The organism is Amycolatopsis sp. NPDC049159 (assembly GCF_040648295.1).
In the GTDB taxonomy this organism is placed as follows: Bacteria; Actinomycetota; Actinomycetes; order Mycobacteriales; family Pseudonocardiaceae; genus Amycolatopsis; species Amycolatopsis pretoriensis_A.
This window is the reverse complement of record NZ_JBEZDL010000037.1, coordinates 1-55630: the sequence shown is the minus strand read 5'-3', so window position 1 is coordinate 55630 and position 55630 is coordinate 1. Positions and strand designations below refer to the sequence as shown.

General features: G+C 71.6%; 56 protein-coding genes, 1 tRNA gene and 1 pseudogene (1 of these 58 cut by a window edge). 28 read left to right on the top strand and 30 right to left on the bottom strand.

Annotated features, from left to right (window positions below):
* Positions 1-8, bottom strand: the beginning of a protein-coding gene (locus AB0B33_RS43555) for an ABC transporter substrate-binding protein (RefSeq protein ID WP_360783174.1). The gene continues 943 nt to the left of window position 1, outside the view; only the first 8 of its 951 coding nucleotides appear in the window; the start codon lies at positions 6-8; the stop codon falls past the left edge of the window.
* A gap of 96 nt (positions 9-104) precedes the next feature.
* Between AB0B33_RS43555 and AB0B33_RS43550 the strand changes: the two genes are divergently transcribed.
* Positions 105-1091, top strand: a complete 987-nt coding sequence (locus tag AB0B33_RS43550; protein WP_360783172.1) for a Gfo/Idh/MocA family oxidoreductase — start codon at positions 105-107, stop codon at positions 1089-1091.
* Here the strand turns inward: AB0B33_RS43550 and AB0B33_RS43545 are convergent.
* Together AB0B33_RS43545 and AB0B33_RS43540 are read right to left on the bottom strand one after the other, a co-directional pair.
* Positions 1052-1633 carry an NADAR family protein gene (locus tag AB0B33_RS43545; RefSeq protein WP_360783169.1) on the bottom strand — a complete coding sequence of 194 codons (582 nt, stop codon included), beginning with the start codon at positions 1631-1633 and terminating at the stop codon, positions 1052-1054. The two genes, AB0B33_RS43550 and AB0B33_RS43545, sit on opposite strands and share 40 nt — an antisense overlap.
* Before the next feature lie 70 nt (positions 1634-1703).
* Positions 1704-2909 carry a glycosyl hydrolase family 8 gene (locus AB0B33_RS43540; RefSeq protein ID WP_360783167.1) on the bottom strand — a complete coding sequence of 402 codons (1206 nt, stop codon included), beginning with the start codon at positions 2907-2909 and terminating at the stop codon, positions 1704-1706.
* A 156-nt stretch (positions 2910-3065) separates the two neighbouring features.
* On the opposite strand from AB0B33_RS43540, the gene AB0B33_RS43535 reads away from it, so the two are divergent.
* Entirely contained in the window at positions 3066-3464 is a 399-nt protein-coding gene (locus AB0B33_RS43535) for a TIGR03618 family F420-dependent PPOX class oxidoreductase (RefSeq protein ID WP_247013875.1), read from the top strand.
* A gap of 34 nt (positions 3465-3498) precedes the next feature.
* Here AB0B33_RS43535 and AB0B33_RS43530 read toward each other — a convergent pair whose 3' ends face one another.
* From AB0B33_RS43530 to AB0B33_RS43520, 3 genes are all read right to left on the bottom strand, one after another.
* Entirely contained in the window at positions 3499-4041 is a 543-nt protein-coding gene (locus AB0B33_RS43530) for a TetR/AcrR family transcriptional regulator (RefSeq protein ID WP_247013877.1), read from the bottom strand.
* The gene (locus AB0B33_RS43525; protein ID WP_360783163.1) at positions 4041-5585 is read right to left on the bottom strand and encodes a long-chain fatty acid--CoA ligase; all 1545 of its coding nucleotides are present in this window, start codon (positions 5583-5585) and stop codon (positions 4041-4043) included. Before AB0B33_RS43525 ends, AB0B33_RS43530 begins: the two co-directional genes overlap by 1 nt.
* Positions 5586-5678: 93 nt before the next feature.
* Positions 5679-6074, bottom strand: coding sequence for a RidA family protein (locus tag AB0B33_RS43520; RefSeq protein WP_247025287.1), 396 nt, complete (start codon positions 6072-6074; stop codon positions 5679-5681).
* A gap of 92 nt (positions 6075-6166) precedes the next feature.
* On the opposite strand from AB0B33_RS43520, the gene AB0B33_RS43515 reads away from it, so the two are divergent.
* A complete protein-coding gene (locus AB0B33_RS43515) occupies positions 6167-7132 on the top strand; it encodes a WYL domain-containing protein (RefSeq protein ID WP_360783161.1) in 966 nt (321 codons plus the stop codon).
* On the opposite strand, the gene AB0B33_RS43510 is transcribed toward AB0B33_RS43515, so the two are convergent.
* Positions 7129-7491, bottom strand: a complete 363-nt coding sequence (locus tag AB0B33_RS43510) for a helix-turn-helix domain-containing protein (protein ID WP_360783158.1) — start codon at positions 7489-7491, stop codon at positions 7129-7131. The genes AB0B33_RS43515 and AB0B33_RS43510 overlap by 4 nt on opposite strands.
* 92 nt (positions 7492-7583) lie before the next feature.
* Between AB0B33_RS43510 and AB0B33_RS43505 the strand changes: the two genes are divergently transcribed.
* The gene (locus AB0B33_RS43505) at positions 7584-7970 is read left to right on the top strand and encodes a Rid family hydrolase (protein ID WP_360783155.1); all 387 of its coding nucleotides are present in this window, start codon (positions 7584-7586) and stop codon (positions 7968-7970) included.
* Here the strand turns inward: AB0B33_RS43505 and AB0B33_RS43500 are convergent.
* From AB0B33_RS43500 to AB0B33_RS43490, 3 genes are all read right to left on the bottom strand, one after another.
* The gene (locus AB0B33_RS43500) at positions 7967-9169 is read right to left on the bottom strand and encodes a GTPase (protein WP_360783152.1); all 1203 of its coding nucleotides are present in this window, start codon (positions 9167-9169) and stop codon (positions 7967-7969) included. The genes AB0B33_RS43505 and AB0B33_RS43500 overlap by 4 nt on opposite strands.
* Positions 9166-10944, bottom strand: a complete 1779-nt coding sequence (locus tag AB0B33_RS43495; RefSeq protein ID WP_247013896.1) for a dynamin family protein — start codon at positions 10942-10944, stop codon at positions 9166-9168. Before AB0B33_RS43495 ends, AB0B33_RS43500 begins: the two co-directional genes overlap by 4 nt.
* Before the next feature lie 101 nt (positions 10945-11045).
* The gene (locus AB0B33_RS43490; RefSeq protein WP_247013898.1) at positions 11046-12053 is read right to left on the bottom strand and encodes an IniB N-terminal domain-containing protein; all 1008 of its coding nucleotides are present in this window, start codon (positions 12051-12053) and stop codon (positions 11046-11048) included.
* 304 nt (positions 12054-12357) lie between these two features.
* Between AB0B33_RS43490 and AB0B33_RS43485 the strand changes: the two genes are divergently transcribed.
* The gene (locus AB0B33_RS43485) at positions 12358-13500 is read left to right on the top strand and encodes a molecular chaperone DnaK (protein WP_247013900.1); all 1143 of its coding nucleotides are present in this window, start codon (positions 12358-12360) and stop codon (positions 13498-13500) included.
* Entirely contained in the window at positions 13497-15905 is a 2409-nt protein-coding gene (locus AB0B33_RS43480; RefSeq protein WP_360783147.1) for a helix-turn-helix transcriptional regulator, read from the top strand. The genes AB0B33_RS43485 and AB0B33_RS43480 overlap by 4 nt, the downstream gene beginning before the upstream one ends.
* 396 nt (positions 15906-16301) lie before the next feature.
* Here the strand turns inward: AB0B33_RS43480 and AB0B33_RS43475 are convergent, their stop codons facing one another.
* Genes AB0B33_RS43475 through AB0B33_RS43465 form a run of 3 tightly spaced genes read right to left on the bottom strand, consistent with a single transcriptional unit; the run spans position 16302 to position 18252 of the window.
* Positions 16302-17045, bottom strand: a complete 744-nt coding sequence (locus tag AB0B33_RS43475) for a ferredoxin reductase (protein ID WP_360783144.1) — start codon at positions 17043-17045, stop codon at positions 16302-16304.
* Positions 17015-17614 (bottom strand): sulfite oxidase-like oxidoreductase, encoded by a 600-nt coding sequence (locus AB0B33_RS43470; protein ID WP_247013906.1) that lies wholly within the window; start codon positions 17612-17614, stop codon positions 17015-17017. Before AB0B33_RS43470 ends, AB0B33_RS43475 begins: the two co-directional genes overlap by 31 nt.
* A gap of 29 nt (positions 17615-17643) precedes the next feature.
* On the bottom strand, positions 17644-18252 hold the full coding sequence (locus AB0B33_RS43465) for a pentapeptide repeat-containing protein (protein WP_360783141.1): 609 nt from the start codon (positions 18250-18252) through the stop codon (positions 17644-17646).
* 42 nt (positions 18253-18294) lie between these two features.
* Here AB0B33_RS43465 and AB0B33_RS43460 point away from each other — a divergent pair, with 42 nt between their 5' ends.
* The 3 genes from AB0B33_RS43460 (at position 18295) to AB0B33_RS43450 (ending at position 20504) form a co-directional block, all read left to right on the top strand.
* Positions 18295-19194 carry an ornithine cyclodeaminase family protein gene (locus tag AB0B33_RS43460; protein ID WP_360783138.1) on the top strand — a complete coding sequence of 300 codons (900 nt, stop codon included), beginning with the start codon at positions 18295-18297 and terminating at the stop codon, positions 19192-19194.
* A gap of 161 nt (positions 19195-19355) precedes the next feature.
* Complete coding sequence (locus AB0B33_RS43455; protein WP_086865576.1) at positions 19356-19610, top strand: hypothetical protein; 255 nt, start codon at positions 19356-19358, stop codon at positions 19608-19610.
* 81 nt (positions 19611-19691) lie between these two features.
* Positions 19692-20504, top strand: a complete 813-nt coding sequence (locus AB0B33_RS43450; protein ID WP_360783134.1) for an LmeA family phospholipid-binding protein — start codon at positions 19692-19694, stop codon at positions 20502-20504.
* Between the two features lie 552 nt (positions 20505-21056).
* On the opposite strand, the gene AB0B33_RS43445 is transcribed toward AB0B33_RS43450, so the two are convergent.
* From AB0B33_RS43445 to AB0B33_RS43400, 10 genes are all read right to left on the bottom strand, one after another.
* A complete protein-coding gene (locus AB0B33_RS43445) occupies positions 21057-21623 on the bottom strand; it encodes a hypothetical protein (protein ID WP_360783132.1) in 567 nt (188 codons plus the stop codon).
* Complete coding sequence (locus AB0B33_RS43440; protein ID WP_360783213.1) at positions 21620-23230, bottom strand: extracellular solute-binding protein; 1611 nt, start codon at positions 23228-23230, stop codon at positions 21620-21622. Before AB0B33_RS43440 ends, AB0B33_RS43445 begins: the two co-directional genes overlap by 4 nt.
* The gene (locus AB0B33_RS43435) at positions 23230-24357 is read right to left on the bottom strand and encodes a toxic anion resistance protein (RefSeq protein WP_360783129.1); all 1128 of its coding nucleotides are present in this window, start codon (positions 24355-24357) and stop codon (positions 23230-23232) included. Before AB0B33_RS43435 ends, AB0B33_RS43440 begins: the two co-directional genes overlap by 1 nt.
* Position 24358: 1 nt before the next feature.
* The gene (locus tag AB0B33_RS43430; RefSeq protein ID WP_360783126.1) at positions 24359-25438 is read right to left on the bottom strand and encodes a hypothetical protein; all 1080 of its coding nucleotides are present in this window, start codon (positions 25436-25438) and stop codon (positions 24359-24361) included.
* Between the two features lie 82 nt (positions 25439-25520).
* Positions 25521-27014, bottom strand: a complete 1494-nt coding sequence (locus tag AB0B33_RS43425; RefSeq protein ID WP_360783123.1) for a carboxylesterase family protein — start codon at positions 27012-27014, stop codon at positions 25521-25523.
* On the bottom strand, positions 27014-28432 hold the full coding sequence (locus AB0B33_RS43420; RefSeq protein ID WP_360783120.1) for an ATP-binding protein: 1419 nt from the start codon (positions 28430-28432) through the stop codon (positions 27014-27016). The genes AB0B33_RS43425 and AB0B33_RS43420 overlap by 1 nt, the downstream gene beginning before the upstream one ends.
* On the bottom strand, positions 28429-30081 hold the full coding sequence (locus tag AB0B33_RS43415; protein WP_247013925.1) for a response regulator: 1653 nt from the start codon (positions 30079-30081) through the stop codon (positions 28429-28431). The genes AB0B33_RS43420 and AB0B33_RS43415 overlap by 4 nt, the downstream gene beginning before the upstream one ends.
* A 10-nt stretch (positions 30082-30091) precedes the next feature.
* Positions 30092-31018, bottom strand: a complete 927-nt coding sequence (locus tag AB0B33_RS43410) for a ribonuclease Z (RefSeq protein WP_360783116.1) — start codon at positions 31016-31018, stop codon at positions 30092-30094.
* Positions 31019-31031: 13 nt separating this feature from the next.
* On the bottom strand, positions 31032-31586 hold the full coding sequence (locus tag AB0B33_RS43405) for an HdeD family acid-resistance protein (protein WP_360783113.1): 555 nt from the start codon (positions 31584-31586) through the stop codon (positions 31032-31034).
* A 144-nt stretch (positions 31587-31730) separates the two neighbouring features.
* Entirely contained in the window at positions 31731-33911 is a 2181-nt protein-coding gene (locus AB0B33_RS43400; protein WP_360783110.1) for an RICIN domain-containing protein, read from the bottom strand.
* A 274-nt stretch (positions 33912-34185) separates the two neighbouring features.
* Between AB0B33_RS43400 and AB0B33_RS43395 the strand changes: the two genes are divergently transcribed.
* A tRNA-Ala gene (locus tag AB0B33_RS43395) sits at positions 34186-34258 on the top strand.
* Between the two features lie 71 nt (positions 34259-34329).
* On the opposite strand, the gene AB0B33_RS43390 is transcribed toward AB0B33_RS43395, so the two are convergent.
* Complete coding sequence (locus AB0B33_RS43390; RefSeq protein ID WP_247013952.1) at positions 34330-34749, bottom strand: MarR family transcriptional regulator; 420 nt, start codon at positions 34747-34749, stop codon at positions 34330-34332.
* A gap of 56 nt (positions 34750-34805) precedes the next feature.
* Here AB0B33_RS43390 and AB0B33_RS43385 point away from each other — a divergent pair, with 56 nt between their 5' ends.
* Together AB0B33_RS43385 and AB0B33_RS43380 are read left to right on the top strand one after the other, a co-directional pair.
* On the top strand, positions 34806-35309 hold the full coding sequence (locus AB0B33_RS43385) for a DUF6790 family protein (RefSeq protein WP_360783107.1): 504 nt from the start codon (positions 34806-34808) through the stop codon (positions 35307-35309).
* Positions 35310-35315: 6 nt separating this feature from the next.
* Positions 35316-35951, top strand: a complete 636-nt coding sequence (locus AB0B33_RS43380; RefSeq protein WP_360783104.1) for a TMEM175 family protein — start codon at positions 35316-35318, stop codon at positions 35949-35951.
* 446 nt (positions 35952-36397) lie between these two features.
* On the opposite strand, the gene AB0B33_RS43375 is transcribed toward AB0B33_RS43380, so the two are convergent.
* Positions 36398-37366, bottom strand: coding sequence for an Lrp/AsnC family transcriptional regulator (locus tag AB0B33_RS43375; RefSeq protein ID WP_360783101.1), 969 nt, complete (start codon positions 37364-37366; stop codon positions 36398-36400).
* Between the two features lie 107 nt (positions 37367-37473).
* Here AB0B33_RS43375 and AB0B33_RS43370 point away from each other — a divergent pair, with 107 nt between their 5' ends.
* A complete protein-coding gene (locus AB0B33_RS43370) occupies positions 37474-38913 on the top strand; it encodes an FAD-dependent monooxygenase (RefSeq protein ID WP_360783098.1) in 1440 nt (479 codons plus the stop codon).
* Between the two features lie 17 nt (positions 38914-38930).
* Here the strand turns inward: AB0B33_RS43370 and AB0B33_RS43365 are convergent, their stop codons facing one another.
* Together AB0B33_RS43365 and AB0B33_RS43360 are read right to left on the bottom strand one after the other, a co-directional pair.
* Positions 38931-39668, bottom strand: a complete 738-nt coding sequence (locus AB0B33_RS43365) for a hypothetical protein (RefSeq protein ID WP_360783095.1) — start codon at positions 39666-39668, stop codon at positions 38931-38933.
* Positions 39669-39727: 59 nt separating this feature from the next.
* Positions 39728-40936, bottom strand: coding sequence for an Ig-like domain-containing protein (locus tag AB0B33_RS43360; RefSeq protein WP_247013964.1), 1209 nt, complete (start codon positions 40934-40936; stop codon positions 39728-39730).
* 104 nt (positions 40937-41040) lie between these two features.
* On the opposite strand from AB0B33_RS43360, the gene AB0B33_RS43355 reads away from it, so the two are divergent.
* The 3 genes and pseudogenes from AB0B33_RS43355 to AB0B33_RS43345 all read left to right on the top strand — a co-directional run bounded on the left by AB0B33_RS43355 (position 41041) and on the right by AB0B33_RS43345 (position 43379).
* Positions 41041-41466, top strand: coding sequence for a MarR family transcriptional regulator (locus tag AB0B33_RS43355; protein WP_360783091.1), 426 nt, complete (start codon positions 41041-41043; stop codon positions 41464-41466).
* A gap of 52 nt (positions 41467-41518) precedes the next feature.
* Positions 41519-41832 (top strand): annotated as a pseudogene (locus AB0B33_RS43350) (nitroreductase); the annotation flags it as partial.
* A gap of 131 nt (positions 41833-41963) precedes the next feature.
* Positions 41964-43379 (top strand): M1 family metallopeptidase, encoded by a 1416-nt coding sequence (locus AB0B33_RS43345; RefSeq protein ID WP_360783088.1) that lies wholly within the window; start codon positions 41964-41966, stop codon positions 43377-43379.
* 153 nt (positions 43380-43532) lie between these two features.
* Here the strand turns inward: AB0B33_RS43345 and AB0B33_RS43340 are convergent, their stop codons facing one another.
* Positions 43533-46115, bottom strand: a complete 2583-nt coding sequence (locus tag AB0B33_RS43340; RefSeq protein WP_360783085.1) for a tetratricopeptide repeat protein — start codon at positions 46113-46115, stop codon at positions 43533-43535.
* 132 nt (positions 46116-46247) lie between these two features.
* On the opposite strand from AB0B33_RS43340, the gene AB0B33_RS43335 reads away from it, so the two are divergent.
* The 7 genes from AB0B33_RS43335 (at position 46248) to AB0B33_RS43305 (ending at position 51288) form a co-directional block, all read left to right on the top strand.
* The gene (locus AB0B33_RS43335) at positions 46248-46526 is read left to right on the top strand and encodes a hypothetical protein (protein ID WP_360783082.1); all 279 of its coding nucleotides are present in this window, start codon (positions 46248-46250) and stop codon (positions 46524-46526) included.
* Positions 46527-46907: 381 nt separating this feature from the next.
* The gene (locus tag AB0B33_RS43330) at positions 46908-47114 is read left to right on the top strand and encodes a hypothetical protein (protein WP_360783080.1); all 207 of its coding nucleotides are present in this window, start codon (positions 46908-46910) and stop codon (positions 47112-47114) included.
* On the top strand, positions 47104-47910 hold the full coding sequence (locus AB0B33_RS43325) for an ATP-binding protein (protein ID WP_360783077.1): 807 nt from the start codon (positions 47104-47106) through the stop codon (positions 47908-47910). Before AB0B33_RS43330 ends, AB0B33_RS43325 begins: the two co-directional genes overlap by 11 nt.
* Positions 47903-48718: an ATP-binding protein gene (locus AB0B33_RS43320; protein ID WP_360783074.1), complete on the top strand. Its 816-nt coding sequence runs from the start codon at positions 47903-47905 to the stop codon at positions 48716-48718. The genes AB0B33_RS43325 and AB0B33_RS43320 overlap by 8 nt, the downstream gene beginning before the upstream one ends.
* 147 nt (positions 48719-48865) lie before the next feature.
* Positions 48866-49603 carry a GAF and ANTAR domain-containing protein gene (locus AB0B33_RS43315; protein ID WP_360783071.1) on the top strand — a complete coding sequence of 246 codons (738 nt, stop codon included), beginning with the start codon at positions 48866-48868 and terminating at the stop codon, positions 49601-49603.
* Positions 49604-49724: 121 nt separating this feature from the next.
* Positions 49725-50432, top strand: coding sequence for a GAF and ANTAR domain-containing protein (locus AB0B33_RS43310; protein ID WP_360783068.1), 708 nt, complete (start codon positions 49725-49727; stop codon positions 50430-50432).
* A gap of 55 nt (positions 50433-50487) precedes the next feature.
* Positions 50488-51288 (top strand): LLM class flavin-dependent oxidoreductase, encoded by an 801-nt coding sequence (locus AB0B33_RS43305; protein ID WP_360783065.1) that lies wholly within the window; start codon positions 50488-50490, stop codon positions 51286-51288.
* Between the two features lie 7 nt (positions 51289-51295).
* Here the strand turns inward: AB0B33_RS43305 and AB0B33_RS43300 are convergent, their stop codons facing one another.
* Positions 51296-52552, bottom strand: coding sequence for a vanadium-dependent haloperoxidase (locus AB0B33_RS43300; protein WP_360783062.1), 1257 nt, complete (start codon positions 52550-52552; stop codon positions 51296-51298).
* A gap of 112 nt (positions 52553-52664) precedes the next feature.
* Between AB0B33_RS43300 and AB0B33_RS43295 the strand changes: the two genes are divergently transcribed.
* From AB0B33_RS43295 to AB0B33_RS43285, 3 genes are read left to right on the top strand one after another with little or no spacing between them, the layout of a single operon-like run.
* Positions 52665-53246 carry a sigma-70 family RNA polymerase sigma factor gene (locus AB0B33_RS43295; RefSeq protein WP_360783059.1) on the top strand — a complete coding sequence of 194 codons (582 nt, stop codon included), beginning with the start codon at positions 52665-52667 and terminating at the stop codon, positions 53244-53246.
* Complete coding sequence (locus tag AB0B33_RS43290) at positions 53243-53917, top strand: Rieske (2Fe-2S) protein (RefSeq protein WP_360783056.1); 675 nt, start codon at positions 53243-53245, stop codon at positions 53915-53917. The genes AB0B33_RS43295 and AB0B33_RS43290 overlap by 4 nt, the downstream gene beginning before the upstream one ends.
* Positions 53918-53953: 36 nt before the next feature.
* Positions 53954-54229, top strand: coding sequence for a hypothetical protein (locus AB0B33_RS43285; protein WP_360783053.1), 276 nt, complete (start codon positions 53954-53956; stop codon positions 54227-54229).
* Positions 54230-54233: 4 nt separating this feature from the next.
* Here the strand turns inward: AB0B33_RS43285 and AB0B33_RS43280 are convergent, their stop codons facing one another.
* Positions 54234-54767: a TetR family transcriptional regulator gene (locus AB0B33_RS43280; RefSeq protein ID WP_360783050.1), complete on the bottom strand. Its 534-nt coding sequence runs from the start codon at positions 54765-54767 to the stop codon at positions 54234-54236.
* Between the two features lie 30 nt (positions 54768-54797).
* Between AB0B33_RS43280 and AB0B33_RS43275 the strand changes: the two genes are divergently transcribed.
* Positions 54798-55139: a transposase gene (locus tag AB0B33_RS43275; protein WP_360783048.1), complete on the top strand. Its 342-nt coding sequence runs from the start codon at positions 54798-54800 to the stop codon at positions 55137-55139.
* A gap of 114 nt (positions 55140-55253) precedes the next feature.
* Entirely contained in the window at positions 55254-55586 is a 333-nt protein-coding gene (locus AB0B33_RS43270; RefSeq protein ID WP_360783045.1) for a hypothetical protein, read from the top strand.
* The last annotated feature ends 44 nt before the right edge of the window (positions 55587-55630 follow it).

The following is a 55630-nucleotide window of genomic DNA, read 5'->3' as shown; positions in this document are numbered from 1 at the left end:
CGGGACATAGCGGACCTCCACTGTTCGGCTGGCCGGAACGGTACAACTCGTTGTTGAAGAGGTCAACTGGCTGTTGAAATCTGGCCCGGTGCTAATTTGCGCGGATGAGCCTGCGGATCGGCATCCTTGGTGCGGCCCGAATCGCCCCCACCGCCCTGGTCAAGCCCGCTTCTTCGCACTCCTCGGTCACGGTCGGCGCCGTCGCGGCGCGTTCGCTCGAGCGCGCGCAAGCGTTTGCGGCCCGCCACGGGATCCCGCGGGCGCACGGGTCGTACGAGGACCTGCTGGCCGATCCGGACATCGACGCCGTCTACAACCCGCTCCCCAACGGCCTGCACGGCCGGTGGACGCGGGCGGCGCTGGAGGCGGGCAAGCACGTGCTGTGCGAGAAGCCGTTCACGGCGAACGCAGCGGAGGCCCGGGAGATCGCTTCGCTGGCTTCTTCGTCGGACCGCGTCGTGATGGAGGCGTTCCACTACCGCTACCACCCGCTGGCGCTGCGGGTCGAGGAGATCGTGGCGTCCGGCGAGCTGGGCGAGCTGGCGCGCGTCGAGACGGCGGTGTGCTTCCCGCTGCCGAAGTTCTCGGACATCCGCTACGACTACGCGCTGGCGGGCGGCGCGACGATGGACGCGGGCTGCTACGCGGTCCACATGGCCCGGATCTTCGGCGGCGGCGAGACCCCGTCGGTGGTCTCGGCTTCGGCTCGCCTGCGGTCCCCGCGGGTCGACCGGGCGATGACGGCGGAGCTGCGCTTCCCGTCGGGTCACACGGGCCGGGTGACGTGCTCGATGTGGTCGTCGTCGGTGCTTCGGATCAGCGCGAAGGTGATCGGCTCGAAGGGGTCGATCGCGGTGTTCAACCCGGTGGCGCCCCAGGCGTACCACCGGTTCCGGGTCGACGTCGCCGGTACGCGGCGCACGGAGAAGTTCCCGCGCCGCGCGTCGTACGCCTACCAGCTGGACGCGTTCGCGGCCGCGGTGCTGGAGGGCGCGCCGGTGAAGACGTCGGCGGCGGACGCGGTGGAGACGATGACGGTGCTCGACGAGATCTACCGCGCGGCCGGGCTGCCGCTGCGCGAACCGAGCTGAGCCCGGACGTCGGCGAAGGCGAAGCCGAGCAGGTTGAGCCCCCGCCAGGCCCGCGGCTTTTCGGCCCGCGGGTCGTCCGCCGCCAGGCCGATCCCCCAGACCCGGTCGACCGGGCTCGCCTCGACGAGCACCCGCTCGCCGGTCCCGGCCAGGTAGTCCCCGAGTTCCGGGTGCTGCGCGAACTTGGCGGCGTTGCCCGCCACCACGATTTCCCGGCGGTGGGCGACCCAAGCCGCTTCGTCGAACCGGCGCACCTGGCGGCCGAAGTCCTTGGCCTGCTTCGGGTGCACCGCGGTCAGCACCCGCGCGGCCACCTCCTCGTCGCCGAAGAGCAGCGCCTTGCGCCACATCATGTAGTGCTCGGCGGTGGCGAACCGGACGTCGTCGAGCACGAACGGCGCCGGCCACCACTGGCTGAAGCACCCGGAGCCGACTCCGCCGCCGCGAGGCGGGCGATGGCCCCAGAAGCAGAGGTACTTGAACCGCTTCCCCGCGTCGAGGGCGCGGGTCAGCTCCTCGACGCTGCGCGGCTGGCTGCTCATGGCGCCAGTTTCACGCACGAACCGGCCGCTCCGCACCCGAAATTCGGGGCGGAGCGGCCGGCGCGCCGGGTCAAGCTGCCACGTAGTTGCCGCTCAGGATGAGCAGGACCTGGATCGTGATGCCCGTGCCGTAGTAGTCCGTCGCGTCCGGGGACCACGACGAGACCGCCGTCCACAGCTTGTCCAGCCACGCCTGGCTGCCCGGGTCCGCCATCGCCGCCACCGCGAACGGCGCCGTGAAGCACGGGTGCTGGCCGCTTTCGGTCTTCGAGCCCGACAGCGAGTAGCCGCTCTGGATCTTCGCCGGGTCGCTGCCCGTGGCGGACTTGATCCACGTCGTCATCTTGCGGACCTGCGCGGCCGCGGCGCTGTTCGGGGCCGTGATCGCGTCGACGCCGAGGCGCCACGGGTCACGGCAGGCGTTCCAGCTGTACTTGCCGTCGTACGGGCCTTCCAGGAACTCCGCCGGCGCCGGCTTCGGGGTCGAGTTCGTGTTGACCACGAAGTCCGGCAGCAGGCCCGTGTTCGGCGCGTACTGCGACTGCAACTGGCTCACCGCGGTCTCCGACCGGGTCCGGACCGACGTCCAGAAGCTGTCGCCGGTGGCCGTGGCGAACGCCCGCAGGTGCCCGGGCATCCAGTCCGACGAGCGCGAGCTGTTCTTGTACTCCGCGTCGTTGCCCCAGTCGCCGAGCAGCGTGAACTTCGTGGACCCGTTGACCTCGCTCTTCTTGATCGCGTTGATGATCCGGACGGCCTCGGCCTTGTAATTGACCGAGCCCGTGCTGCCCCACTTCTTGTCCGCGATCAGCAGGCCGTAGGCGATTTCGAGGTCGCCGTCGGTCGCGGAGTCGCTGCCGTTGACGCTTTTGCAGTTCGAGTCCTGCTCGGCCGCGTGCAGGTCCTTGTTGTTGACCGACGGGTGCGCCTTCACGAACTTCAGGATCCCGTCGACGATCGAGCGCGCCTGCGTGTCCTTGTCCGCCATCATCGCCGAGATCGTCAGGCCGTAGCCCTCGCCCTCGGCGACGAACGAGTGGTCGGCGTCCTTCGACAGCACGGCGTAGGTGCCGCTGCCGCACTTGGTCGTGAGGAAGTTCTTCTTCCAGAAGTCGTAGTACTTCTGCAGCGCGGCATCCTGGGTGGCCTGCGAGACGGACGGCCGCAGCGTGCCCGGCACGTACGGGGTGCCCGCCGCGGACGCGGTCGTCGGCACGCTCAGCAGCCCGGCGGCCAGCGCGGCCGAAGCCACCACCGCCCGGACGATCTTCTTCATCGCTCCTCCGTAAAGACATCGTTGGCTGCGGCGAGGGCGATGTGAGCGTGACAGAAGGTTCAAGACCCGGTCAAGACTGTTAGGAAACTTTCCTTACTATGACCGTGAGTGGTCTCACCAGGACCCCGGCCACTCGGACGGACTAGCGTGGGTCCCATGAAGCTCGACGACCGCGGCCCCGACTTCCGCACGTTCTGGACCGAACGCCGGCTGGCCACCCTCACCACGGTCCGGCCCGACGGCACGCCGCACGTCGTCGCGGTCGGCGTCACCGTGGACTTCGACGCCGGTCTCGCCCGCGTGATCACGTTCGCCTCCTCGGTCAAGGCGCGGCTGATCCGGGCCGCGGGCGCCGACGGCGTCCCCGTCGCGGCCTGCCAGCTGGACGGCCCGAAGTGGTCCACTTTGGAGGGTCGAGCGGTGCTGCGCGACGACCCGGAGTCGGTGCGCGACGCGGAAAACCGCTACGCCGCCCGCTACCGCCAGCCCAAGCCCAACCCCCAGCGGGTGGTCCTGGAGATAGCCGTCACCCGGGTACTCGGTAACGTCTCGTGACGTGTTCAGGGCGGTGAGAACCGCCCTGAACACGTCACGAGGCGCGGGCGTGCACCAGCCGCGTGTACTCCGCCAGCAGGGTGGCCAGCTCGCTGTGCTCCCCCGCCGACGCCAGCTGCTGGTGACCCACCAGCATCGCCATGCCCAGCGACGTCAGCGTCCGCGCGAGGTCGCCGTCGCCGACGATGCCCTTGACCGCCTTGCCGACCGTGCGCACCCGCGCGGAGTCGACGCGTTTCTGCGCCGCCCGCACGGTTTCGTCGTTCGCCGCCCACGCCCGGATGGCGGCTTCGGCCTCGTGCGGCAGCCCGAGCGTCAGGTCCATCAGCGCGGCGAAGTCGGCCGACGGGCCGCCGCTGCCGAAGTTCCCTTCGCGCAGGATGCGCACCTGCCGGTTCTCCCAGTGGTCCAGCAGCTGCTCGACGAACCCCGGCCAGCCGCCGAAGTGGTGGTAGAACGACCCGCTCGTGACGCCGAGGCCGCGGCACAGCCGGCCGACGTTCAGCTCGGTGAACCCGTGCTCCGCCAGCACGTCCAATGCGGCCGCGAAGTACGCGTCCCGCGTCACCGGGGGCATCAGACGTTCCGGTCCCGGTTTCGCCAGTACGGTTCGCGCAGCGAGCGCTTGAGGATCTTGCCGGTCGCGTTGCGCGGCAACGCTTCCACGACGTCGACGCTGCGCGGGCACTTGTAGTGGGCCAGGCGCTCGCGGCAGAACTCCATGAGCTTGTCGGCGTCGAGCTGATCGCCGGCGACGACGGCCTTGACCTGCTCGCCCCACCGCTCGTCCGGGACACCGATCACGGCCACCTCGGCGACGCCGGGGAACTCCGCCACCACGCGCTCGACCTCGGGCGAGTAGACGTTCTCGCCGCCGGTGATGATCATGTCCTTGACGCGGTCCTCGAGGAACAGGAACCCGCCGTCGTCCAGGCGCCCGACGTCGCCGGTGCGCACCCAGCCGGCCACGATGGTCTCGGCGGTCGCCTCGGGCTTGCCGAGGTAGCCCGCCATCCGCTGCTCGGTGCGAATCCAGACTTCGCCGGTGGCGGCGTCCTCGAGGGTCACCGGGTCGACGATCCGGATGTCCACTCCGGACAGTGCGGTGCCCGCGGAAGCCAGCCGTTCGGGGCGCGACGCGTCCCGGTGCGCCTCCGGGTCCAGGGCGGTGACCGCGCCGGACAGCTCGGTCATGCCGTACACCTGCGCGAACTTCACGTCCGGCCAGGCGGCGAGCACGGTGCGCAGCAACGGGAGCGGCATCGGCGAAGCGCCGTAGCAGAGGTACTTCAACCGGGAGAACGCCTTGAGCGCGTCTTCGCCGGCCTGCGCGATCCCGGCCACGACGGCGGGCACGAGGAACGCGTGCGTGATCCCGGCCCGCAGTGCGGCGAACAGCGAAGCCGCGTCCGGTTCGCGGGTCAGGTAGGACGGTTCGCCGTAAAGGAACCCGGAAACCGCGTAACAGCTGCCGCCGACGTGGAACAGCGGCATCGCGACGAGGTTGACCTCGCCGGGGCCGATCGGGAACGCGGTGCCGGCGGCGAGGCCGTGGGCGATGACGCCGCGGTGGGTCAGCACCGCGCCCTTGGGGAAGCCGGTGGTGCCGCTGGTGTACATGACGAGCACGCCGTCGCCGGGGTCCACTTCGGACCCCGCGTGCGGCTCCGCGGAAGCCAGGAAGGGCTCGTACTCGTCTTCGTCCCCGCCGACGACGACCACGCGGTCGAGCGCGGGCAGCCGGTCGCGGACCGCGTCGAGCGCGGGCCGCAGTTCGGCGCCGACGAAGACCACCTTCGCGCCGGAATCCCCGAGCACGTAGGCGAGTTCGTCCCCGGAGAGCCGCCAGTTGACCACGGCGTTCGCGGCGCCGATCCCGGCCGCGGCGAAGGTCGTCTCCAGGCAGGCGGGGTGGTTCTTGTCGACGAACGCGACGCGGTCGCCCCGGCCCACCCCGGCGGCCGCGAGGGCACCCGAGAGCCGCCGGGCGCGCTCGTCGAACTCCGCCCAGGTCCACGCCTGGTCGCCGAAGCGCAGCGCGGTGTCCGCCGGGCGTTCGCGCGCCCAGTGCGCGAGGAGCTCGCCGAACAGCCGGACCCGGGGGCGGACGTCGTGGGGCATGGCGGGTTCCCTCCGGCCGGCGCTGGACCATAGACCGGTCTATGGTGCGCCGCGACCCGCCGGGCGTCAATACCCGGCGGGCCGGCGGCTTTTTCACGCGACAGCAGTACCTTCCAGCTCCACCAGCAGCGTGGGAATCGCCAACCGCGTCACGCCGAGCATCGTGGTGGCGGGCGCGGCCCCGGCCGCACCGAGCCGGCCCGCGAGCACGCCGTAGTGCTGGAAGAGCAGGTCGACGTCGGTCGTGTAGACGGTCAGCCGGACGAGGTCGCCCAACGTCATCCCGCCCTCGCCGAGCACCGCCTCGAGGTTGTCGAGGCTCAACGCCAGCTGCGCCGCGAGGTCGCCGTCGTGCTGGGGTTCGCCGTCGCCGTTCATCGCGGTCTGCCCGGCGCAGTACAGCGTCCGGGCGGGCCCGGTGACGAGCTCGCCCTGGTGGTAGCCCAGCGCCACCGACCACGGCCACGGGTTGACCGCCGTTCGTTCCACAGCCACTTCACTCCATCCGTTCGTAGACAGTGCGAAGAGCCTCGCAACCAATACACGACATCCTGTGTCGTGTATTCGGCTACGGTTTCCGCGTGCGCGCCGACCGGCTGGTGTCCCTGGTGCTGCTGCTGCGCCGGCACGGCCGGCTGTCCGCGGCCACGCTGGCGCGCGAGCTGGAGGTGTCGACCCGCACGGTGCTGCGCGACATCGAGGCGCTGTCCACGGCGGGCGTCCCGGTCTACGCCGAGCGCGGGCGGCACGGCGGTTTCGCGCTGCTGCCGGGGTTCCGGACCGAGCTCACCGGCCTGACCCACGACGAGGCCCTCGCCCTGCTGATCGCCGGCTCCCGCCGCGGCGCCCCGGCGTTCGGCCTCGGCTCGGCGCTGGCGTCCGCGATGCTCAAGGTGGTCGACGCACTCCCCGAGAGCCAGCGCGACACCGCGGCGAGCGTGGCCGAGCGGCTGCTCGTCGACCCGGCGACCGACCTCCTCGCCCGCCGGCCGGCCGCGGAGGAGGTACCCGACGAGATCGTGGCCGAGGTCCGGCGCGCGGTGTTCGCCGGCCACCGGCTGCGCATCCGCTACGCGGCCGTCGACGAGCCGCCGAAGTGGCGGACGGTGGACCCGATCGGGCTGGTCACCGTGCGCGAACAGGGTTACCTGCTGGCCACGCGGTCCGGCGAGGACCGCACCTACCGGCTGTCCCGGATCCACGCGGCCGAGGAGCTGGACGAGCCCGCGCAGCGACCGGAGCGCGTCGACCTGGACCGGGCGTGGCAGGAGCGCAGCACGCGGTTCCGCACCGGCGGCGAGCAGGTCACCGTGCAGGCCCGGGTGGCCGCGGCCCGGCGGGAGGAGCTGACGGCGACCGCGCTGACCGCCACCGAGCCGGCCGGCGCCGGCGGCTGGGTACGGCTTTCGCTGGCCTTCCAGGACCGGCGGCACGCCGAGTGGGCGCTGTGGCAACTCGGCGTGGACGCGGAAGTCCTTGCGCCGCAGTGGTTGCGGACCGCGTTGCACGACCGGGCCACGGCGATCGCCGGTCTCCACGAGACCTAGCCGTCGAAGCGGAGCCGGGCGGTTTCAATCTCGCCGAGGTAGCGCTGGGTCCAGCCGCACATGCTGTCGACCGTCGCCCGCAGCCCCTGCCCCGGCGCGGTGAGCGTGTACTCGACCCGGGGCGGGACGGTCGGGAACACCTCGCGCTCGACCAGCCCGTTGCGCTCCAGCATGCGCAGGTTCTGGGTCAGCATCTTGTGGCTGATGCCCTCGACCTCGTTCCGCAGTTCGCTGAATCGCAGGGTGCGCTCGCCGAGCGTCTCGATGATCAGGAACGCCCACTTGTTGGCGACGTCGGAGAAGATCTCCCGCGCCAGCGAATCCGCGCGGGAAAGGTCCGCGTCCTGCTTGGTCACCACCTGGTTCCCCCGTCACCGAAAAGTGCCTTCTTCCGCATGGACCAACACTCTCCTACGGTTCCTGAGTAACCACAAGTGACCACGGAGGAAAGATGGCCGTCACCCTCGTCAACCCGCCCGAGCTGCCCGCAGTCGACCCCTACCACCAGGTGGCGATCGCCGAGGGGACGAAGCTCGTCTTCGTCGCCGGGCAGGTCGCCTGGGAAACGGAACGCGACCTGGCCACGCAGGTCGAGCAGTGCTACGTCAACGTCGCCGCCGCACTGGCCGCGGCCGGTGCCACCTTCGACGACGTGGCGAAGCTGAACTTCTCCGTCGTCGACTGGACACCCGCGAAGATGCCCGCCCTCCTCGACGGCATCGCCCGGGGTGCCGCGAAGGTCGGCACCACCGCGAAACCGCCGGCCACGCTCATCGGCGTCGCGGCACTGGACGTCCCCGAGCACCTCGTGGAGATCGAGGCGACCGCGGTGCGTTAGGCGAACAGCGCCAGCATTCCCTCGGCCGACCGCACCACCACGTGGGCCGCCGTCCGTTCCGCGTGGGGGCGGTCCGGGCGCTCCGCCTCGTGGCGCCAGCGCCGCAACGCGTCCAGGCCCGCGTCGTAGATCTCGCCCGGGTCCGCGTCCGGTTCCAGGCCCAGCCGGTCGGCCGGGGCCGTGCCCTGAGCGCCCAGCAGGCGGACCGCCTCCTCCGCGGGGTCGCCGGACAACGCCGTCCGGCCGCCGCGGATGTCCGCGATCAGGCGCAGCTCGCGGAAGTCGTGGGCGGCCGCCGCGAAGCGCTCCACCCGGGACACCAGGCGGTCGCCGCCCGGACGGGGCTGGGCCGCCAGCAACGCTTCGAGACGAATCACCGCCGTGCGGGCCTTCAACGCCTCCGCCCGCGCGACGAAACAGCCCGCGAGCGTGTCGCGCAGCTCGCCGAGCCCGCTGCGGCGCACCAGTTCCGCCGACAGCTTGACCCGGTCGTCGCAGCCGGTGCGGATCAGCGTCAGCGCCAGGCGGACGCCGAACATCCCGAAGCGCACCACCAGCGACCGCCGCGTCTCCACCGGGATCGGGCCCGGGAACGCCGGGTCGGTGAACGAATCCACCGACAGCACGTGGCGTTCCAGCTCCTCCCGCGGCACGGCCGCGAACGCGGCCAGGAGGTCGAACTCGTCGTCGCGCAACGACCGGCCGCCGTACGCCAGCTGGCCGGCCACCGCGATCACGCCCAGGAACCCCGTGCACAGCGGGTCTTCGCGCCAAGCGCGGCGCGCGAGCTGCTTCGCGGTCAGCAACGCGTCGATGCGGCCCGCGCCCACCTCGTCGGCCCGGGACAGCACCAGCACCGAGTTGACCGCGCTCTGCCGCGCGAACGGCGAGCCGGCCGGCGGGTGCGCCGCGGCGAGTTCGTCCGGCTCCAGGTGGCGGACCAGCCGGACGGTCGCGTCCGGGACGTCGTCGGCCGGGCCGGGGTCGTCGAGGAGCACGAGGTCGCGCAGCGCGCGCGTCGGCCATTCGCCGAGCGCCGCGGCGAGCGTCGACTTGCCCGACGAAGGCGCGCCGGTGAACGCGACGCGCAGCGGCTGCTCCAGCCGGTTCAGGCAGTCGTGCAGGAGCGCCGAAGCCCGCGGGTCGTCCCGGTAGAGCCCGGCCGCGGCGGCCAGCAGGTCGCGGACGTCCCGCGTCACGCCGAAAGCTCCCGCCGCTGCCGTCCGGCGATCGTGCCGAGCTCGCCCGCGCGCTGGTGCAGGCCGGCCAGCCGGTCGATCTCGCGTCTGATGTGGACGGTCCGGCGCTCGCGTTCGGCGGTGCCGGCCATGATCGTCTCGCGCTCGTGGGTCAGCTCGTCGGCGAGTTCCTCGGCCAGCCCGGTGAAGTGGTCGCGCAGCCGGCGCTGCACGAGGCGGATCGAGTCGCGGCATTCCTTGCTGAAGCGGATGAACACGTCGTCGACGTGCCGCTGCGCCGCCTGCTTGGCCACGGCTTGACGGCGCTGCAGCCGCATGCCGCCTTCGTCCTTGATCGTCTTCGCGGCGAACGCCGCACCGGCGCCGATCGAGACGGGGTTGATCAGCGGCAGCCCGGCGAGGCTGGTGACCAGGCCGAACATCAGCACGCCGCCGTAGGACCCGCGCAGGCCGGTGAAGGCCTGCTGCCCCACCTTGAACTTCTCGATCTTCGGCCGCCGGACGTCGTCGAGGCCCTCCACGCCGGATCCGTCGAGCCGGAGGTCGGGCAGCGCGCGGTCGTACTGCGCGCCGAAGCACGCGGCGACGGCCTGCGCGATCCACTCCGCCCGGTCGGCGAGCCACGTGTAGTTGACGTCGACGGCTTCGGCCAGCGCGTTGTCCAGCCACGGCGCGAATTCGTCCCACACTTTCGCCGGGTCGCCCTCGTCGAAGGTGCGGTCGATGGTGTTGACGATCTTGCGGGTCCGCTCGCGCAGGTCGTATTCGGCGTCCGACAGCAGATCGGTGATCTCGTCGGAAAGCAGGTTCTGCCACTTGGTGTTCTGCCGCCGCAGGTCGTCGGCACGGCGTTGCGCGCGCTGCAGCAGCGCGGCCTGCCCGAGCCCGGCGTCTTGGGCGACCGTGTCGACGCGGTCGCGCAGCGACTCCACCAGTTCCGTGGCGGCGGCCCGCACGCCCACGGCGGCCAGCAGCGCGCGGGACTGCTCCGCCGGGCGCGCGGCCTGTTCGGCGATCCAGTTCAGCAGTTCGGGAAAACCGGAGCGGGCGTTGAGATCCGCGTCACCGGCCTTCGCGGCGGCCTGGCGGACGACGGCCGAAACCGGCTGGACGGGGGCGTCGATCCCGGCCTCGGCGAGCATCGCGCGGTTGCGCTCGGCCACCGCGCGCCAGCCCGGGGAGGCGTCGATCTTGGTCAGCGCCACCAGGACGTGCGGGCACCAGGTGCGCACGTGCCGGGCGAGCGCGAGTTCGGCGGGGCTCAGCGGCGCGGTCGCGTCGGAGACGAGGATCACCGCGTCCGCTTCGGCGAGCAGGTCGAGGGCGGCGGCGGTCCGCGGTGACCGCGGGTCACCGACCGGCGGCGTGTCGACGAGGACGAGCCCGGCCGACAGGAGTTCGCGCGGCACACCGACTTCGACGCGGCTGAGCGTGCCGGCGGGGCGGGCGCCGAGTTCACCGGTGAGCCGTTCGACCGCGACGGGGATCCGTTCGAGGGAGCGGCCGACCAGCGTCGCGGCGGGTTCGGCGGAGTAGGCGATTTCGGTGGGCACGGCGGGAGTCGGGGCGTCGCCGACCGCGCACACCGGCGCGTTCAGCACCGCGTTGAGCAAGTAACCCTTGCCCTGTTTGGGAAAGCCGAGCACGCCGAGCCGGATCTGCCCCGGCGGGGCGTCGCGGCGTCTGCGCAGGCGCTCGGCGAGATCGGCGCGGCCGTGCGTGCGGCACGCGTCCATCGTCTCGTTGAGCACTTCGAGCCAAGCGGGGGCGGTCACAGCGAAGGAGTGTCCCCGGTTTACTCCCCGTGCGCACACCGGGTGCCCGTCCCGCGGTCGCACCCAGACCGCGGGACGGGCACCGGTGACCGGTTCGGGGCTCAGTGCCCGATGTGGAGGTCGTTGCCCGTGGCGACGTCGCCGAGGTGCAGGTTGCCCAGCACGTTGTGGCTGGTGTCCGCGACGTCGGAGACGACGTCGTGCACCGCGGAGCTGTTGCCGCTGGCCAGCTCGCCGACCTGGCCGAGGGCGTTGTGGTCGACGTTGATGCCGGTGGCGTTCGTCACGGCACCGGTGACGTCGCCGACACCGTGGACGGCCGAGGCGACCTCGCCGGTGACGTGCTTGACGTCGATGTCCGAGGTGCCCTTGAGGACGCCGGTGAAGTCACCGATGTGGCCGGTGACCGCGCCGACGGTGCTGTTCAGGTCACCGCTGACGTCGCCGATGTGCGTGGTGGTCTCGTAAACCGGCGCGGTCGCGTTGTTCGACAGGTTGCCGACGACGTCGCTGCCGAGGTGCGCGACCTCGCCGGTGGCGCCGACGACCGCGCTGTGGTCGACGTCGGTGACCGAGTACACGAGGTTGCCCGCGACCTGGACCGCGTCGAGGCTGGAGCCGAGGTCGCCCGCGGTGCCGAAGGCGCCGGTCGGGTCACCGGCCAGGGCGGTGACGCCGGCGGCCGTGGTGGTGAGGTCGTTCACGCCGGGCAGCGCGCCGACGCCCGGGACGGCGGCGGGCAGGCCCAGGTCGCCGATGGCCGGCAGCTCGGTGCCGAGGTCGCCGACACCCGGCAGCGCCGAGGTGGCCGGCAGGCCGAGGCCCGCGGTGAGGGCGGTGAGCTGGTCGATCGCGCCCTGGATGCCCGGGGCGTCGGTGCCGACGCCGGACAGGCCGCCGATGGCCGGGAGGCTGTCCACGGCGGGGAGGCTGTCGACCGGCACGAAGTCGAGCACCAGCGGGATGACCTCGTGCACGTCGGCGGCGCTGACGTCGCCGAGACCGGCGGCGGCGAGCACGCCCTGCGGGTCCGTCCCGAAGGCCGCCAGCGCGGTCGGGTCGTTGAGCAGGTTCAGCGCGAAATCGTGCAACGTCTGCACGGAGTCCATGGGGTTTCTCCTGGTCCGGTGGTTCGGGGGACGGCATCGGCCGCAAGGACCGCTGCTCTCCGTCATCAAGGTAGGGAGCCGACCCCCCAGCGCACATCGGGGATCACTCCGAGTCGCAGTCCGGTCAGCCGATAGGGGATCGATATGTCATCGTTAGGGAGTTAGGGGCTCATCCGAGACGCGCTCAGTTGGGTTAAATCCCCCCAGGCCCTTGATTGACTAACCCGTTTGGGTGAGGATGCCCCGAGCCCTAGGGGGATTCCGTACCCCTGATCAGCCCCCGCGAGGTGAGGAGGAACCGCCGTTGCCCTACGTCCTCGGGATCGATGTGGCACAGGCGCGGACCCACGCCGCGACCTGCCGCCGTCAAGGCACCGGCTGGGGCGAGCCCGAACCCCTCTGGCTGGGCGAACGGTCCCCGGCCGCGGCGTCCGCGCTGTTCCTGGACGACGAGGGGTACCTGCTCACCGGGGACGCGGCCGCGCAGGCCGGCGCCCGGGTCCCGTCCCGGCTGCTCACCGGCTTCCACCGGCGGATCGGCGACGACGTGCCGATGCTCGTCGAAGGCGAGGCGTTCCCGCCCGAGACGCTGACCACCGTGCTCGTCGAGGGGATCGCCGAGCACGCCGCGGACCTCTTCGGCGGGCCACCGGACCACCTGGTGCTGACCCACCCCGGCGACTGGGGCGGCTACCGCCGTGACGTGCTGCGGCGGGCACTGGCCGGTGCCGGGTTCACCGCCGTCACGCTGGTCCCCGGCTCGATCGCCGCGCTCGGCGCGCACCTGGCCGTGCCCGGCCCCGGCGCGACCGCGGCCGGGGTGTGCGAGTTCGGCGCCGACGGCGTGAGCGTCACGCTGGCGACGGCGACCGCCGCCAGCGGCTGGCAGCCCGGCACGAGCGCCGAAGGCGTGGCCCCGGCGGCCGCGCTGAGCACGCTGTTCGCCCTCGCCGGCGCGGCGTCGACGTCGCCCCGGGGGCTCGCCGGCGTGGTGTTCTGCGGCGACGTCCCCCCGCACGCGCTGCCCGCCCGGCCGCCGTGCCCGATGTTCGCGGGACCGGTTCCGCCGGCGACCGCCGCGCTCGGTGCGGCCGCCCTCGCGGTGCTGCGCGCCGAGGGCCGGGGCGGTCCCCTGGAACCCCCGGCCGTCGAGACCACCCTGCTCCCCCAGGTGGACACGCTCGGTGAGCTCGGCGAGCGGCCGCCCCGGCCGCCGGTCGACATCACGCCGTTCGAACTGCCCGAGCGCGCCACCCCGATGAACCTGTTCCGGCGGCGGCGCCCCCTCGCCGCCGCGATCCTGCTGCTCGCCGCCGGCGTCTCCGCCGGCGCGATCACCCTCACCGCCCGTGAAGCCACCGCGGGCCCCGGCACCTCCCCCGCTCCCTCCCCCGCCCCGAGCCACTGCGCCCGCCCCGGCGCCCCCTCCGGTGAAGGTCACTGTTGAACACTCTGCTCACGCAGGTTTCCCCGCTCCACACCGTTCCCGCGCACCCGGCGGCCCGGCAGCTCCTCGACCGGGTCGCGGCCGAACCCGCCGAACCGCTGCGGCTCGCCGTCGTCGCCCCCGGCGGCTACGGCAAGAGCGTCCTGCTCGCCGCGCTCGACCGCTGCTACCGCGAGGCGGGCGTCGACGCCGTGCTCGTCGACGACGCCGACCGGCTCGGCCCCGACCAGCTCGAGGACCTGCTCGCCGGCGCGGACGGCCCGATCGTCGTCGCGCACCGGCCGGCCGCGGTGGCGCCCGGCTGGACGCTGCTGCAGCTCGGCCCGCTCGGCGTCGAGGACATCGCCCGGATGATGACGGCGGTGACGGGTTCGCCCGCCGACGCGGACTCCGCGGCGGAGCTGCACGCGCGCAGCGGCGGCGTGCCGAGGCTGGCCGAGCGCGCGCTGCTCGGGCGGCTCGAGGAGTTCCGGCCGGAGCTCGACGAGCTCGACGACGCCGTGCTGCGCTACCTGATCGCGGCCGAAGCGGGGGCGGGACGCAACCTGGACCTGTTGTCCGCGTTGCTCGACCGCGACCCCGACCAGCTCCCCGCCGTCGTCGAGGGCGCCCGCGCGACCGGCCTCCTCGCCCCGGACGACACGCTGCTGCCCCTGGCCGCCACCGCCGTCCGCGACTTCGGCCCGCCCGCCCGCCGCCTGGCGACGGTGCAGCGGCTGGTGGAGCTGCAGCTGGCGAACGGCCTGCCGGTGCTCGACCTGGCACGGTCCCTGCTCGGCACGGGCAGTTCCGGCGCGTCCGCGGCGGCGGCCTTCGCGGCGGCGGCCGGCGAAGCGCTGCCGTCCGACGCGCGGCTGGCGGTCCGGCTGTTCGAAGCCGCCGCCGAAGCCGGCGACCGCTCCCCGGCAGTGACGGCGGGCTGGGCCCGCGCGGCGGCGTTGTCCGGCGACCTCGACACGGCTTTGCGGCTCGGCGACGGGATGCTCGGCGCGACCGACGCGGAGACCCGCGCGGCCGGCGCCGCGATCGCCGCGACGGTGCTGGCGCACCGCGGCGAGCTGGCCCGCAGCGCGGAGCTCTACCACTGGGCGGCCCGCACGGCCGAGCTCCCCGCGACGAGCTGGGCGGGCGCAGACGCGTTCGCGGCCATCGCCCTCGTCGGCACCGGCGACCTCCCCGGCGCCCGGCAGTTGTTGGACACCCCCGCCCCCGGCGTCGCTCCGACGTTGTTCGCGGGCGCGGCCACCCGGATGGCGGGCGGCATCGCGGATTCGGTGTCCGGCTACGCGTCGGAGACGTTGTCGACGTTGCTGGGCGCGGCGGCGATGCTGGAGCCGGCCCTGGGCGGCACGCTGCTCCCGGACAGCCCGGCCGCGCTCGCCGCACTGGCGGCGTTGCACACCGGCGAGCTGGCGCTGGCGGAGTCGGTCCTGACGCGCGCGCTGGAGGGCCACACCGGCGGCGACCTCCTGGAGTCCCGCCACCGCCTCCTGCTCGGCTGGGTGGCGATGACGGCCGGCGACCTCGCCAAGGCGGCGGAACACCGCGACGCCGTCGCCGGTCGCCCCCTGGAAGCCCGCGACGAGCTGTTCTTCGCGACGTTGGACCTCGGCTTGGCCCGTCGCGCGAGCGACCTGGTCGGCTTGCAGCGGGCGTGGAACCGCGCGTACCAGGCGTCGATGCGGCAGCAGACGGACCTGTTTTCGCTGCTGCCACTGGGCGAGCTGGCGATCGCGGCGGCCCGCACGGGGGCGTTCGCGAAGCTGGCCCCCCAGCTGGAGCGCGCCCACGCACTCCTGTCCCGCCTCGGCGAGCCTCCACTGTGGACGGTGTCGTTGGTCTGGCACGAGCTCCACGCGGCGATCACGCTGGAGGACGCGGAGTCGGCGAAGGCCCACCTGGCAACGTTGACGACCCACGCCCACTGCGGCCGCCACCCCCGAGCCCTCGCGACGGCGGCCCAGTGCTGGCTGGAGGTCCTGAGCGGAACGTTCGCCCCGAACCCGATCGCCGCGGCGGCCGCGGAACTGCACGACTTGGACCTCCGCTGGGACGCGGCCCGCTTGGCCGGCCAGGCGGCGATCCGCACGTCCGATCGCAAGGCGATGGTGCAGTTGCTGGAGGCGGCCCGGCAGTTCCAGGGCACGGCGGCCCGGCGGGACCAGGGGGCGACGGAGCCGGCTGCGGCTGGGACCGGTCTGGCGGCGTTGAGCGAGCGGGAGCTGGAGGTGGCCCGCCTTGTCGTGGAGGGGCTGACGTACAAGCAGGCGGGGAGCAAACTGTTCATTTCCGGGAAGACGGTGGAGCACCACATGGCCCGGATCCGAGGGAAGCTGGGGGCGGCGGACCGGCGGGAGCTGCTGGCGACGCTGCGGGAGTTGTTGTCACGGCCGGACGCGCCTTGAGCCGCACCCGCTGAGCTTGCGGCTGTTCCCTGGGTGGCTCGCGGGTTTGATCGCTCGGGCGAGCGCTGCCGGCGGTACGGCTGCAGGCCTTGGTCCCCCGACCACGCCTTAGCGCCGACTACGCGGCGCAGCTCGAGCGCGGGCAACGTCGCGCGGCCAGCCGCGGCTCGGGAAGGTGGGGCGTAGCTCCACCACGTTGGTGTCGCGCGGCCAGACTCAAGGCGCGGCGGGCCCCACTCGCACGGATGCCGTGCGGTCAGTAGCGGCTGGGCGGGCGCGGAGCACCTCCGACTGCGTCCGACGTCGTGCGGTCAGTCGCGGCTGGGGTCGGCACGGCGCAGCTCCAACCACACCGCTATCACGCGGGCGCGGGGCAGCCCCCACCGCGTCTTGCGGTCAGTCGCGGCTGGGACCGAAGCGTTCCGTTCGGATGCGGTGCGGGTCGTGGCCGAGGGCCAGCAGGATGTCCGCTGCCGTTTCCACGAAGGCCGTCGGGCCGCAGATGAACGCTGTCGCGCCGAACTCGGCGGGCCAGGCTGCTGTGTTGAGGGTCGCCACGTCGATCCGGCGGGGGATGCCCGGACGGCCTTCGGGGAGCTCGCGGGTGTAGACGTACGTGATGTCCAGGCCCGCCACCGGGGTGCGGAGCTCGTCGGCGTAGTACTGCTCGGCCGGGGTGCGCAGGGAATAGATCAGCTTGAACGGGGTGCGGACGCCCGCCGCGCGGCGGGCGCGGATCATCGCCATCAGGGGGACGATGCCCGAGCCGCCCGCGATGAGGAGGACCGGTTCCGGGTTCGTGGGGCGCCACGCGAACCAGCCGCCGATCGGGCCGCGGATTTCGACCGGGTCGCCGATCGCGTACGGGCCGGTCAGGTGCTCCGAGACTTCGCCGTCGGCGACGCGCTGGACCGTCAGTTCCACCCGGTCGCCGTTCGCGGGGGCGGCGAGGGAGTAGCTGCGCTGGGCGCGGTAACCGTCCGCGGCCGTCAGACGGACGTCGACGTGCTGGCCCGCCAGGTGTCCCGGCCAGCCGGGCAGGTCGAACACGAGCGTGCGGGCCGTCGGGGTTTCGTCGCGGAATTCGGCCAGGCGGGCGACCCGCCAGGCTAGTCGCCCTGATACCGCTGTTCGCGCCATGGATCCCCGTAGTCGTGGTAGCCGACGTTCTCCCAGAAGCCCGGCTCGTCCCGGGTCTTCAGCTCCAGCCCGCGCACCCACTTCGCGGACTTCCAGAAGTACAGGTGCGGCACGAGCAGCCGCGCCGGGCCGCCGTGCTCGGGGGTGAGCGGCTTGCCGTCGTACTCGTAGGCGATCCAGGCCTGGCCGTCGAGCAGGTCGGCCAGTGGCAGGTTCGTCGTGTAGCCGCCGTAGGAGTGGACCATGACGTAGTCGGCCTCGGTGTCGAGCCCGCCGACCAGCGTGTCGACCGCGACGCCCCGCCAGCGCGTGTCCAGTTTGGACCACTGGGTGACGCAGTGGATGTCCACAGTGGGCTTTTCGCTCGGCAGCGCCAGCAGCTCGGCCCAGCTCCACGTGTGCTTGTCACCCTTTTCGGTGGTGACCGCAAACTCCCACGTCTCGGTGCGCACGCGTGGCGTCGGCCCCGCGGACAGCACCGGGAAGTCCTCGGCCAGGTACTGACCGGGCGGCAGGCGCGGGTCGCCGCTGCGGGCGCGGCCCTGGAAACCCGGTGTCACGACACCCATGCGGCACTCCCTTCGCGGTCCCGCCGAGCCTACGCCCGGACCCGCAGCCCGAGCGACGTGACGAGCACCGCAGCCTGTTCGGGTGACACGATCGCGCCCGCCAGCTCGGCGTTCAGCGGGTCGAGGGCCGAGAGGTCGCTGCCCCGCAGCTCGGCGCGCGGCAGCTTGACCGCGTGCAGCATCGCCGCGGACAGGTCGACGTCGGCGAACACCGCACCACCGCAGTCGGCCCCGGTCAGGTCGGCTTCCCGCATCCGCACGCCCTGGAAGCTGACCGAACGCAGGTCCGCGCCCGCCAGCCCGGCGAACGACCAGTCGCCGCCGATGACCCGCAGCGGTCGCAGCTCGCACTCGGCGAACGTGGCGCCGACGAGCTTGCAGCCGGTGAACTCGGCGTCGAAGAAGTTGCACCGCTTGAAGGCGCAGCCGGCGAACGACGAGTCCAGGTGCCGCGACGCGTTGAAGCGCACGTTGCCGAACCCGCAGTCGGTGAACACCGAGTTCCGCACGACGGCCTCGGAGAAGTCGACCTCGTGGAACTCGCACCGCACGTAGTGGCGTCCGGTGATCTCCTCTCCGTACCAGTCGTCACGGGAGAACCGCTGCTCTTCGACGGGATCTTGCGTGGCCTCGGACACCCCGTCAGGCTAACGGCAGAGCCGAGCCCGAAGGAGCCGCGCATGCTCGACGCCGACGACGTCCGGAAGGCCGTGCCGATGGCGGCCGCCGTCGACGCGGTGCGCGAGGCGTTCCTCGACCTCGCCGTCGGTCGTTTCGCGGTGCCGCAACGGTTGTCGTTCGGCGGCGGCACGACGCTCGTGATGAGCGCTTGCCACACCCCGTCGTCCACGACCGTCGTGAAGACGCTCAACCTGGCCGCCGGGCGCACCCCGATGATCCTGGGCACGCTGGTCTGGAACACCGCTGAAGGCCAGGTGGTCGCCGACGCGGTCGAGCTCACCACGCTGCGCACCGGCGCCGCTTCCGGCGTCGCGACGGACCTTCTCGCCCCGACCGGCGCGACCAAGCTCGCCCTGCTCGGGACCGGCGCGCAGGCCGCCGACCAGGTGCGTGCGGTGGCGGCGGTGCGCCCGGTGCGGCACTTGGCCGTGTTCGGGCGCGACCGGTCGCGCGCGTCGGCGTTCACGGCTCGGCTGGGTGCCGAGTTCTCGGAGGTGGCGATGCGGGTCGCCGGGAGCGCGGAGGACGCGGTGTCCGACGCGGAGATCGTCTGTTGTGCTACTTCATCGAGTACTCCTCTCTTCGCTGTCGATGCCTTGCCCGAACGGGTTCACGTGAACGCGATCGGGTCCTACCTGCCGTCCATGCGGGAACTTCCCGCCGAGTTGCTCGCCACCGCGGGGTGCGTGGTCGTCGATCAGGTCGAGGCCGCGTTGGCGGAAGCCGGTGAGGTGATCCACGCGGTGGAGACCGGGCTCCTCGGCCGTGGCCAGCTGATCGAGCTGGGCGACGCCCTGCGTGAGCCACCGGTGGTGCGCGGGCGGACGGTGTTCAAGTCCGTCGGTCTCGCCGTGCAGGACTGGGCTGTCGCCCGGTTGCTCGGAGATGCGCACGCTTGAACGGCCGAATGGGCTCACCACCCGTGTTCGGAGCGGAGCAGAGAGCAATAGGGAGCGGCCAAACGGCGCAATCTGGGCCTTGGAGCGTTTGATCGGTCACCCGATCCGGGAATTTTCGCGACATGTCTCCTTGGCGAACCACCACCAGACGGAACACGGCCGTGCGGGTCATCACGGCGATCGGCGCGATCTTCGCGGGGATCGAAGTTCTCTACATGATCATGGTGCTCGCCGGCGCCAACGCCGGCAACGCGTTCTTCGTTTTCATCAAGTCACTGGCGGTTCCTCTCGCCTTGTTCTTCCCGGGGCTGTTCCCGGTCAGCAACCCGAGCCTGGCCGTCATCCTCGACTTCGGCCTGGCCGCGGTGTTCTGGCTGGTCGTGACCGGCATCATCGCCCGCTTCGCCGGACGGTGACGGTCGGCGGGCTGCCGACAGGTACCACTGTCGGACCACCCGCCGTCGGCATCCGCAGTGTCTTTCGGCGACACTGGATGGATGAGCGACGGCAGGTGGTTCGACGGCTGGTCGCCCTGGCCTGAGCTGGCCGGGCTGGCCGCGGCCGGGCGTTCGCTGTTGCCGAACGTCCCGGTCACGCCGGCCGCGCTGGCGCGGACCGTCACCGAGCAGCTCGTCGGACGGCGCCTGACCGCGAAGGTCGACGACCGCGAGGTCGGCCTGACGCTCACCGAACTCGACTACCCGGCCGGCAACCTCCGGCTGGCCACCGGGCGGATCGGCGACGTCCGGATCGTCGCCGAGGACGTCGACTGGCCCGAACCCGAAGGCGGCAGCATTCCGCTGCGCCGGGTCACCGTGCTCGCCGAAGACGTCCGCCTCCGCTCGCTGCCCACGCCGGCCGCCAAGCCCGCCCGGGTCGAGCTGCAGATCGCGGTTTCCGCGGATGTGCTGCGAGAACGGGTGGCGAAAGTCCGCCCCGGGATCGTCGCGGCTCCGGCGGGTAGCGGGCTGCTGCAGATCCACTGGGCGAAGCGCCCCCTCTGGGGCCACTTGACCCTGCGCCCCGAGGTGGGCGACGACGTCGTCGTTCTCGTGCCGGAGACCCTCCACATCGGACAACGACGACTACGGCCGCCACGGCGTTTCCGGCCCATCGTGCTTCCGCTGCCGGAACTGCCGCCGGGGATACGGCTGACGAAGGTGGAGCCGCGGCAGGACGAGCTGGTGCTGCACACCGTGGCGGAGGAATGGCCGGAGCGGCTTTCCCGCATCCCCTTGCCCGACTTGCTGAGCTGGCTGACGACGGCGGCCGTGACGCTGACCCTACCCAGACTCGGCGGTCGTTCATGACTCTCCTTTGCTTGTGGTGAGCCGGTGGTGGCTCTCACTGGCCAACGTACTCGAACGTTCGTTCGAACACATCACTCACACGGGTAGAGGTGGGGAAGTGTTGCGGGGTAAGGGAAAGGTCGCTTGGCTCGCGGACTCGAAGGGGTAAGAGGGGCGGCTGAGTAGCCGGGTGGGCGGGTTGGCCGCCGGTGGCGTCGCGGCCTCCGCGGGACTGCGAGGTGGCGGGGTTGCGGGAAGCGGTGCGGAACAACCGCGGGAATCAACGGCAAGCAGCTCGGATAGTCGGCCGAGTACGGGATTCTTGGCCAGAGCGACGCAAAACCGGGGCAGCTCGGGCGGTCGGCCGAGCGCGGGAACTTTGCCTGAGTGGCGCGAGACGGCCCGAGTCGCGGCCAAGCACGGAAACGTTGCCCGAACGGCGCGAAACCGACGTGGGACAGCCCGAGTGGTCGACCAAGTGCGGAAGCTCGGCCAAGCTACGGCAAAACAACCATGCGACAACTTAAGTGATCAGCCGGGTACGGGAACTTGCCCAAAGCGACACCGGTCGGCTCAAGCGTCGCGATCCCGCAAGTACCGGGTGTGGTCCGCCTGCCGATCGATCTCCGTCGCGTAGAACCGCTCAGCCACCCGGTGCGCCTCCGTCTCCAGCAAACCCAGCTGCGCCACCAGCTCCTCCCCCGCACCCACCCGCCGGGCCGCGAACCACCACGGGAGGTTCAAGTACGTCTGGACCGACAACGGCAGGTCCGTCCCCGCCAACCGCACCACCGCGTGCTGCAGGTCGGGGTCGGCCGCGAGCCGGTCCGGGTGGGAAAGCAGGTCGGAAAGGACCTCCGCGATCCGGCGTACAGCGTCCACACTGGACGCAGGCAGCCGGGAAGACTGCGCGACAACCGAAGAAACCAGCGTCTCCAAAGAAGACCGCAGCGAAGCCGACGTATCCGGCACCAGCCGGACCTTCTCACCCGGCGCGAGCAACGCCCCAGCCAAGTACAACGCCACCACCACGAACGGCCAGAACCACCCGACCACCCCGGTCAGGTACAGCACGACACCGACCAGGCCGCCGACGCAGCCGGTGAGGTTCTTGGTCGAGCCCAGGTAGCGCAGCATCATTGGTACCCGCGGATCTCCTTGAACACGTCGGGCAACTGCGTCTCGCGCCCGTCGAACACCTTGCCACCGGTCAACGTCGCCACCTGGGTCAGCTCGTCGCTGCTGCCTTCGCCGAACAGCACCGTGAACACCGGTACCCGCTTGACCGACGGCGGGAGCGTGCCGAACGTCAGCTGGAAGTCCGCCAGGGACGAGCCGTTCGCGTTCTCGCCGTCGGTCATCAGGACGATCGACGTGAACCGGTCCGGGTCGCGTGCCTGCAACGGTTCCAGGTCCCGGTAGGCCTGCGACAGGCTGTCGTAGATCGCCGTGCCGCCGCTCGCCGGCAGGCCCTCCGCGAACGTCTTGATGCGCGCCAGTTCCGCCGCCGGGTTCTGCTCCGGCACGGTGAACGTCGTGACCCCCGACGGCCGCGTGCTGAACGGCAGCATCAGCACCTCCTCGCGGCTCCGGAACCGCCGGTACCGCCCGGTGAGCGAGTTGTCCGCCCCGGTCAGGCCGGCCAGCGCGGAGCGCAGCGAGTCGATGCGGTCGCCCTTCATGGACCCGGACGTGTCGAGCACGTACAGCGTACGCGACGGGCGGCGGATCTCGTCGAAGTACGCCTGGAGCAGCGCGTCCATCGCCTGCTGCGTCGCCGGGAACGGCAGCTCGACGAGGTCGCGCGCGGCGAACTGCTGCCCCAGTGCGACACCCGGGACGACCGGACGCCGCTGCGTCGTCTCCATGATCCGCTTCTGGACGTCCGGCGCCCGCAGGTAGTCCGACAGCCGCTGGTGCGCCGAACGTGCGTCGGAATTGGCGTCCGACAACAGGGTCAGCGGGTAGTCGGCCGTGACGACGCCGTCGCTCGGGTAGATCAGCGTCAGCGGCTCCGGCAGCTTGCCGGACGCGTTCGCCGACAGCAGGACGGACTCGTAGTTGATCAGCCCGTCGACCTTCTGGCCGGGGTCCTGCCCGCTCGCCCGCCGCGTGTACGCGTCCGACAGCCAGCCCGAAGAACCCGCCGAAAGCGCCTGCGCACTGAAGAACTGCGTCAGCTGCGGCGTCACCGACGCGATCTGCCGGGCGTCGATCGCGTTGCCCGCACCGGCCAGCGCCGAAGCGACGCCGACCAGTGCCGAGAACCCCGAATTCGACGCCGACGGGTCCGTCATGCCGTAGCTGAACGCCTTCTTCCCGGCCTGCGCGGCGATTTCGCCCCAGCTCACCGGCTTCCCCGCCCAGCCGAGCCGCTGCACCACCGACGTCGCCAGCCCGAGCACCACCGGCGAACTCATGATCTTGACCTGGTTCCCGAGCCGCTTCGCCGCTTCGGGGATGCCCGCCGGGTAGCGGTTCGACGAGAACCACACCGCGTCGTACTTCCCGTCGACACTGCCGTTCGCGAGCGCTTCCGCGCCTTCCAGCGTCCCGGTGAAGGTGAACTTGACCGTTACGCCGGTGGCGCGAGCGGCTTCGTCGAGCACCGGCTGCAGGTCGGCCAGCTCGCTGCCGGCCAGGATCCTGAGCGTGCCCGGCTCCGGGTCGCCCAAGGGGGCGGACGAAGAGTCCGAACACCCCGCCAGCAGCAGCACACCGAGGGCGAGCGCCCCCAGCTTCCTGATCATGCTTCCCCCTCGTGCGAACGGCGCAGGTGGTCTTCGGCGCGGCGGATCTCGCCGGACAGCGACTCGACGGTCGCCGCCATCGAGCGGACGGCGTCCGCGCGGAACCCGTCGATCGCGTCGATCGAGGCGTAGATCCGGTCGAACGACCGCCGGATCGTCTCGGTCGCGACCGCCGGGTCGCTGCTCGCTTTCCGGATCTCCGCGGACTGCAGGTCCAGCAGCTCGGTGTTGGCGCGGATCAGCCCATCCGTGGTGGCCTGCAGCGCGGCGACCTCGTCCAGGACGTCCCGCTGGCTCGCCAGCGCGCCGCTGACCAGCAGGGCGACCCGCAACGCGGATACGGTCACCGACACCGCCCGTTCGACGCCGCGGATCAGCTCGTCGTTGTTCTTGCGCACCAGGTCCAGCGCGAGGTAGCCCTGCGCGCCGACGGCGAGCTGGGTGAGCAGGTCCTGGTGCCGCTGCCGGATCGGGTACAGCACGTCCCCGCGCAACGCCTGCGCGCGCACCGGGTCCGTGAAGTCGAAGACGGACGCCTGCCGCTCGATGGCGCCGTCGACGGCCTCGGCGAAGGCGGCCGCTTCGGCCAGCTTCCCCATCACCTTCCACAGCCGCTCGCGCTCGCCCTTGATCGCCGCGTTGTCGCGGCGCAGGACGTCCTGGCGGCCGCGGAGGTCGACGACGAGCGCGTTGACCGGCTCGTTCGCCGCGCGGTAGCGGTCCAGGGCGCGCTTCGCGCCCGCGGCGACCGGGAACATCCCGAGCAGTTTCCGCCCGGTCAGCGGCAGCTTCGCCGGGTCCAGCTCGGCGACCGTGCGGCGCAGGCCGGCCAGGCTCGTCGTGACGCCGTCCTGCGGGGACGCCACGCTGCGCATCGACCGGTCGAGCATCGTGCCCGCGACGCCCGCGGCGGCCCGCATGTCGGCCTCGCCGACGGCCAGCAGCTCGTCCAGCAGGTCGGTGAACTCCGGCGACCGGACGTCCAGCGCCTCCAGCCGCGACGCGAACCCGCCGGCCCGCGCGGTCACGTCGGCGCGGGTGTCTTCGCTGAGCGTGATGAGGCCGGCCGCGCGCTCGACGGGGATCGCGGCGACCGGTTCGGGCGGGCTGAGCGCGAAGTCCATGTCAGTACTGCTTGCCGACGGCGTCGAGCAGCCGCTCGAGCGTCTCGAACGAGGGCGGTTCGACGGCGTCCACCAGGTCGGCGGGCACGTGCGCGGGCGCGGCGACCTCGGCGAACAGCTTCGGGTCGGTCGTGCGGAAGCCGAAGGTCGCGGCGAGCTTGCCCAGCTCGGGGTCGGTGGACAGGAGCTGGCCGACCTTGTCGCCGTCCGGGGTCAGCGGCACCAGCGTGTGCTTCGAGTACACCGTCGGCGCGGTGTAGAGCAGCCGCATGTCCGGCCGGATGGAGCCGTCGCCGCGCACCACCCGGTCCACGAACTGCGACTCGTAGATCAGCGCCAGCGGCGTCTTGCCCATGCCCGCCGACAGGTAGTCCTCGAACGGCCCTTCGGTGCTGTTCTGCGTGTACCCCTGGTCCAGGAACAGCTTCGACACCGGCGGCAGCACCTTCGCCTCCTGCTCGGGCGTGCTGACGACGGCGTTCCCGTTGGCCACGAAGGAAACGATCGACAGGTACATCGCCGCGGAGTTCGACTCGCGCGGGTCGGTCGTGGTGACGAGGACGTTCTTGCGGGCCGGGTACGCGGTGCTGCCGGGCAGCTGGTCCCAGCGCGTCCCGGCCTTCGCCAGGTCCAGGTACTTCGCGATGTCGAGGACGTCGTAGTCGCCGGCCCCCTTGTGCACCAAGCCGTTCGCGCGCAGCAGCGCCACGATCGGCTCGAAGCTGGCCACCGCCATCGGCGACTGGAACGGCGTGTACACCGTCGTCACCTTGCGGTCGCGCTGGATCTTCTGCGCCGCCGGCGAGGACGACGGGAACGCGAACGCGTACTTCCCGAGGTCCACGCTCGTCGCGATCTGCCGCGAGCCCGCGGTGTCCACTTCGACCTTCAGGCCGTGCCGCGCGAAGGCGTCGACGACGCGCCGGTCGGTGAAGAACGCCTGCTTCTCCGAGCCGATGGTGCCGCGCACCGTGGTGAGGTCGCCACCCTGCGCGGCGCCGTCGCCGCGCCCCCAGATGATCACCCCGACGACGGCCAGCACGAGCACCACGGCCAGTCCGATCGACACCCGGCGTTTCACGAGCCACTCCCCTCGATGGGCTTTCGCTCATTGGACGCGGGAGCGGGCCCGTTCGAAGTGAACGGCGGGTGAAGGAACGGTCTCAGGTCACCGGGAACCAGGTCCCGGACGCCCATTCCGTGTCGCCCCAGGCCTTCCGCTCGTCCGGCCGTGGGTCGAGCACCAGATCGGTGTCTTCCCGGAAAACCAGCACCGGGCGGAGTTCGGGGCCGTAGGAAGGCCATTCGGGGCCGTCGGCGTCGGCGACGCCGTCGCGGATGAACCGCACCCAGGCCCGGTGGATGAGCAGCGCGGCGCGCTCCCGCTTCGGGTTCACGTCGATGGCCTGGTCGAACAGCGGCATCGGGACCTTCCACGCCATGGTGGTCTCGGTGCCGTGGCCGCCGTCGAGCTGCTCGGGCACGCCGGGCGCGGCGATGTCGATGCGGTAGCGGAACACGGGGGCGTGCGCGGACTGCGCGTCGGCGAGGCGCTGCGTCGGGATGCCGTAGCGCTCGTCGCCCATCGCGGCGATCTTCGCGGACTTCAGGTCGGGGACGCGCCGGAGGTAGGTCTCGAGCAGGTGCGAAGCCCGTTCCTCACCGAGGATGCCGCTCAAGATGCCGCTCGCGGGCGCCGTCGCGACGTCGTCGCCGAGCATCAGCGCGTACGTGCTGCCTTCGTTGCTGTTGCAGCCGATCAGCAGCGGGACCCCGGCCGCGCTCCCCCGCCGGATCGGCTCGATCGGCACCTCGGGCAGCACCCGCGGGTGCAGGGTCGGGCGCCAGAGCCACAACGCCTGCAGCCCGGTCAGGATCCGTTCCTGCGCCTCGACGAACTCCTTGGCGGGCAAGGACCGCAACGCTTCGGCGTCGTGGCAGCCGACTTCGTCGAGGAGCCGCTTCGCCAGCGCCGTGCCGGCCTCCGGCGTCGCCACGTGGTCGGCGCCGCCGCTGCTGCTGATCCCCTGGGCGAACAACCCCGCGCCCAGCGGGCTGCCCATCAGGTTCCCGAGGCTCTTCGCGCCCGCCGAGACGCCGTAGACGGTGATCCGCGCCGGGTCGCCGCCGAACGCGGAGACGTTGCGGCGCACCCACTTCAAGGCCTCGATCTGGTCGAGCAGGCCGCACACCCCGGCGTCCGCTTCGGACTCGCCGAAGATCCCGGCGAGGTGCAGGAAGCCGAGCGAGCCGAGCCGGTAGTTGATCGTGACGACGACGATCCCGGCGCGCGCGAACTCCTCGCCGTCGCCGAGCTGCTCGCCGTGCCCGACGCGGTAACCGCCGCCGTGCAGCCAGAACAGCACCGGCCAGCCGCCTTCGGGCGCGGGCCCTTCCGGCGTGCAGACGTTGAGGTACAGGCAGTCTTCGTCGCACACCGCGGACGGGTTCATCGGGTCCGGCGACTGCATCGCGTGCGGGCCGTACTCGGTGGCGACGTGCACGCCACCGGACAGCGACGGCGGCCGCGGCGCCTTCCACCGCAGCTCGCCGACCGGCGGGCGGGCGTACGGGATCCCGCGCCAGACGCGGACGCCGTCCCCCGCCAGCCCCACGAGCGCCCCGAGCTCGGTCGTCACCGTCGGGACGGAGACCATCAGAGCGAAGCCTGCTCGACCGTCGGCAGGCAGACCTCGAACCGGGTGTTCCCGGGCTCCGACTCGACGCGCAGGTCGCCCTGGTGGCGTTCGACGACGATCTTCCACGAGATGTCCAGGCCGAGCCCGGTGCCTTCGCCGACCGGTTTCGTGGTGAAGAACGGCTCGAAGATCCGCGGCTTGATGTCCGCCGGGATGCCCGGGCCGGTGTCGCCGATCTCCACGCGGACCTGGTCGTTCTGGCCCCAGGTGCGCAGGGTCAGCGTGCCGTCGCCCTGCATCGCGCCGATCGCGTTGTCGATGATGTTCGTCCAGACCTGGTTCAGCTCGCCCGGGTACGCGGGGATCTTCGGCAGGCTGCGGTCGTACTCCTTGACGACGCGGATGTCGCCGATCTTGCCCGAGAGCATCACGAGCGTGGAGTCGAGGCCGTCGTGGACGTCGACCCACTGGTGCGGCGCGCGGTCCATCTGGGAGTACTGCTTGGCCTTGCCGACCAGCGCGGAGATGCGCGTGGTGGAGTCCTCGATCTCGCCCATCAGCATCTCGGTCTCGAGCGCGTAGGCGAGCCAGCGGACGGCGCCGTCGATGAAGGTGTCACCGACCTGCTCCAGCACGTGGTCCAGGTCGGGCGTGGTCAGCCCGGCGCGGACGTAGATGTCGGCGAGGTCCCAGCCGCCGTCGATGCCCCGCTCGTCGAACCAGCCGGTGATCTCGTCCTCGCGGTCGGCCTGCTGCATCGCGGTCAGCTTCGGCGCCTGCGCGACCTGCTTGACCAGGCGTTCCTGGACGTCGATGAGCTGGTAGAGCAGCTCCGGCTCGATGTCCTTCTTCGCCAGGAAGGCCAGCTTGTGCCGCATGCCGGCGACGCGCTCGCGCAGGGCGGACGTCGCCCGCACGGCGGCCGCGGCCGGGTTGTTCAGCTCGTGCGTCAGGCCCGCCGACAGCTCGCCCAGCGCCAGCAGGCGCCGGCGCGAGCCGATCACCGTGTCGCTGTTGCGCCAGCCGAGGTACATGCCCTCGAGCAGGTGCGTCGCCATCGGGAACCACCGGCGGAACTCGAAGGAGAACTCCTTCGAGGGCAGCGTCAGGAACGTGACGTCGGAGAGCGCGCGCACCGTCGCGTTGTAGGTGTGCTCGGTTTCCTGGTGCACGAAGAACTGCGTCGCGCCGAAGTAGGCGCCGCGCTGGTCGGACCGGTTGGTTTCCACCTCGGTGCCGCTGACCAGCCGCGTCATCCGGATCGCGCCGGTGAGCAGGACGTAGAAGCAGGTCGCTTCGCCGCCTTCGCTGATGACGGTGGAGTCGCCCTCGTACTCCTCGAGGACCGCGTTGCCGGCGATCCAGTCGAGCTGCTCTTCGGAAAGGTGTTCGAACAGGAAGAGCCCGCGAAGCTCGTCCCGCGGCAGTGCGCTCATTGTTCCTCCAGGTACCGGTGTACCAGCGTCACGGCCATCGCGCCCTCGCCGACCGCGGAGGCCACCCGCTTGACCGACTGGGACCGCACGTCACCGGCCACGAACACGCCGGGGATCGAGGATTCGAGGTAGTGCGGATCACGGTCGAGGGTCCAGCCCGCCGGGCGCTGACCGGCGGTCAGCAGGTCGGGGCCGGTGCGGACGAAGCCGTACTCGTCGCGGTGGATGGTCTCGCCGAGCCAGTCGGTGCGCGGCGCGGCGCCGATGAAGATGAACAGGTGGCCGGAGTCGACCGTCTCGGTGACGCCGTTCTCGCACAGCGTGATCCGCTCGAGGTGCTCGTCGCCGTGGGCCTGCTTGACCGTGGTGTGCGTGCGGACGTGGATGTTCTCGATGCCGGCGATCTGCTCGATCAGGTAGTGCGACATCGACGCTTCCAGGGAGGCGCCGCGCACCAGGATCGTGACGTCGCTGGCGTGCCGGGAGAAGAACACCGCCGCCTGCCCGGCGGAGTTGGCGCCGCCGACGATGTAGACGTGCTCGCCCTTGCACTCGGGTGCCTCGGTCGCGGCCGAGCCGTAGTAGACGCCGCGGCCGGTGAGCTCCTCGATGCCCTCGGCCTCCAGGGCGCGGTAGTTGACGCCGCTGGCGAGGATCACCGAGTGCGCGGCGATCTCGCTGCCGTCGCCGAAGGTGATCACCCGCGACGAGCCGCGGGCCTCCAGGCCGACGACGTCGCGCGCGGTCAGCACCTCGGCGCCGAACTTCTGGGCCTGGCGGCGCGCCCGGTCGGTCAGCTGCGCGCCGGAGACGCCGTCGGGGAAGCCGAGGTAGTTCTCGATGCGCGAGCTCGTGCCGGCCTGGCCGCCGGTGGCCTTCTTCTCGACGAGCACCGTGCGCAGGCCCTCGGAAGCGCCGTACACCGCGGCGCCGAGGCCGGCCGGGCCGCCGCCGATCACGACGAGGTCGTAGAACTCCTGCGCCGGCCGGGTCGACAAACCGACCGCGTCGGCGATCTCGCCGCCGGTCGGCTGCTTGAGCACCTTGCCGTCCGGCGTGACGACCACCGGGATGTCGGCCTCGGTCGCCTCGGCGGCCTGCAGGATCCGGCACCCTTCGTCGTCCTGGACGGAGTACCAGCGGTACGGGACGGCGTTGCGGGCGAGGAAGTCGCGCAGCTCGAAGGACGGCTGGCTGTACCGGTGGCCGATGAGCTTGACCTCTTCGACCGGCTTGTCGCCGACCGCCTTCCAGGTCTCGACCAGCGCGTCGATCACCGGGTAGAGCTTCTCCTCCGGCGGGTCCCACGGCTTGAGCAGGTAGTGGTCGACGTCGACGACGTTGATCGCCTGGATCGCGGCGTCGGTGTCGGCGTAGGCGGTCAGCAGGGCGCGGCGGGCGTGCGGGAACAGGTCCATCGCCTTCTCGAGGAAGGCGATCCCGTCCATCTGCGGCATCCGGTAGTCGGCGAGGATGGCCGCGACGGCGTCGCCGCGCAGCTTGATCTCGCGCAGCGCTTCGAGCGCGTCCATGCCGGAGTCGGCACGGATGACGCGGTAGTCCTTGCCGTAGCGGCGCCGCAGGTCACGGGCGACCGAGCGGGACACGGCGGGATCGTCGTCGACGGTCATCAGGATCGGCTGGCTCACGCCTTGCAGCCTACGGCGCCGCGCGGCCGGCCGGGGAGGACCGGCGTTTCGGCACCTGGACCCGCTCCAGGTCCTCGGCCACGACGATCTCCCCCTCGAACTCGGCTTTCGCCTCCTCCAGGAACCGCGCCGGGTCGGGGTAGCGCTGCGAGAAGTGGGTGAGCACGAGCTGCCGGACGCCGGACTCGGCGGCGACCCGGGCCGCCTGCTGCGCGGTCAGGTGCCCGAAGTCACTGGCGAGCTTCGTGTCCTCGGCGAGGAACGTCGCTTCGATCACCAGGGTGTCGGCGTGCTCGGCGAGCGCGTACACGGCGTCGCACAGCCGGGTGTCCATGACGAAGGCGAACCGCTGGCCGGGGCGGGGCGTGCTGACGTCGGTCAGCTTCACGCCGTCCAGGTTTCCTTCGCGCTGGAGCCGGCCGACGTCGGGGCCGGTGATCCCGTGTTCCTCCAGTTTCCCCGGCAGCATGGTGCGGCCGCCGGGCTCGGTCAGGCGGTAGCCGAACGCCTCGACAGGGTGGCTCAGGCGCCGGGCCTCGAGGGCGAACTTCCCGCCGGCGATCGGGCCGTCTCCGGCGATCGGGTGCTCGCGCAGGTCGGCCCGCTCGTAGAACGCGGTCGCGTGCCGCATGCGCTCGAAGTAGTGCGCGCCGGACGCCGGGAAGTGGGCGTGGACCGGGTGGGCCACGGCGTCCAGCGACAGCCGCTGGATCACCCCGGGGAGGCCGAGGCTGTGGTCGCCGTGGAAGTGCGTGATGCAGATGCGGGTGATGTCCGTGGCGGCCACGCCGGCCCGCAGCATCTGGCGCTGGGTGCCTTCGCCGGGGTCGAAGAGGAGGCCCTCGCCGTCCCAGCGCAGGAGGTAGCCGTTCTGGTTGCGGAGGCGCGTGGGCACCTGGCTCGCGGTGCCCAGCACCACCAGTTCGCGGGTCGACACCCCCGCACGGTACTCAGCCGGCGAGCTTCCGGAGCCGGAACGCGAGAACCAGCAGCACGATCCCGTAGATCAGCGCGTAGATGCCGACCAGCAGCGCGACGCCGTACGCGCCGGCGATCGGGTTGATCACGATCAGGATGCCGGCGAGCACGGAGATCGCGCCGGCCAGGATCAGGAAGGCCTCGCCCTGGATCTGCTTGCGCAGGCGGATCGCCGCGGCGATTTCGGCGATGCCGGTGACGATCGCCCACAGGCCGACCAGCAGGGCCAGCAGCAGGACGGTGATGCCCGGCCAGACGAGGACGAGGATCCCGGCGACGATGCCGAGCGCGCCGAGGATCCCGTAGGCCGCGCGGTGCCCGGCGTCACCCGGGCGGAAGGCCTGCATGAGGGCGCCGATGCCGTCGACGATCGCGTAGACGCCGTAGAGGATCGCCAGGACGAGGACGGTGGCGCCCGGCCAGATCAGCGCGAAGAGCCCGAAGAGCACGGCGAACACGCCGCGCAGGGCCACCAGCGGCCAGGCCCGGCGGGGTTCGACGACGGAGAACGCTGCGAAGGAGGTCATCTGCCGCTCCCGGATCGAAGGAAGCACCCAGTATCGCGACGTTCCCCCGCCGTCGGCTCCCCGAACAACCCGTTCGGGGGTATCCACTGTGGACTTGAAGGACCGGCGTGCGCCGCGGCCGCCACCACGGCGCACGCCGGTTGCTCAGGGGTAGCTCACCAGGTTGACCGCCTTGGTGCCCGACGGCGTCGCCGGCCCGGTGTTGTTGATGACGTGCGTGATCGTGCCCTGGTAGTTGAGCGACACGGTCACCATGTCGTGGAAGCGGACACCCGCCGTGTTCGGCGCCTCGTAGGCGTGCGCGCTGGCCACGGACGGGTTGGTGCTGAAGTAGCAGTAGCTGCCCAGGCCCCACGCTTCGTGACTGGTGACGTTCGGGCCGACCTTGTAGGCGGAGTAGCCCGGCGTGGAGCCGTTCATCCAGCTCGCCTGGTCCGGCACGTCGTAGGGCATCTCGTTCTGGAAGAAGTAGGTCCGGCCGCCGTTGCCGTTCCAGACGACCTGCGTCTTCTGGTAGTGCTCGACGAACAGGCCGTACATCGTCACGTCGTTGCCGTTGACGGTGAGCCCGGTGTCGGCCGTGTTCGTGCCCCAGCCGACGTACTCGTTGCGGTCGGCGTGGTCGGCGCGCCAGATCCACATGTGGTCGCCGATCACGTTGCTGCTGTTGACGACCACGCTGTTCGTCGCCTTCCCGACGGCGGCGCCGCCGATCCGGAAGAACACGTCGTGCAGCGACGTCGGGTCGGCCGCGTGGTTAGCGCTCGAGCCGGCCGGGCCGACCTGCATGAGCGTGGCCGAGTTGGTCGTGCCGGCGTCGATCAGCAGGCCGGCGACCTTGACGCCGTCGACGTCGTCCACGGTCATGGCGGTGATGCCGTTGTCCGGGACCAGCGTGGCGATGCCGAGGCCGAGCACGACGGTGTCCGGCCGGGTGACGCGCAGCGTCTGGTTCAGGTGGTAGACACCGGGCGTGACCAGCAGGTTCTTGCCCGCGGCGAGCGCGGCGTTCATGTCGGCGGCGGTGGCGCCGGGCTTGGCGATGTAGAACTGGCCGATCGGCAGCGACGTGCCGGGCGCGGTGCCGTTCGCCCAGCTCGTGCCGGACGCGTTGGTCTTCACGCCGGGCACGAAGACCTGGTAGTTGCCGCCGCCGTCGAGGTAGAGGAAGGGCTTCTCGCGCACGACCGGTGTCTGGGCGACCGTGGTGTAGGGCGGGCTCGGGAAGGTGTTCGCCGGAGCTCCCTGGACACCCGCGAAGACCATGTTCCAGTTCGAGCCGTTCCAGCTGCCGAACTGCGAGTTGCGGGAAATCCACTGCTGCTGCGAGCCGGAGCGGACCTGGCCGTCGATCTTCGTGTCGGAGATCCAGCCGCCGCTGGCCCAGCCGCCGTCGTCGAGCTGCAGGTCACCGCGGACGTGCATGCGGCGGTACGGCGCGGCCTGGCTGACCGCCCACCGGTCGGCGCCCCCGGTCGGCGTCACGGACAGGTTTTCCGCGCCCCGCCAGAAGTTCTGGGTCGCGTTCTGCGGCGGGAACCAGTCGGCCTCGACGTGCACGGCGCCGTTGATGTTGACCGCGTCGGGGCTCAGCCCGAGGCCGAGGACCTGGGTGTAGAAGCCGACGTTGACGTCGTTGGCGTAGGTGCCCGGCTTGAACATCACGGCGTAGCGCTGGCTGCCGAACTGGTTGCGTTCCTGCTGGCTGAAGATGCTGTTCAGCCGGCTCTGGATGGTCGAGCTCGGCATGGACGGGTCGAAGATCACGACGTTCGGCCCGAAGTCCGGCTGGCCCGGCGGCTGGCTGGTGTTCACGGGGGTCAGCATGAAGGACTGCGCGGTGGTGCCGTTGCAGGCGTACTGCTGGAGCTGAACCGAGTCGGCGGCGGAGGCGCCCGGGACGTCGAGGCACTTCCCGCTGTTGCGGCTGACGAAGTGGTACCGGCCGCTGCCTTCGTCGACGGCCTGCCACTGCTGGTTGGCCCCGTTCGAGTAGGACCACAGCTGCACCAGCCCACCATCGGCGGTGGAGACGTTCGTGACGTCCCAGGCGGCGGCCGGGTTGGTGCGCGCGTTCACCCGGAAGTAGCCGTCCCCGGTCGACTGGAACTGCCACTGCTGCGAGCTGCTCTGGTTGCAGGAGTACTGCTGGACGACGGTCCCGTTGGCGGTGCCCGCGGCCCGCGCGTCCACGCACTTCCCGCTGTTGACGGCAGCCACGGTGTACCAGCCGTCGGGCGCGATGGCGGCCTGGGCGCTCGGCGCCGCTACCGCGCTCCCGACCAGGACCGACGCTGCCGCGAGCAACGTCATCACCCTCTTCATGCGAAACCTCCTCCGCCGCGTTCGCGGCATCCATCGAGCAGGAAACGGCAGAGGCGTGCCCGGTCTGGGTAGACGCGGCGTAACGGGCGGGGACCTCGGCGTCACAACCGCGCAAAATGTAACGGGGGCCACACCGGGAGTCAATACACGACTAAAAATAAGGTGTGAAAGTGCAGGTCAGGAGCTTGGGGTGGGTGTAGGTACCCCCGCGCGGAGGGGGCACTGGCGGGGTGTAATGTATGGGCATACGAGATGCGGAGTTCACCTTCGCCTCGGGGCTATGGCGCAGCTGGTAGCGCACCTCACTGGCAGTGAGGGGGTCAGGGGTTCGAGTCCCCTTAGCTCCACTCTCGCAAAACCCCTTCGTTTCAGTCCTCGCGGGCTGACCGGAGGGGTTTTCCGCGCTCCGGGGCCGTGGTCAGTCGGATTCGAGGATCTCGGCCAGCCGCAGCGTGTCTTCGAGGTAGCGCTCGTACGGGAATCCGGCGGCGATGAGCCCGGCGCGGAACTCGTCGTAGAGGGGCTTCCCGTTGACCTGGAACGCCTTCCGGCCGGTTTCCGTGAGCGTGACCAGACGCCGTCGGGCGTGGGCGGGGTCGACCACGACCTGGACCAGGCCGTCCGCCTCCAGGGTGCGCAGGGAGCGGCTGATCGCCGGGTCCGAGACCGACAACGCCTGGGCCAGGCGGTGTTGCGTTGCCGGCTCGATGTCCTCCAGCGTGCCCAGGAGCCGGATCTGGCTGTACGTCAAGCCGTCCTCGCCGTCGGTGCGGCGGCGGGCCGCGTCGCCCAGCAGCATGACCACGCGGTGCAGCAAGTCTGCGAGTCCTTCGTCCACGTCGTCAGCCTAGCAGAGTGTTGACTGGTTAATGTTAACCATGCAAGACTCGCGGCATGAACACCTTCGGTTACTTCGCCCAGTCGGCCTTTCCCCTGGTCTGGATCGTGGTCCCGGCTGTCGGGGCCTACCTGCGAGCCCGCCACGTCACCTCGGCCCGGGAGCGGCTGGAGATCTGGCAGCGCTGGTGGGCCATCGGCGCCTTCGGCATCGGCAGCCTGTGGATGACGGTCGCGTTCCTCGCCTTCCCGGACGTGATGGCCACCGCCATCGGCTTCCCCCGGACGCCGTTCCTGTTCGAGATCGCCTTCGCCAACCTCGGGCTGGCCGTCATGGGCTTCCGCGCGGCTTCGGCGTCAGCGCGTGAGCGCATCACCATCGGGCTCGGCGGCGGCATGTTCCTGTGGGGCGCCCTCGCCGGCCACGTCTACCAATGGTTCGCGGGCGGCGACCACGCTCCCGGCAACACCGGCGGCGTGCTCGTCAACGACCTGCTGATCCCGGCGGTCATGATCGTCCTCGCCGTGCGTTCGCGGCGCCTGGCCCCGGTCGCGGTCTGAGCCACCGTGAAAACCCGGCACAGCAACGAAACCGGCGAAGCCCGAGCGGTCGCCGCCGATCGGCTCACGACGTTCGTCGACGCGGTGATCGCGATCGCGCTCACCCTGCTCGCCCTGGACCTCCGCGCCCCCACCGGCGACACCACCGACGCCATGCTGAGCTCGGCTTTGGCCCACGGCAAGGAGTACCTGGCCTTCGCGCTCAGCTTCACGGTGATCGCCGCCCACTGGCGCGCGCACCACGAGATCTTCCGCTACGTCGGCTCGCTGAGCGGGCGCCTGACCAGCCTCACCCTGGCCTGGCTGTTCATGCAGGTCCTGATGCCGTTCGCCACCCGGCTGCTCACCGCCGACGGCGCCTTCCCACCGCGGTTCAGCTTCTACGCGCTCGTGCAGGTCCTGGCGTCCGCGACGTTCGCGCTGATCATCCGGGAAGTCCGGCGCGAGCATTTGCACCGCTCGGACGTCGCGCCGCCGGAATTCGCGCAGAGCATCGTGCGCAGCATCTGCCTGGCCGCCGTCTTCGCGGTGTCCGTTCCCGTCTCGTTCCTGATCGGCGGCGCCGGCGCGTACCTGTGCTGGCTCACGGCGCCGGTCGTGCTCGCCGTCGCCCGTCGCGTCCAGAGCCGTGCGGTGCAATGACCGCACGCACCACTCGGCCCTCGACGTCCGGTCGTGCCGACGTGCGGGGATCGCGCTCCCACCGCCCTGATCGGTCAGCGCAGCTCCAGACGGATGCCGTGTCCTGTCCCGTCTCCATCGGGTTCGTGCTCGCGGATGATCCCGACGATCTCATCGAACAGCGTCGGGCCTTCGCCACGCTTGGCGCTGACAACCTCGGCTTGGATGGTCGAACGGTTCGACGGGTGGCAGGTGAGGAGAAGCTGCTCTCGCCGAGGATGTCGTTGAAGGCGTCGAGGCTTCCTCGCCACCTGTAGTCGCCGAGTAGCCGTGAGAACTCGCGAGTGAATCCGTCGAAGTCGGAAAAGCGGGCTCCGTCGATGGTCAGCACAGGGAGGTCGTCTCTACGGTCGGCCATGATCCGAGCATGGCATGCGGCGCTTCCGCCATTCGCGTGTTTCGCGGGCCTACGGCCGGTTCGCTGCCCGCTTCACGGTCTTGATCACCGGTGCCGTCTCGATGTGGGTGATGGCCGTCAGCCCGGCCAGCCGGCCCGTCAAATACCGGTACAGCTCCTGCTGGTTCGCGCACACCACGCTCGCGTACAGGTTCGTCGGCCCGGTCGTGGCGGCGGCGAACGCGATCTCCGGATGTCCGGCCAGCGCCGTGCCGGCCTCCTCCAGGGAAGCCGGGGCGACCGAAAGCCAGAGCATCGTTCGGGGGCCGACGCCGAACATCGTTCCGTCGACGTCGATGTCCAGGTACAGCACCCCGCGTTCGCGGAGCTCGGTCATCCGGCGGCGGACCGTTGTCGGGGACCAGCCGGTCAACGCGGCCAGGCGCTCTGCCTCGGTGCGGCCGTCGGTGGCGAGTGCGGCCAGGAGCTTGCGGTCTCCGTCGTCGAGCCGTACCGGGCCCGGGCGGTGCGGTAGCGGGGGCGGGCGCAGGCGCTCGATCGTCTCCTCGTCCAGCGAGCCGAGCTTGGCGACCAGGCTGTCCGGGCCGCCGTAGAACGCGTGCAGCACCGAGTGCGCCGTCACTCCCTCCACGCGTGGGGTGCGCGGCAGCTTGGCCAGCAGCAGCGCCTCGCTGTCGGCCTCGCTTTCGGTGCGGACCGTGCAGGTGATCTCCGTGCCGCCGGAGGTGATGCTCACCCAGGACGTGTCGGGGCGCCGGGCCAGTGCCTCGGCGACCGGGACCGACGCGGACGGTGCGCAGCGCACCCGCAGGAACCACAGCACCGCGCCCAGTGCGGCCGGGTCGACGCCGCCGAGCACCCGTACCGCGCCCGCCGACCGCAGGCGGGCGTACCGGCGGGCGATGGTGCGATCCGACACGCCCAGGACCTCGGCGATCGTGCTGAACGGCGCCCGGCCGTCGACCTGCAGGGCGTGCACGAGCCTGCGATCCAACTCGTCGTATTCCACCGCGTACAAGCTAATCAGTGTCGGATACCGACGCAATCGAGCGGGTTTCTGGCGCGACCCGCCTCGGCGGGTGGAGCGTCGCTCTCGTTCTGATCGACACATCCAGGGGAGAACTCATGGACACCGATGTGCTCGTCGTCGGCGCGGGCCCGACCGGTTTGACGCTGGCCAACGAACTGCGGGTGGCGGGGGTGCCGGTCGTGCTGGCCGACAAGCTGTCGCAGCGCAGCACGTTGTCGAAGGCGGGTGGCGTGCAGTCGCGCACGCAGGAGGCGTTCGACCAGCGTGGCCTGCTGGAACCGTTGCTGGCCAACGGGAATCACCCGGTCGGCACCGCCCACTTCGCCGGCATCACGCTTCCGCTGACCCGGGACAGGCACGCCCAGCCGTGGCGGTCCATCCCGCAGGTGGTGATCGAGGAATTCCTCGAACGGCACCTGGCCGCGCACGACATCCACGTCCGGCGTGACCACGAACTGACCGGCCTCGCCCAGGACGACGACGGGGTCACCGCGACCTTCGCGAGCGGCGGGGTCGTCCGCTCCCGTTACCTGGTCGCGGCCGACGGCGGCCGCAGCACCGTGCGGTCGCTGCTGGGCGCGGAGTTCCCCGGCAGACCGGGCACGATGACCTCCGTCGCCGCCGACGTGCGGTTGGGTGGCGCCGACCGGGCGATGACGCACGCCCGCAGCGAGGACGGGCACTGGGTGTCGGTGTTCCCGCTCGGCACCGACACGCGGGGCAGGCCGCTGCGCCGGCTCGCGCTGGGCGGGCCGGGCCGGTCGCTGCCCCGGGACGTCCCGGTCACCGAGGAGGAGATCCGGGAGGGGCTGCGGGTCGTGTTCGGCTCGCGGGTGGAACTGCTCGAACTGCGCTACGCCCGCCGCATCACCAACGCGGCCCGGCAGGCCGCGCGGTACCGGCACGGGCGGGTCTTCCTGGCGGGCGATGCCGCCCACGTCCACCTCCCGATCGGGGCGCAGGGCATGAACACGGGGATCCAGGACGCGCTGAACCTCGGGTGGAAGCTCGGCGCCGCCGTGCGCGGCTGGGCGCCGGAGCACCTCCTCGACACCTACCACGCCGAACGCCACCCGGTCGGGGCCGCCGTGCTCCGCAACGTCCAGGCGCAGAGCCTGCTGATGGACCAGCAGGGCACCGGCGACCCGGACCTGGCGGCGGCCAAGGGGTTGTTCGCGGCGCTGGCCGAGCTGCGGGAGGTGCAGCACCACCTCGACGACGTGTTGTCCGGGATGGGCATCCGGTACCCGATGCCGGGCAGCGACGACCAGCCCCTGGTCGGTCTTCCCGCGCCGGATCAGCACCTCGGTCCGGTGCGGTCGCACGAACTGCTGCGGTGCGGGCGGGGGCTTCTCATCGATCCGGCCGACAGGTTCGGTGAGGTCGCCGGCCGTTGGCGCGATCGGGTGGACCGCGTGGGGCAGGGCACTGATGCCGAGCCGATGCTCATCCGGCCGGACGGGTACGTGTGCTGGGCCGGCGACCCGGACGGCCTTCGGGCTGCGCTGGGCCACTGGTTCGGTAGCCAGAACTAGCTCTGAGCTGCACGCGCTCAACGATCCGAGAACTCCGAGTCCGGAGGCGTGGAGTCCAGCTCGGTTTCGGGCCACGCTTCCGGCGCGGGGCCGAACGCGCGCCGGGCGGCGCGGACCGCCATGGCGGCGACGGTGGCGTTGGCGCCACCGCCGATCACCGCGCCGATGCCGAACGGGGCCACCCGGCCGAGCACGATGATGCCCTGCTTGGTGCCGTACTTGGTGACGAAGTTCTTGCCCAGGACGCCGTTGATCTGTTTCAGCGCCGTCGCGGGCACCTTGCTGACGAGCTGACGGGCCCAGTGCTGACCGGTGCGCTCGGCGGCCTTGCCGACGATGGTCGAGGAACCCGACTGGCCGAGCAGGATCCCCATGACCAGCGTGCGCCGGCGTTCGATCTCGTCCAGCTGGACGCCGTGGACCTCGGCGACCGAGAGCACGAACAGCGTGCTCAGCTCGAGCGAGGAGAAGGCCTCGCCCGCCGACAGCGCCAGTGCCACGCCGGTGCCGACGGCGGGCGCGGCCGCGGTGGCCCCGACCGCCGCCCCGGTGCCCGCCAGCGCGCTGACGTACATCCGCTCCAGGGTGCGCACGACCTCCGCCGGTGTCGCGTCCGGGTTGCGCTGGCGGGCCCGGGCGATGTTCTTGTGCACCAGCGGTGTCTGGAAGCCGATGGCCTTGTCCAAGAGCTGGAGGACCGGCTGCCCCGGCCCGCTCGACGCCGGGACCGGTCCTTCAAGGGCTTTGGAGGCCACAGCGAACTCCTTCACGTCGTTGAGTTCGCCCAGTCTCGCACCCGCGCCACGGGCCGGACTCAGCCGCGTAGGGCGCTGCCTGCCTGCCAGGCGCTCCAGCTGATCGCCCAGTCGCCGTGGCCGTTGTTGATCGACAGCTGCGGGCCGCCCGAGTTGGTGACCTCCACGACGTCGCCGACGTTGAAGTTGTCGAAGAACCACTTGGCGTTCTCGGTGTTCATGTTGAGGCAGCCGTTGGAGACGTTGGCGCTGCCCTGGACGCCGACCGTCTTCAGGTTCTCGTGGAGGTATTCGCCGTCGTTGGAGATCCGGACGTTCCAGTTCTCCGGGGCGCTGTAGTAACCGGGGTCGCCCTCGCACACGCCGTAGCTGCAGGAGTCCATGATCTTGTGCTCCTCCTTCCCCAGCACCGTGTGGGTGCCGTTGAAGGTGGGCGTCGGGCCCCGCGGCGGGGTGTCGGCGGTCTTGCCCATGCTGGTCGGCGCGGTCTTCACCAGCTGTCCGTTGTGGTACGCGTTGATCTGGTGGGTCTTGCCGTCCGCCTTGGCGATCCAGGAGTCGTGCACCTTGTACGTGGCCGAGACGTCCTGGCCGCCGTACACGCCGCCGCCGATCGGGGTGCCGAAGGTCGTCGTCTCGAGCTTCACCGTCGAGCCGGCCTTCCAGTAGTCCTTGGGCCGGTAGTGCACTTCGCGCTTGCTCACCCAGTACCAGCCGCCGTCCTGCGCGGGCGACGACGTCACCTTGAACGACTTCTCCACCGTCGCCTTGTCGGCGATGTCGTGGTCGAACTTCAGGCCGATGATCAGGCCGACGCCGACGTCGTTCGACGCCGGCTGGAAGAGCGCCGGCGTGGCGATCCCGGACGGCTTGATGGTGTGGACCTCGCCGCGCTGCTCGGTCGTCGCGCCCGCCTGGTTCACCGCGGTGGCGACCACCTGGTAGGTGGCCCCGTAGCGGAGGCGGTCGTTGCTGGTCCAGGTCGTCTTGTCCGGCGAAAGTTCGCCCTTGACGCCGTTTCCGGTCTGCGGGTTCGTGACGGTGACCGCCTGCAGCGTGCCACCCGACGCCCTGACGACGATCGGGTCCTTGGGGCTCAGCTGGTCCCCGCCCTCGAACGCCACCGTCGACGCCGGCACCCCGGGTGCCGTCGCCGTCCCGGCCGGTCCGGCCGCGCCGACCGGTTGCGCGGTCCCGTCGGTCTGTCCACTGCACGCCGCCAGCAGGAGGGCAACCAGGCCGAGCCCGGCGATACGGATCGATCTCACGAACCACCAGACGTCTCACGCCGCCCGAAGTTGTGTAACGATCCGGACCAGTTTGGTGTCGATCGATACCGTATCGAGTGATTCGCCGCTGGTAACGTCCGGCCATGACCGCTGAATCGCCGTTCGCGCTGGGACTTCTCCTGCGGCGCGCGCACTGGCACGCCGCCGCGGTGATGTCCGAGGCGCTGCGGCCGCTCGGGATCGAACTGCGGCACTTCGCCGTGCTGATCGTGCTGGCCGAGCGCGGGCCCACCCTGCAGCGGGACCTCGGGGCGGCGACCGGGTCCGACAAGGCGGGGATCATGCGCGTCGTCGACGATCTGGAACGCAAGGGGCTGGCCGCGCGCAAGGCCGTCCCCGGGGACCGGCGGGCGCGGGCCGTGGAGATCACTCCCGAGGGACTGGAGCTCTTCGACGCGGCGCACGTGGCGGCCGAGCCGCTGGCCCGGCGCCTGGTCGCCGAGCTGGAACCCGGCGAGCCCGAACGGCTGGCGGATCTGCTGACCCGGTTCGCTCCTCCCGAAGATTAGTATTGAATGATACTATCTCACCTGTAACGAACCGGGTGGGAGACCGACGATGGACGTCTACGAGGCGGTCGAAAGCCGGCGGGCGGTGCGCCCTGGGACGAGCCGGAGTACGAGATGTACCCGGCCACCCTGAAATCGCCGTACCGCGAGCGGCGGTCGGCTTTCGGCGAGCAACGGTACGGCGCCCTCGGCATCCCGCGGGAGGATCTCGAAGCGCGGCAGCGCGCCGCTTCCGCGAGCTGGGACTGCTTCGGCGCCCCGGCGGCGCTGTTCTGCCACCTCGACCGCGACCTGTGCCGGCCACAGTGGTCCGACGCGGGCGGGTACCTGCAGACCGTCATGCTGCTGCTGCGCGCGGAAGGACTGCTCGGCGACACGGTCACCTTCGTCGAGGACTGACGAAGCGACCAAATCGGACTTCGAAGCGCCGCAACGGGGTTGATACTCGTGTCGGGTCGGACCTACTCTTCAGCGTCGATGATGGCCGAGGAGGATCCATGCGAGGCGTCACCCGTAGCCACTTGGTGATCATCTCTTGTGCACTGTCCGGTTTGCTCGTCGCGACGGGCCAGGCGGAGGCGGCGCCCGCGCACCCGCCGCGGTACTCCCCCGGTGCGCCGGGGGCCGGGGATCCGTACTTCCCCGACATGGGCAACGGCGGCTACGACGTCGGCCACTACGACATCCGGCTGGCGTACCGGCCCGACACCCAGGCGATCGACGCGACCACGACGATCCTCGCCACGGCCACGCAGGACCTCTCCCGCTTCGACCTGGACTTCCGGGGACCGCTGACGATCAGCAAGCTCACGATCGACGGCCTGAACGCCGCCTACACCCGCAGCGGCGCCCAGGAGCTGGTCATCACCCCGCCGTACGGCCTGCGGAAGGGCAGCCCGTTCGTCGTCTCGGTGAGCTACGCCGGCGTCCCGCAGAAGATCGACGACCCCGCCCTCGGCGTCTCCGGCTGGGTCGCCACCAAGGACGGCGCCGTCGCGCTCAACCAGCCGATCGGCGCCGCGACCTACTACCCGGTGAACGACACCACCGGCGACAAGGCGACCTACACCCAGACCATCACCGTCCCGGCCGGACTCACCGTGCTGGCCAACGGCGAACCCGGGCCCGCCACCACGCGCGATCACCGGACCACCTTCCGCTGGAGCATGAACCGGCCGATGGCGAGCGAGCTGAGCATGCTCGCGATCGGCCGCTACGACGTCACCCGCGGCGTGACGGCCGGTGGCCTGCCGAACATCACCGCGATCGGCCAGTCGATCGACACGAAACCCGGTCAGGGCAAGGTGTTCAACCAGACCACGGCGCAGGTCGTCCAGTGGGAGTCCTCGGTGTACGGGCCGTACCCGTTCGACTCGACCGGCGGCATCCTCGCCGACGTCGGTGTCGGCTACGCCCTCGAGACGCAGAGCCGGCCGGTCTACGACCAGGACACCAGCGACGTCGACGGCGATCTGCTCGCCCACGAACTCGGCCACCAGTGGTTCGGCGACAGCCTCACCCCGGTGCACTGGTCGGACATCTGGCTCAACGAAGGCTTCGCGACCTACTCGGAGTGGCTCTACCAGGAGAAGTTCACCGGCGTCCCCGTGCAGCAGAGCTTCGCGAAGACCTACGCCGAAGAGAAGGACTGGAGCGGCAAGGTCGCCGATCCCGGCCGTGACCACATCTTCGACGACCTGGTCTACAACCGCGGCGCGATGACCCTGCAGGCACTGCGCCTGAAGATCGGCGACCGCGCCTTCTTCCAGGTGCTCACGCAGTGGCCGACGGTCAACCGGTACGGCACCGTCTCGACGCGCGACTTCATCCGGTTCGTCGAGCGGCTGACCGGCCGCGACCTCGGCTCGTTCTTCCGCACCTGGCTCTACCAGCCGGGGAAGCCGGCACTCTGACCCGGTGAGCCAGGTGGGATGTCCGGAAACGACTGGCCCGCCTGGTCGTCGAGCAGGGCCGCGAAATCTGCCCCGACGAAAAACCGCCGCTCAGGCCTGCCCGGATGACTGCACTTCCATCACCCGGCCGACCAACCTCCCCGGACACCACAGCTAGGCATCGGCCAGGTTCGCGAGAGCGGTCCTCACCGCCTTCGCCTCCGGCGCCTTCAGCTCGTCGAACACCGTCAACGCCTCCGACAGCCGGGCGACGCCGTCCGCGACGTTCTCGGCTCTCAGCGAGCACCGGCCCAGACCTTCGAGCGCTCGTCCTTCCTGCAGGCGGATCCCGATGGCCCGCGACCGGTCGAGCGCCTGGCGGTAGAACTCGCCGGGGTCGCCCGCTTCGGGCCAGGCCAGGGCAAGGCCGCCGAGGTTGTTGAGGTTCTCGGCCTGCCACGCCCGGTCGTCGCTGAACAACGCCCGGGCGCGTTCCAGGTACATGAGCGACAGCCGGAAGTTGCCGCCCGCGTGGTGCAGCCGGCCGAGGTTGTTCAGGGCCACCGCTTCCCGGGTCCGGCTGTCCAGCCTGCTGTAGATGAGCTGCGCGCTGCTGTAGCAACTGTCCGCCGTACCGTAGTCACCGCGCTCGAAGTGCATGCGGCCGAGGTTGTTGAGGGCCCTCGCCTCGGTGTACCGGTCGCCCAGTTCCCGGGACAGGGAAAGGACTTGCCCGAAGATCCCGATCGCGCTCGCGTAGTCTCCGCGGACGCCGTACGTGCAGCCGATGCAGAGCAGGCTCAAGGCTTCGCCGAGCTTGTTGCCGAGCTCGACGTACAGCGCGAGGGCCCGCTCGCCGTCGGCTCGGGCGGCGTCGTGCCACCCGAGCCGGAACTGCACGCTCGCGAGGCTGCCGAGTGCGCCCGCGATGCCGAACGGGTTCTCCAGCTGTTCGTACAGCGCGTGGGCGCGGGTGAGGTACTCGATCGCTTCCGGGTACTCGGAAAGCTCCATCCGCGCGAACCCGATTTCGGTCAGCGCCGCGGCTTCGCCGAGCCGGTCGCCGGATCTGGCGGACAGCTCCCGCGCGCGCATCAGGTCCTCGACCGCCGCGGGGTGGTCGCCGAGCAGGCTCCGCACCCGGCCCAGATCCGCGCGCGTGGCCGCTTCGTCGGTGAGGTTGCCCGCCGCTTGTTCCGCGGCCAGTACGGCCTGGTCGAGCCGGTGGGCGTCGTGCCAGTACCCGTGCTGCTCGAGGTACGGGTGGAGCGCGACCGCGAGTTCCGCGGCGCGGTGCAGGTGGTCGTGGACCGCCGCGTAGGTGATGCAGGCACCGAGGTTGGCGCGTTCGGCGCTCAACCACGCGATCGCCTCGGCTTCCGACCCGAATTCGTGCGTCCCCGCCGGCGCCTCGGCGGCGATCTCCGGCCGCGGGCCGCGGGTGGCGACGAACCGGGTCGCCGACCGGACGGCGTGGAGGTAGTAGTCGAGCAGGCGGTGCAGGGCCTTGTCGTCGCCGTCTTCGGTGCTCAGGGTCAGGCTGTAGGCCCGGGTCAGGTCGTGCAGGCGGTAGCGACCGGGAGCCACTTCTTCCAGCAGGTGGTTGAGGTACAACGCATCGAGGCGCTCGCCGGTCGGTTCCGGGTCTTCGCCGTCGAGCGCCGCGGCCGCGAGCGCCTCGATCCGGGTGCCGGGGTGCAGGCCGAGGCGGCGGAAGAGCCGTTTCTCGTCCGGGCTCAGGTCGCGGTAGGAGAGGTCGAACGCCGCGGCGACGGTGCGGTTGCCCGCGCGCAGCACCGTGATCCGGTTGCGGGAGCACCTGAGGTCGTCGGCCAGGTTCTCGGGCGTCCAGCAGGGGTGGTTGCGCAGCCGCCCGGCCGTGAGCGTGATGGCCAATGGCAGGTACCCGCACATCGCCATCAGCTCGGCCACGGCCCGGGGATCGTGCCGGTGCGCACCGGTGTAGCGCTCGAACATCGCGGCGGCGTCCTGGGGCGGGAGGGTCTGCAGCGAAACCGGGCTCGCGTCGGCGACGGACTCCATCCGGCGCCGGCTGGTGATCAGCACGAGACTTCCCGGGCTGCCGGGCAGCAGCGGCCGGACCTGCTCGTCGCCGACGGCGTCGTCGAGCAGCAACAGGATCTTCCGCCCGGCCAGCTTCTCGCGCCACAAGCGGGCACGATCGTCCAGACCGGCGGGGATGTCGATCGCCGGGACGCCCCACAGGAGCAGCAGCGAGGCCAGGGCGTCCCCGGGGTCCACGGGTGCCTGCCCGGGGCTGTGGCCGTGCAGTTCGAGGAAGACCTGGCCGTCGGGGAAGTAGCCGGCCAGCTGGTAGGCGGCGCGGACCGCGAACGTCGTCTTCCCGATGCCCGGCATGCCGTCCACGACGTGGACGGCCATCCCCAGGGTGCCCTGCCCCGCGGCGGTGGACACGGTCGCGGTGAGCTCGGCCAGCTCCCGGTCACGGCCGGTGAAGGCCGGGAGGTCGCGCGGGAGCGTGGAGCGGCCGCTCACCGGAGCCGGGAGGTGCGCCGCTTCCGCCCGCCGCGGCTCCGCTTCCACCGGGACGGGCTCTTCGGCGGCCGGCGGGTACGGGTGGTCCGGCAGGCTGATCCAGCCGACGGTCACGGTCTCCTTCACGGCCACCTGCACGGGCCGGAACGTCGAGGCGTCCACCATCGTGCTGCTGCGGACGACTTCGTCGAAGAACCACGTCGAAGTGATCAGCGCGAGCGTTCCCGGCGATTCGGCCAAAGCGATCTTGAGCTGCGGAGCATCAATCAGGCGAAATGTCTGATTGATCGCGGGGCCGGTCGCCCCCTGGTCGTCATAGGCGACTTCTCCCGCGTGAAGTGCCATTCGCAGCCGGATCTGCTCCTCCGCCCGGTGCGCGTCATTGTGCTGCCGGAGTTCCCGGGCGAGAGCCGCGGAAAGAACCTCGACGAAAGGACCTTTGAGCACCTGCGCCGGTACGAGCACGAGGGTTCCGTCGCCGGTGCTCTCGTGCTTGCAGTCGAACCAGGGTACGCCGGCCTCCTTGAAGGCACGACGCAACGCGAGGTCGAGACCTTGCCGGACCACCAGCCGGTGCGGCGTGGTCCTCCCCTGGTGACCATATCCTTCGATATCCACCGCGAGCACCGTGCGATGGACGACCAGTCGTGAGTGCTCCATTTCCCCCCACACACACTTGCCCTGGATTCGAGGGTATGGACGCGACCGCCGGGGCGGCAATCGCGAAGTCGCCGAACGGCGCGTCGGGGCGGATGAATGGTCAATTGGCCGATGGACAGCAATTCCGCCGGGCCCGGCCGGGCGGGTTTTCGCTTTGCCGGGCACCCCTTTCTCTCCACTTTGGACTCGGTTACCCACGCGCGCGGCGGTTTCGCCGTGGCTTGCCCGGGGCTAGACTGGGTGCACCAGCCGCGCCGACGTCGATGTCGGGCGGCGGCGAGTTCCGCCCCTGCCCCCGGCGGTGCCACCGAAGTGGTCGAGACCGGCGGAGGATTCGATGATCACCGCGACGTTCCGTGGAACGGCGTTCCCATGCGTGCTGCCGACCCGCTGAAGCGGGACCCGGGGCCGCCCGACGTCACCGGGAGCACGGGGCTCACCCCTGAGCAGCGGTACCGCGGCGCCCGGGTGGTCGCCTCGGCCGCCACCGATGCTCGTGACTGCGCGTCGCTGCTGGCCACGCTCGGGCTCGAAGCCGCCGACGGCGTCGCGGGAGCGAGGCGGGGCCATGAGCACTGAAAACGGCCTGCACCTGGTGCCGAGCTACCGGGCGGAGTCGACCGTGGCGACCCTGACCGGGGCCCTGACCACGGCCAGTTACCCCGAACTGCGCGACGGGGTGCTCAAGGTGGCCACGGACGCACCGGAGAGCGTCGTCGCCGACATCCGGGGGCTCGAAGTCGGCGACCACCTGTTGCTGGGTGTGTTCGCCGTGATCGCCGCCCGGATCGGGGACTGGCCGGGGCTGCCGTTCGCCGTGGTCACCGACCACGCGGACCACGTGGCGCGGCTCGTGGCCCGTGCCGTGTCCGTCCACGCCGATGTCGGCGCGGCCGAACGGGCGCGCATCCGGCCGGCCCGGCGGCGGGCCATCCAGCTGCTGGCCTCGTCGCCGGGGGCGTCCGCGGCCGCGCGGGCGTTCGTCGAACGGACCTGCTCGCTCTGGGGCGTGCGCGAGCACATCGAGGACGCCCTGCTCGTCGCGACCGAACTGGTGGAGAACGCGGTCGTGCACACGGATTCGCGCCCCCGGCTGCGGCTGGAGCTGCGGCCGGGCACCCTGACCGTCTCGGTCGCCGACGACGATCCGCGGCAGGCGGTGCTGCTCGAACGCCCCGCGGAACGCGGTCTCGGGCTCCGGATGGTGGCGCACACCGCGCACGTCTGGGGGTGCAGCCGGTCCTGGGCCGGGGGCAAGGTCGTCTGGGCCGTGCTGACGCCCAGCCGGCGACGTCGCCGCGCGACCGGGGAACGAGCCGACGGGCACGACGCCGGGGAACACGGTCCGGTGTCGCGCCACCCGGCCGATGAATAGCCGGCCGCCCGACGCGCGGCCGCCGGACCCGCGGCCCGGTCCGGTGCTCGCCCGCGGCATCACCCTGGAACCGGCGCGGCGGCCCGCCAGCACGCTGGTGACCGTCACCGGGGAGCTCGACCTCTCCGGCTACGGGTTCCTGCGCGACGGCCTGCTGGAGGTGGCCGCCGACGGTCCGCCCGGGCTGATCGCCGACGTCGGCGGCCTGACCATCGGCGAGCTGGCGCCCGCGACGGTCTTCCCCCTCGTCGCCCGGCGGCTCGGGCACTGGCCCGGCATCCCGTTCGCCGTCGTCACCCGGCAGCGGGACCACCTGCGCACCTTCCGCCGCCACGGCACCGACCGGCACGTCGCGGTCCACGACGACGTCGAGACCGCCGAACGCCACCAGGAGATCCCCGCCCGGCGGTCCGCGCGGCAGGAGTTCCCCCGGACCGTCGAGGCGGCGACGCTCGCCCGCGGCTTCCTCCGGGAGTGCACGACGGACTGGGGCGTGCCCGGACTGACCTACGACGGGCTGCTGGTCGTGGGCGAACTCGTCGACAACGCGCTCCAGCACACGAGATCGGCGCCCGACGTGCGCCTCGATCTGCGCGGGAAGCTGCTCACCATCGCCGTCGCCGACGACAACCCCCGCCCGGCGGTCCTCCTCGAACGACCGGGGCTGCGCGATCCCGGCATCGGCCTGCAGATCGTCGCGCAGACCGCGCGGCGGTGGGGCAGCAGCACCCGGTGGTCGGGCGGAAAGGTGGTGTGGGCGACGCTCGCCCCCGCCGCGAACCCTCGACCCGGCACCGACGACGGGTGACCGGCGGCGCCGGTGCTGTGTGTAGGGTCGGGTTTTGCGGTTGTCCTCGAGTGACTCGTGGCTGCATGTCCGGCGTGGATCCACCACCTCACCGCTGCCGGGAAAGCTCTGGTAGCTCTCTGCGGCGGAAAAGGGCGGTGAGAACCGGTGACCAGACCCGAGGACGTCGCGGATTCGGTACCCCGCCTGCTGTCCGCGGTCCTCGCCTCCCTGCGCGACGGCAAGGACTCCGTGAACCCGCTCATGCGCGTCTGCCAGGCGTGCGTTTCCCTGCTGCCCGTGGACGGCGCGTCGATCTCGATCATGCTGGGCACGCAGCACCGGCAGAGCCTCTACGCCAGCGATCCCGTGGTCGAGCACCTGGAGGACGTCCAGTTCAGCCTCGGCGAAGGCCCCTGTTTCGAAGCGTTCGACACCGGCCGTCCGGTGCTGGTGCCGAACCTGGCCGAGCGGGTGGACCACACCTGGCCGATGTTCGCGGCCGAGGTCCCGCCGGAGCAGGTCGGCGCGATCTTCGCGTTCCCGCTCCGCCGCGGGGCGGCCAGGTTCGGCGCGATGGACATGTACCGGCGCACGCCGGGCTGGCTCTCACCGGCCGATCTGGCCACCGCGCTGCAGATCGTCGACATCGCCACCAGCGCGCTGCTGGCGGTGTCGGCCACCGGGCCGGAGGGCGAAATCAGCGAAGAATGGCTCACCGAGCTCGTCCGCGACCGGACGGTGGTGCACCAGGCGACCGGGATCGTCGTCGCCGAGTTCGCGATCTCCGCCGAACAGGCACTGGCGCGCCTGCGGGGCTACGCCTTCGCCAACGGGCGCCGGATCCAAGGTCTCGCCGAAGACCTGGTCGCCGGCCGGCTGCACCCCAGAGTGATCGACGAATGACCGCCCACCGCCCTCCGACCCGGCTGCCCCGCCCGCGCCCGGCCGGTATCGTGACCCAGGGGAGATGATGATGGTGAACACCCCACCTGCTGGGAGCGCCCCCACTCGCGAGCAGCAGTTGGTGCGCGCCTTCGTCGACATGGCGGACACGCTGGTCGACGACTACGACGTTGCCGACCTGCTGCACCGCCTCGCCGATTACTGCGTGACCCTGCTCGGCGCGAGCGCGGCCGGCCTGCTGCTGTCCGACCAGCGGGGCAGCCTGCACGTCGTGGCCGCGTCCGACGAGCGCACCCGGCTGCTGGAGCTGCTGCAGCTCCAAGCCGACCAAGGGCCCTGCCTCGACACCTACCGCACCGGCGTTCCCGTGCACGCCGACGACCTCACCAGGGAGCGGGACCGCTGGCCCGTGTTCGTCCCGGAAGCCCTCGCCGAGGGTTACCACTCGGTCCAGGCCATCCCCCTGCGCCTGCGGCGCCAGGTCATCGGCGCGCTCAACCTCTTCGGCCGTGACGCCGCCCTGGTGGGGCAGGAGAACCTCGACGTCGCCCGCGCACTGGCCGACACGGCCACGGTCGGCATCCTCCAGGAACGAGCCATCCGCCGCGGCGAAGTCCTCACCGAGCAGCTGCAGACGGCGCTCAACAACCGGGTGATCATCGAGCAGGCCAAGGGCGTGCTCTTCCACGCCGGCGGCATCCCGATGGACCAGGCCTTCGAGCTCCTGCGCACCTACTGCCGCAGCCACAACCTCCGGCTGAGCACGATCGCGGAGGAACTGGCCCGCGGCTCCCTCGACCCCCGCACGATCCTCGTCCGGGAGCACTGACCGAGCCCGGGTCACCCGCTTTCCGCGACAGCCGCGGCTCCGTAGCGTTCCGGGCATGACCCCACAGCACGCGCTCTGGCTGCCGCTCTTCGACGACCTCGCCGATCCCGCGCTCGTCGCCCGGCTCGCCGCCGAGGCGGAGGACGCCGGGTGGGACGGGTTCTTCGTCTGGGACCACCTCCGGTGGCGTGCACCCGTTGCCGCCGTGGGCGATCCGTGGATCACCTTGGCCGCGGTCGCGTGTGCCACCTCGCGGCTGCGGTTCGGGCCGATGGTCAGCGCCCTCAGCCGGCGGCGGCCCGTCAAGCTCGCGCGGGAGACCGCGAGTCTCGATCGGCTCGGGGGCGGGCGGCTCACGCTCGGCGTCGGGCTCGGGAGCGATCGGTTCGGGGAGGAGTTCTCGCGCACCGGTGAGGAGTGCGACGACCGGGTGCGCGCCCGCATGCTCGACGAAGCGCTCGAAGTCCTCGCCGCCGCCTGGTCCGGGGAGGTCGTGCACCACCGCGGTGAGCACTACACCGTGGACGGCGTCCGGTTCCTGCCGACGCCCGTCGGGCGGATTCCCGTCTGGGCGGCGGGTTTTCCCGGCAAGCTCCGGCCGATGCGCCGGGCCGCGCGGCTCGACGGGTACTTCCCGGTGAACCTCGACTCGGCCGGCCGCTTCGCCGAAGCCGTCGGCCAGGTCGAGGCCCTGCGCACCGGCGGCGGGCCGTTCGACTACGTCGCCGAAATCCAGCCCGGAGAGGACAGCGCGCCCTACGCGCGGGCGGGCGCGACCTGGCTGCTGACCGGCTTCGCGCCCGAATCCCTTTCCGTGGACCACATCCGCGGGGTGCTGCGCGACGGGCCCCGCTGAGCCGGCGTCACGAGCGGAGGACGAACGCCGCGACGTCCTGGCCGAGCCGGCGGCCCGCGTCGTGGTCCAGGCGGGTGTGGACGCCCGCGACGAGCCGGCTCAAGCCCGCTTCGTCGGCCACGTCCTGGAACGTCGTGAAGTGGCGGACCACGCCCGGCAGGGCCTCGGACGTCACCGCGAGCGGTCGGCGCGGGCCGTACTCCTGGCTCAGGATCAGGGCACCCGCCTGGGAAATCACGCTGTGGGCGCCCGGGTACGCCGGGTCGGCCGGGGTCGTCGCGAGGCTCGACCAGTCCGCGATGCCCTGCGTGGCCGGGTTCCCGTCGTCGCCGGCCAGGCGGACGGCGGTGATCGGGCGCCAGATCCGGTGGTGGTACTTGGCTTCGTAGAACGCGATCACCGCGTCGGCGAAGGCCAGGTTCAGGCGGGCGAACACCCGGGCCGCGACGACGAGACCGGTGCGGGAGCCGCCGGCCACCGACTGGGCGATCTCGTTCCAGTAGTTCCAGATCGGGGCCGCCCAGAAGCGGGCTTGCTCCGTCTCGCCGGCGGTCCGGGTGGTGCTGGTGTCGCGGCCCGCCGCGGCGACCTCACGCAGGGCTTTCGCATACGCCGCACCGGAAAGCGCGGGGTAAGCGCCCGGGCGGAACCGGTTCGCGCGGTCGAGCACGAACGGCGTCACGGCGGCCCAGTGCGTGAACGCGGCGGGGGCGAACGCCGGCGGCGTCGGGCGGTACTCCCCCGGTGCGGTGCCCGGCGGCAAGACCGGCGGGACCGCGGCCGAGCCGTCGTTCGCGCGCAGGCCGAGGAGCAGGTGCGCGACCAGGTGACCGGCGCGGGCACCCGCGTCGCGCCCGGCCGGGGTCAGCCGGGCCAGCTGGCCGGACAGCAGGTTCGCGAGCTCCGCGGACCGCGCCGGGTAGAGGGCGGCCAGGACGTCGTGGGCGGCCTGGGCCGCCGCCGCTTCCGGGGCCGCGTGGGGCGGGGCGTCGACGGTGAACAGGTACGGCCGCCCGGTGCCGGTGGTCGCGACGACCGCGTCGTGGATCGCCGCGTGCAGCAGGGCGAAGCCGCGGGTCGCGTGCACCGTCGCGGGCTGCAGGCCGGGCGTGCGGACGATCGTCAGCAGCTCCCGGTTCCAGGCCAGGACGACGTCGGCGCCACCCCGTGCGGGTGACGCCGTGGCCGGTGCGGGCAGGGCGAGTGCGGCCGCCGCCGCTCCGCTCGCCACGAGCAGGTTCCGGCGCGACATCGATGTGGTCATTTCGCTCCCCAGGTCGTCGGAGGGTCCGCTCACCGATACGGCCACGGGTTACGGCGTAACCCGGGCGCGTATCCCCTGATGGCGGGAGAATCCGGCGGGGAGAAGGCGGGCGGTGCCGGTGGCACAGCGGTTCCGGCGCAAGCGCGCCGAACAGGACGAAGCGGGCGCGGCACCGCGCCCGCGGCTGCACGCGGTCGGCGCGGACGTCTACCCGGACTGGGAGGCGGTCTACCGCGACAACGTCGACCGGGTGTTCCGGCTGATGTTCTCGAAGGTCGGCAACCGGCCGGACGCCGAAGACCTCACCACCGAGGTCTTCCTGACGGCGTTGCGGCCGTTGCGGGTCTCGGCGAGCGTGGGCGAGGTCCGGGCGTACCTGCTGGCCACCGCGCGCACGGTGCTGGCCGGGCACTGGCGGCGCACGCTCGGCCGGGAGATCACCACCCTGGACGAGGAGCACGACGTCGCAATGTTTGAAGCGGGCATCGTGGACCCGCGCATCCTGGTCCGCACCGAAGCGATCCTCGCGCAGCTGCCCGAGCGCTACGGGCGGATCCTGCGGCTGCGGTTCCTGCAGGCCTGCTCGCTGAAGGAGGCGGCGGAGCAGCTGGGCACCACCGTCGGCAACGCGAAGGTGCTGCAGCACCGGGCGCTGCGCCAGGCGGCCCGGCTGGCGGAAGGGATGGACACGTGAGCACTCGAGGCGTCCGCCGGTTCGTCAAGGACCTCCTGCGGCGGCGACGGCCGCACCCGTTCGCGGCCGGGCCGGGCGACGAAGCCGAGCTGCGGACCGCGGTGCTGCTGCGCGCCGCCCGGCCCGGGGGTGCCGCGGCGAGCGAGGAGTTCGTCGCGGACCTGCACCGGCGGCTCGCCAGGGAGTTCGAGGAGCCGGCGCCGGCCGGCAACCGGCGCCGGTTCATCCAGGTGTCCTCGGCCGCCGCGGTGGCGGCCGCGGCGGGCGCCGGCGTCGAGTACCTGGTGACGGCCGGGGCCGAACCGGCCGCGGCACCGCCACCGGAGGACACGCTGCGGCCGGAGAACGGCGAGTGGCGGACCGTCGTCGCGGTGCACGACCTGCCCGAGGGCGGGGTGCGGCCGTTCGACTTCGGCGCGGTGGCGGGGTTCGTGCACCGCTCCGGCGGCGAAGTGCGGGCGGTGTCGGCGACCTGCACGCACCTCGGCTGCCGGCTGAACCTGGACGCACCGGCGCGGCGGCTGAACTGCCCGTGCCACCGGACTTCGTTCGCCGTCGACGGGGCGGTCCTGATGCACCAGCTGCCGGTGACGCCGCCGCCGTTGCCGCACCTGGTCGTGCGGGAGAGCGGCGGTGTGGTCGAGGTGCTCGTGCCGCCCGAGGGGACGTGACGCCGGCGGATTCCGGGCGTGCGAGACGATGGGCGCGTGGCGAGAACCGTGGTCGTGGCGCTGGGGTTCGTCCTGATCGCGCTGGGGGTCGCCGCCGGGGGCGCGCTCCTGCTGATCGCCGGTCTGGCGAGCGGTGGCCGCGACTGGACCGGCTCCGGGGCGATGTTCACGGCGGCCGCCGTCGCCGTCGGGTGGACGGTGCCGGCCGGCGGGCTCGCGGTCTGGTCGGCGCGGCGCCGGGCGAGCTGGGGTGCCGGCCTGGCCTGCGTCGTGCTGGGCTTGGCGCCCGCCCTCGTGGTGGTCTTCCGCTGAGAGCTCAGCCGGTCAGGACCCACTCGATCTGCTCGACGGTCGGCGTCTCCACCTCGAACAGGCACTGGAGCTGGAAGCCGTCGGCGGTCGCGGCCAGGCGAGCCGCTTCCGCCGGGGGCAGGACCTCCGCCAGCCGCTCGCGCAGGCGGGCGTTCGACAGGCGGCTGGCCTGGCGGAACTCCTCGTGCCTGGTCCCCAGCGCGTACAGCTCGTAGGCGACCACGCTCGTCGCCCGCTGCTCGGTCAGCTGGTGGTGGATCAGCTCCGCCAGCCGGGGCACCACGTTCTCCGGGCCGGTTCCGTCGAGCCACTCGCGCAGCGTGTCCGTCCGCAGCCGCAGGACGCGGGAGCCGACCTCGAACAACAGGGCGGGTACCGACGTGAAGTGTTCGGCCGCGGCGCCGTCCGGGAGGCCCGCTTCGGCCGTCACCGCCTCGGCCGTAACGCTCGCGATGCCGCCGCGCTGCGCCAGCCGGACGGCGGCGTGCACGAGCCGCTCCCGCCACTCGGGGTCGATCGGCGTGTTCTTCGGGTGCACCAGCAGCTCCCCCCTCCTGACCCCGAAAGCATGACACCGTCGCGTGTCAAGGGGCCAACCGGGCTAGGGCGTGTCTGGCAAAAGCTGCCGGTCGTGTCGCGGTTTCAGGTGCTTCCGGATGCTCAGTGGGTGGTGATCGAGGGGATCACCCACCGGTATCGGTGTGGGATCGCGTGGCGGGATGCGGCTGCGGTTTTCGGTCCGTGGCAGACGATCTGGACCTGGCACCGTCGGATCACCGGTGACGGCACCTGGGATACCCCGCTGCGGCGCCTGCTCACCGAAGCGCGGGCGCATCAGCACGCCACCGACATCACCCGGCCCACAGGGGGCTGGGTCGAACTACACGGATCTGCTGACCGAGCCGCCTGACCACGCGATCGGCCGCTCCCGCGGCGGCGGGAGCACCGAAGTGCACCACCTCGTCGACGGCAACGGCCGACCACTGGTGGCGTCGGCCGGACCGGCCAGGCCGGTGACGCACCGATGTTCCCGCACCTGATGCGCCACCTGCGCATCCACCGGGCTGGACGCGGTCGCGCCCGGACCCGGTCCGACCGCGTCCGCGGCGACAAGGCCTACTCCTCGCGCGCGATCCGCGGCCATCCGCGCGGCCGCGGTATCACCGCCGCATCCCTGAACCCGCCGATCAGGCCGGGCATCGCCAACGCCGCGGTTCCCTCGGCGGGCGTCCACCCGCCTTCGACATGGTGGACTACCGCGGTCGAACGTCACTTCACCCTGCTCGAACAATGGCGCGGCCCGGCCACTCGCTACGACTGTGAGGATGATCGGGTGCCGTCCGGTGCTCGGGTCTGACCCGCGATACGACCGGCCTCGGGTGCCTTGAGTTTGATCTGTCG

Coding starts and splice junctions, on each gene's coding strand:
- AB0B33_RS43550 (WP_360783172.1), top strand. CDS start 105: ATGAGCCTGCGGATCGGCATCCTTGGTGCGGCCCGAATCGCCCCCACC.
- AB0B33_RS43545 (WP_360783169.1), bottom strand. CDS start 1,633: ATGAGCAGCCAGCCGCGCAGCGTCGAGGAGCTGACCCGCGCCCTCGAC.
- AB0B33_RS43540 (WP_360783167.1), bottom strand. CDS start 2,909: ATGAAGAAGATCGTCCGGGCGGTGGTGGCTTCGGCCGCGCTGGCCGCC.
- AB0B33_RS43535 (WP_247013875.1), top strand. CDS start 3,066: ATGAAGCTCGACGACCGCGGCCCCGACTTCCGCACGTTCTGGACCGAA.
- AB0B33_RS43530 (WP_247013877.1), bottom strand. CDS start 4,041: ATGCCCCCGGTGACGCGGGACGCGTACTTCGCGGCCGCATTGGACGTG.
- AB0B33_RS43525 (WP_360783163.1), bottom strand. CDS start 5,585: ATGCCCCACGACGTCCGCCCCCGGGTCCGGCTGTTCGGCGAGCTCCTC.
- AB0B33_RS43505 (WP_360783155.1), top strand. CDS start 7,584: ATGGCCGTCACCCTCGTCAACCCGCCCGAGCTGCCCGCAGTCGACCCC.
- AB0B33_RS43490 (WP_247013898.1), bottom strand. CDS start 12,053: ATGGACTCCGTGCAGACGTTGCACGATTTCGCGCTGAACCTGCTCAAC.
- AB0B33_RS43475 (WP_360783144.1), bottom strand. CDS start 17,045: ATGGCGCGAACAGCGGTATCAGGGCGACTAGCCTGGCGGGTCGCCCGC.
- AB0B33_RS43470 (WP_247013906.1), bottom strand. CDS start 17,614: ATGGGTGTCGTGACACCGGGTTTCCAGGGCCGCGCCCGCAGCGGCGAC.
- AB0B33_RS43460 (WP_360783138.1), top strand. CDS start 18,295: ATGCTCGACGCCGACGACGTCCGGAAGGCCGTGCCGATGGCGGCCGCC.
- AB0B33_RS43450 (WP_360783134.1), top strand. CDS start 19,692: ATGAGCGACGGCAGGTGGTTCGACGGCTGGTCGCCCTGGCCTGAGCTG.
- AB0B33_RS43445 (WP_360783132.1), bottom strand. CDS start 21,623: ATGATGCTGCGCTACCTGGGCTCGACCAAGAACCTCACCGGCTGCGTC.
- AB0B33_RS43435 (WP_360783129.1), bottom strand. CDS start 24,357: ATGGACTTCGCGCTCAGCCCGCCCGAACCGGTCGCCGCGATCCCCGTC.
- AB0B33_RS43425 (WP_360783123.1), bottom strand. CDS start 27,014: ATGGTCTCCGTCCCGACGGTGACGACCGAGCTCGGGGCGCTCGTGGGG.
- AB0B33_RS43420 (WP_360783120.1), bottom strand. CDS start 28,432: ATGAGCGCACTGCCGCGGGACGAGCTTCGCGGGCTCTTCCTGTTCGAA.
- AB0B33_RS43405 (WP_360783113.1), bottom strand. CDS start 31,586: ATGACCTCCTTCGCAGCGTTCTCCGTCGTCGAACCCCGCCGGGCCTGG.
- AB0B33_RS43400 (WP_360783110.1), bottom strand. CDS start 33,911: ATGAAGAGGGTGATGACGTTGCTCGCGGCAGCGTCGGTCCTGGTCGGG.
- AB0B33_RS43385 (WP_360783107.1), top strand. CDS start 34,806: ATGAACACCTTCGGTTACTTCGCCCAGTCGGCCTTTCCCCTGGTCTGG.
- AB0B33_RS43370 (WP_360783098.1), top strand. CDS start 37,474: ATGGACACCGATGTGCTCGTCGTCGGCGCGGGCCCGACCGGTTTGACG.
- AB0B33_RS43355 (WP_360783091.1), top strand. CDS start 41,041: ATGACCGCTGAATCGCCGTTCGCGCTGGGACTTCTCCTGCGGCGCGCG.
- AB0B33_RS43345 (WP_360783088.1), top strand. CDS start 41,964: ATGCGAGGCGTCACCCGTAGCCACTTGGTGATCATCTCTTGTGCACTG.
- AB0B33_RS43330 (WP_360783080.1), top strand. CDS start 46,908: ATGCGTGCTGCCGACCCGCTGAAGCGGGACCCGGGGCCGCCCGACGTC.
- AB0B33_RS43325 (WP_360783077.1), top strand. CDS start 47,104: ATGAGCACTGAAAACGGCCTGCACCTGGTGCCGAGCTACCGGGCGGAG.
- AB0B33_RS43320 (WP_360783074.1), top strand. CDS start 47,903: ATGAATAGCCGGCCGCCCGACGCGCGGCCGCCGGACCCGCGGCCCGGT.
- AB0B33_RS43305 (WP_360783065.1), top strand. CDS start 50,488: ATGACCCCACAGCACGCGCTCTGGCTGCCGCTCTTCGACGACCTCGCC.
- AB0B33_RS43300 (WP_360783062.1), bottom strand. CDS start 52,552: ATGACCACATCGATGTCGCGCCGGAACCTGCTCGTGGCGAGCGGAGCG.
- AB0B33_RS43275 (WP_360783048.1), top strand. CDS start 54,798: ATGACACCGTCGCGTGTCAAGGGGCCAACCGGGCTAGGGCGTGTCTGG.
- AB0B33_RS43270 (WP_360783045.1), top strand. CDS start 55,254: ATGTTCCCGCACCTGATGCGCCACCTGCGCATCCACCGGGCTGGACGC.